The organism is Companilactobacillus bobalius (genome assembly GCF_009764355.1).
On sequence record NZ_LNUA01000032.1, the window covers coordinates 1 to 57,671 of the forward strand.

General features: G+C 35.2%; 57 protein-coding genes and 1 pseudogene (1 of these 58 running past the window's edge). 33 read left to right on the top strand and 25 right to left on the bottom strand.

Translation table 11 applies throughout. From position 1 onward, the window contains the following. Window positions 1-151 precede the first annotated feature (151 nt). Complete coding sequence (locus tag ATN92_RS06970) at window positions 152-1,480, bottom strand: uracil-xanthine permease family protein (RefSeq protein WP_056954770.1); 1,329 nt, start codon at window positions 1,478-1,480, stop codon at window positions 152-154. Between the two features lie 212 nt (window positions 1,481-1,692). On the opposite strand from ATN92_RS06970, the gene ATN92_RS06975 reads away from it, so the two are divergent. From ATN92_RS06975 to ATN92_RS06985, 3 genes are all read left to right on the top strand, one after another. Further along, on the top strand, window positions 1,693-2,301 hold the full coding sequence (locus ATN92_RS06975) for a histidine phosphatase family protein (protein WP_056954768.1): 609 nt from the start codon (window positions 1,693-1,695) through the stop codon (window positions 2,299-2,301). Window positions 2,302-2,311: 10 nt separating this feature from the next. Next, entirely contained in the window at window positions 2,312-3,022 is a 711-nt protein-coding gene (gene ubiE, locus ATN92_RS06980; protein ID WP_056954766.1) for a bifunctional demethylmenaquinone methyltransferase/2-methoxy-6-polyprenyl-1,4-benzoquinol methylase UbiE, read from the top strand. Window positions 3,023-3,252: 230 nt separating this feature from the next. Continuing rightward, window positions 3,253-4,200 (top strand): LacI family DNA-binding transcriptional regulator, encoded by a 948-nt coding sequence (locus tag ATN92_RS06985; RefSeq protein WP_056954764.1) that lies wholly within the window; start codon window positions 3,253-3,255, stop codon window positions 4,198-4,200. Window positions 4,201-4,923: 723 nt separating this feature from the next. Here ATN92_RS06985 and ATN92_RS06990 read toward each other — a convergent pair. Continuing rightward, complete coding sequence (locus tag ATN92_RS06990; RefSeq protein ID WP_056954762.1) at window positions 4,924-5,361, bottom strand: Hsp20/alpha crystallin family protein; 438 nt, start codon at window positions 5,359-5,361, stop codon at window positions 4,924-4,926. Window positions 5,362-5,455: 94 nt separating this feature from the next. Beyond that, window positions 5,456-5,893: an Hsp20/alpha crystallin family protein gene (locus tag ATN92_RS06995; protein ID WP_056954760.1), complete on the bottom strand. Its 438-nt coding sequence runs from the start codon at window positions 5,891-5,893 to the stop codon at window positions 5,456-5,458. A gap of 169 nt (window positions 5,894-6,062) precedes the next feature. On the opposite strand from ATN92_RS06995, the gene ATN92_RS07000 reads away from it, so the two are divergent. The 3 genes from ATN92_RS07000 (at window position 6,063) to ATN92_RS07010 (ending at window position 8,895) form a co-directional block, all read left to right on the top strand. Then, window positions 6,063-6,422: a DUF488 domain-containing protein gene (locus tag ATN92_RS07000; RefSeq protein ID WP_056954758.1), complete on the top strand. Its 360-nt coding sequence runs from the start codon at window positions 6,063-6,065 to the stop codon at window positions 6,420-6,422. A gap of 27 nt (window positions 6,423-6,449) precedes the next feature. Beyond that, complete coding sequence (locus tag ATN92_RS07005; protein WP_056954756.1) at window positions 6,450-7,295, top strand: helix-turn-helix transcriptional regulator; 846 nt, start codon at window positions 6,450-6,452, stop codon at window positions 7,293-7,295. 196 nt (window positions 7,296-7,491) lie between these two features. Next, window positions 7,492-8,895: an APC family permease gene (locus tag ATN92_RS07010; RefSeq protein WP_025085911.1), complete on the top strand. Its 1,404-nt coding sequence runs from the start codon at window positions 7,492-7,494 to the stop codon at window positions 8,893-8,895. Window positions 8,896-8,909: 14 nt separating this feature from the next. On the opposite strand, the gene ATN92_RS07015 is transcribed toward ATN92_RS07010, so the two are convergent. Together ATN92_RS07015 and ATN92_RS07020 are read right to left on the bottom strand one after the other, a co-directional pair. Further along, window positions 8,910-9,680 (bottom strand): TerC family protein, encoded by a 771-nt coding sequence (locus tag ATN92_RS07015; protein WP_056954754.1) that lies wholly within the window; start codon window positions 9,678-9,680, stop codon window positions 8,910-8,912. Between the two features lie 168 nt (window positions 9,681-9,848). Next, window positions 9,849-11,252 (bottom strand): Nramp family divalent metal transporter, encoded by a 1,404-nt coding sequence (locus ATN92_RS07020; protein ID WP_162255723.1) that lies wholly within the window; start codon window positions 11,250-11,252, stop codon window positions 9,849-9,851. Window positions 11,253-11,526: 274 nt separating this feature from the next. On the opposite strand from ATN92_RS07020, the gene ATN92_RS07025 reads away from it, so the two are divergent. Continuing rightward, window positions 11,527-11,994: a hypothetical protein gene (locus ATN92_RS07025; protein WP_056954750.1), complete on the top strand. Its 468-nt coding sequence runs from the start codon at window positions 11,527-11,529 to the stop codon at window positions 11,992-11,994. A 226-nt stretch (window positions 11,995-12,220) separates the two neighbouring features. Here ATN92_RS07025 and ATN92_RS07030 read toward each other — a convergent pair whose 3' ends face one another. From ATN92_RS07030 to ATN92_RS07040, 3 genes are all read right to left on the bottom strand, one after another. Then, a complete protein-coding gene (locus tag ATN92_RS07030) occupies window positions 12,221-12,517 on the bottom strand; it encodes a bacteriocin immunity protein (RefSeq protein ID WP_056954748.1) in 297 nt (98 codons plus the stop codon). A 674-nt stretch (window positions 12,518-13,191) separates the two neighbouring features. Beyond that, complete coding sequence (locus tag ATN92_RS07035) at window positions 13,192-13,947, bottom strand: LytR/AlgR family response regulator transcription factor (protein WP_056954746.1); 756 nt, start codon at window positions 13,945-13,947, stop codon at window positions 13,192-13,194. Next, the gene (locus ATN92_RS07040) at window positions 13,944-14,834 is read right to left on the bottom strand and encodes a sensor histidine kinase (protein WP_158106612.1); all 891 of its coding nucleotides are present in this window, start codon (window positions 14,832-14,834) and stop codon (window positions 13,944-13,946) included. Before ATN92_RS07040 ends, ATN92_RS07035 begins: the two co-directional genes overlap by 4 nt. A 600-nt stretch (window positions 14,835-15,434) precedes the next feature. Here ATN92_RS07040 and ATN92_RS07045 point away from each other — a divergent pair. Genes ATN92_RS07045 through ATN92_RS07055 form a run of 3 tightly spaced genes read left to right on the top strand, consistent with a single transcriptional unit; the run spans window position 15,435 to window position 16,424 of the window. Beyond that, complete coding sequence (locus tag ATN92_RS07045; RefSeq protein WP_054642900.1) at window positions 15,435-15,749, top strand: bacteriocin immunity family protein; 315 nt, start codon at window positions 15,435-15,437, stop codon at window positions 15,747-15,749. A 16-nt stretch (window positions 15,750-15,765) separates the two neighbouring features. Beyond that, entirely contained in the window at window positions 15,766-16,059 is a 294-nt protein-coding gene (locus tag ATN92_RS07050) for a bacteriocin immunity protein (protein WP_056954743.1), read from the top strand. Between the two features lie 23 nt (window positions 16,060-16,082). Then, entirely contained in the window at window positions 16,083-16,424 is a 342-nt protein-coding gene (locus tag ATN92_RS07055) for a bacteriocin immunity protein (protein ID WP_056954741.1), read from the top strand. 64 nt (window positions 16,425-16,488) lie between these two features. Here the strand turns inward: ATN92_RS07055 and ATN92_RS19490 are convergent, their stop codons facing one another. The 3 genes from ATN92_RS19490 to ATN92_RS19495 form a co-directional block, all read right to left on the bottom strand. After that, a complete protein-coding gene (locus tag ATN92_RS19490; protein WP_056954739.1) occupies window positions 16,489-17,259 on the bottom strand; it encodes a CPBP family intramembrane glutamic endopeptidase in 771 nt (256 codons plus the stop codon). A gap of 71 nt (window positions 17,260-17,330) precedes the next feature. Continuing rightward, window positions 17,331-17,669 carry a bacteriocin immunity protein gene (locus tag ATN92_RS07065; protein ID WP_056954738.1) on the bottom strand — a complete coding sequence of 113 codons (339 nt, stop codon included), beginning with the start codon at window positions 17,667-17,669 and terminating at the stop codon, window positions 17,331-17,333. Window positions 17,670-17,692: 23 nt separating this feature from the next. Further along, window positions 17,693-18,367: a CPBP family intramembrane glutamic endopeptidase gene (locus tag ATN92_RS19495; protein ID WP_056954736.1), complete on the bottom strand. Its 675-nt coding sequence runs from the start codon at window positions 18,365-18,367 to the stop codon at window positions 17,693-17,695. A 175-nt stretch (window positions 18,368-18,542) separates the two neighbouring features. Between ATN92_RS19495 and ATN92_RS07075 the strand changes: the two genes are divergently transcribed. Further along, the gene (locus ATN92_RS07075; RefSeq protein ID WP_082604605.1) at window positions 18,543-18,863 is read left to right on the top strand and encodes a bacteriocin immunity family protein; all 321 of its coding nucleotides are present in this window, start codon (window positions 18,543-18,545) and stop codon (window positions 18,861-18,863) included. Between the two features lie 222 nt (window positions 18,864-19,085). Continuing rightward, a complete protein-coding gene (locus tag ATN92_RS07080; RefSeq protein WP_056954733.1) occupies window positions 19,086-20,672 on the top strand; it encodes an ATP-binding cassette domain-containing protein in 1,587 nt (528 codons plus the stop codon). A gap of 443 nt (window positions 20,673-21,115) precedes the next feature. On the opposite strand, the gene ATN92_RS07085 is transcribed toward ATN92_RS07080, so the two are convergent. Further along, on the bottom strand, window positions 21,116-22,111 hold the full coding sequence (locus tag ATN92_RS07085) for an aldo/keto reductase (RefSeq protein WP_056954731.1): 996 nt from the start codon (window positions 22,109-22,111) through the stop codon (window positions 21,116-21,118). Window positions 22,112-22,238: 127 nt separating this feature from the next. Between ATN92_RS07085 and ATN92_RS07090 the strand changes: the two genes are divergently transcribed. Beyond that, a complete protein-coding gene (locus ATN92_RS07090; protein ID WP_056954729.1) occupies window positions 22,239-23,036 on the top strand; it encodes a hypothetical protein in 798 nt (265 codons plus the stop codon). A gap of 30 nt (window positions 23,037-23,066) precedes the next feature. Here the strand turns inward: ATN92_RS07090 and ATN92_RS07095 are convergent, their stop codons facing one another. From ATN92_RS07095 to ATN92_RS07105, 3 genes and pseudogenes are all read right to left on the bottom strand, one after another. Then, the gene (locus ATN92_RS07095) at window positions 23,067-24,683 is read right to left on the bottom strand and encodes an ABC transporter permease (protein WP_056954727.1); all 1,617 of its coding nucleotides are present in this window, start codon (window positions 24,681-24,683) and stop codon (window positions 23,067-23,069) included. Then, window positions 24,673-25,595, bottom strand: a pseudogene (locus ATN92_RS07100) (ABC transporter ATP-binding protein). Before ATN92_RS07100 ends, ATN92_RS07095 begins: the two are co-directional and overlap by 11 nt. Before the next feature lie 223 nt (window positions 25,596-25,818). After that, a complete protein-coding gene (locus ATN92_RS07105; protein WP_056954725.1) occupies window positions 25,819-26,469 on the bottom strand; it encodes an endonuclease III domain-containing protein in 651 nt (216 codons plus the stop codon). A 152-nt stretch (window positions 26,470-26,621) separates the two neighbouring features. Here ATN92_RS07105 and ATN92_RS07110 point away from each other — a divergent pair, with 152 nt between their 5' ends. Further along, window positions 26,622-26,900 carry a hypothetical protein gene (locus ATN92_RS07110; RefSeq protein ID WP_056954723.1) on the top strand — a complete coding sequence of 93 codons (279 nt, stop codon included), beginning with the start codon at window positions 26,622-26,624 and terminating at the stop codon, window positions 26,898-26,900. A 64-nt stretch (window positions 26,901-26,964) separates the two neighbouring features. Here ATN92_RS07110 and pcp read toward each other — a convergent pair whose 3' ends face one another. The 8 genes from pcp to ATN92_RS07150 all read right to left on the bottom strand — a co-directional run bounded on the left by pcp (window position 26,965) and on the right by ATN92_RS07150 (window position 35,986). Further along, window positions 26,965-27,612, bottom strand: a complete 648-nt coding sequence (pcp, locus tag ATN92_RS07115; protein WP_056954721.1) for a pyroglutamyl-peptidase I — start codon at window positions 27,610-27,612, stop codon at window positions 26,965-26,967. Between the two features lie 15 nt (window positions 27,613-27,627). Next, window positions 27,628-28,545 (bottom strand): DUF979 domain-containing protein, encoded by a 918-nt coding sequence (locus tag ATN92_RS07120; protein ID WP_056954719.1) that lies wholly within the window; start codon window positions 28,543-28,545, stop codon window positions 27,628-27,630. A 17-nt stretch (window positions 28,546-28,562) separates the two neighbouring features. Beyond that, window positions 28,563-29,219, bottom strand: coding sequence for a DUF969 domain-containing protein (locus tag ATN92_RS07125; protein WP_056954717.1), 657 nt, complete (start codon window positions 29,217-29,219; stop codon window positions 28,563-28,565). Window positions 29,220-29,356: 137 nt separating this feature from the next. Further along, window positions 29,357-30,823, bottom strand: coding sequence for a cardiolipin synthase (cls, locus tag ATN92_RS07130; protein WP_056954715.1), 1,467 nt, complete (start codon window positions 30,821-30,823; stop codon window positions 29,357-29,359). Between the two features lie 112 nt (window positions 30,824-30,935). Beyond that, window positions 30,936-31,631, bottom strand: a complete 696-nt coding sequence (locus tag ATN92_RS07135) for a zinc metallopeptidase (protein WP_025085738.1) — start codon at window positions 31,629-31,631, stop codon at window positions 30,936-30,938. A 6-nt stretch (window positions 31,632-31,637) separates the two neighbouring features. After that, a complete protein-coding gene (locus ATN92_RS07140; protein WP_056954713.1) occupies window positions 31,638-32,087 on the bottom strand; it encodes a hypothetical protein in 450 nt (149 codons plus the stop codon). Between the two features lie 343 nt (window positions 32,088-32,430). Continuing rightward, window positions 32,431-35,190 (bottom strand): YhgE/Pip domain-containing protein, encoded by a 2,760-nt coding sequence (locus tag ATN92_RS07145; RefSeq protein ID WP_179207688.1) that lies wholly within the window; start codon window positions 35,188-35,190, stop codon window positions 32,431-32,433. 40 nt (window positions 35,191-35,230) lie between these two features. After that, a complete protein-coding gene (locus tag ATN92_RS07150; RefSeq protein WP_056954711.1) occupies window positions 35,231-35,986 on the bottom strand; it encodes an alpha/beta hydrolase in 756 nt (251 codons plus the stop codon). Between the two features lie 62 nt (window positions 35,987-36,048). On the opposite strand from ATN92_RS07150, the gene ATN92_RS07155 reads away from it, so the two are divergent. Continuing rightward, window positions 36,049-36,747: a ribonuclease H family protein gene (locus tag ATN92_RS07155; protein WP_056954709.1), complete on the top strand. Its 699-nt coding sequence runs from the start codon at window positions 36,049-36,051 to the stop codon at window positions 36,745-36,747. 136 nt (window positions 36,748-36,883) lie between these two features. On the opposite strand, the gene ATN92_RS07160 is transcribed toward ATN92_RS07155, so the two are convergent. Further along, window positions 36,884-37,342: an ASCH domain-containing protein gene (locus tag ATN92_RS07160; protein ID WP_056954707.1), complete on the bottom strand. Its 459-nt coding sequence runs from the start codon at window positions 37,340-37,342 to the stop codon at window positions 36,884-36,886. Window positions 37,343-37,522: 180 nt separating this feature from the next. Here ATN92_RS07160 and ATN92_RS07165 point away from each other — a divergent pair, with 180 nt between their 5' ends. The 6 genes from ATN92_RS07165 to ATN92_RS07190 all read left to right on the top strand — a co-directional run bounded on the left by ATN92_RS07165 (window position 37,523) and on the right by ATN92_RS07190 (window position 44,502). Further along, a complete protein-coding gene (locus ATN92_RS07165) occupies window positions 37,523-40,087 on the top strand; it encodes a sigma 54-interacting transcriptional regulator (protein ID WP_056954705.1) in 2,565 nt (854 codons plus the stop codon). Window positions 40,088-40,209: 122 nt separating this feature from the next. Continuing rightward, window positions 40,210-40,635, top strand: coding sequence for a PTS sugar transporter subunit IIA (locus tag ATN92_RS07170; RefSeq protein ID WP_056954703.1), 426 nt, complete (start codon window positions 40,210-40,212; stop codon window positions 40,633-40,635). A 12-nt stretch (window positions 40,636-40,647) separates the two neighbouring features. After that, the gene (locus ATN92_RS07175; RefSeq protein ID WP_056954701.1) at window positions 40,648-41,139 is read left to right on the top strand and encodes a PTS sugar transporter subunit IIB; all 492 of its coding nucleotides are present in this window, start codon (window positions 40,648-40,650) and stop codon (window positions 41,137-41,139) included. A 27-nt stretch (window positions 41,140-41,166) separates the two neighbouring features. Next, window positions 41,167-41,991 (top strand): PTS mannose/fructose/sorbose/N-acetylgalactosamine transporter subunit IIC, encoded by an 825-nt coding sequence (locus tag ATN92_RS07180; protein ID WP_056954700.1) that lies wholly within the window; start codon window positions 41,167-41,169, stop codon window positions 41,989-41,991. 19 nt (window positions 41,992-42,010) lie between these two features. Next, window positions 42,011-42,838 (top strand): PTS system mannose/fructose/sorbose family transporter subunit IID, encoded by an 828-nt coding sequence (locus ATN92_RS07185; protein ID WP_056954699.1) that lies wholly within the window; start codon window positions 42,011-42,013, stop codon window positions 42,836-42,838. After that, window positions 42,838-44,502: a glycoside hydrolase family 13 protein gene (locus ATN92_RS07190; protein WP_056954697.1), complete on the top strand. Its 1,665-nt coding sequence runs from the start codon at window positions 42,838-42,840 to the stop codon at window positions 44,500-44,502. The genes ATN92_RS07185 and ATN92_RS07190 overlap by 1 nt, the downstream gene beginning before the upstream one ends. Before the next feature lie 51 nt (window positions 44,503-44,553). Here the strand turns inward: ATN92_RS07190 and ATN92_RS07195 are convergent, their stop codons facing one another. After that, the gene (locus ATN92_RS07195) at window positions 44,554-45,495 is read right to left on the bottom strand and encodes a DUF1002 domain-containing protein (RefSeq protein ID WP_056954695.1); all 942 of its coding nucleotides are present in this window, start codon (window positions 45,493-45,495) and stop codon (window positions 44,554-44,556) included. A gap of 248 nt (window positions 45,496-45,743) precedes the next feature. Here ATN92_RS07195 and ATN92_RS07200 point away from each other — a divergent pair, with 248 nt between their 5' ends. From ATN92_RS07200 to purH, 12 genes are all read left to right on the top strand, one after another. Beyond that, complete coding sequence (locus tag ATN92_RS07200; protein ID WP_087721275.1) at window positions 45,744-46,904, top strand: PTS sugar transporter subunit IIC; 1,161 nt, start codon at window positions 45,744-45,746, stop codon at window positions 46,902-46,904. 130 nt (window positions 46,905-47,034) lie between these two features. Continuing rightward, window positions 47,035-48,285, top strand: coding sequence for an ISL3 family transposase (locus ATN92_RS07205; RefSeq protein ID WP_056950777.1), 1,251 nt, complete (start codon window positions 47,035-47,037; stop codon window positions 48,283-48,285). A gap of 281 nt (window positions 48,286-48,566) precedes the next feature. Further along, window positions 48,567-49,052 (top strand): 5-(carboxyamino)imidazole ribonucleotide mutase, encoded by a 486-nt coding sequence (purE, locus tag ATN92_RS07210; RefSeq protein WP_056950523.1) that lies wholly within the window; start codon window positions 48,567-48,569, stop codon window positions 49,050-49,052. Beyond that, a complete protein-coding gene (gene purK, locus ATN92_RS07215; RefSeq protein WP_056950519.1) occupies window positions 49,045-50,175 on the top strand; it encodes a 5-(carboxyamino)imidazole ribonucleotide synthase in 1,131 nt (376 codons plus the stop codon). The genes purE and purK overlap by 8 nt, the downstream gene beginning before the upstream one ends. Before the next feature lie 3 nt (window positions 50,176-50,178). After that, window positions 50,179-50,886: a phosphoribosylaminoimidazolesuccinocarboxamide synthase gene (gene purC, locus ATN92_RS07220; protein ID WP_056950516.1), complete on the top strand. Its 708-nt coding sequence runs from the start codon at window positions 50,179-50,181 to the stop codon at window positions 50,884-50,886. A gap of 6 nt (window positions 50,887-50,892) precedes the next feature. Next, window positions 50,893-51,141 carry a phosphoribosylformylglycinamidine synthase subunit PurS gene (gene purS / locus ATN92_RS07225; RefSeq protein ID WP_056950513.1) on the top strand — a complete coding sequence of 83 codons (249 nt, stop codon included), beginning with the start codon at window positions 50,893-50,895 and terminating at the stop codon, window positions 51,139-51,141. Beyond that, a complete protein-coding gene (purQ, locus tag ATN92_RS07230; RefSeq protein ID WP_056950510.1) occupies window positions 51,141-51,812 on the top strand; it encodes a phosphoribosylformylglycinamidine synthase subunit PurQ in 672 nt (223 codons plus the stop codon). Before purS ends, purQ begins: the two co-directional genes overlap by 1 nt. After that, window positions 51,812-54,022, top strand: coding sequence for a phosphoribosylformylglycinamidine synthase subunit PurL (gene purL / locus ATN92_RS07235; protein ID WP_056950507.1), 2,211 nt, complete (start codon window positions 51,812-51,814; stop codon window positions 54,020-54,022). The genes purQ and purL overlap by 1 nt, the downstream gene beginning before the upstream one ends. After that, the gene (purF, locus tag ATN92_RS07240) at window positions 54,007-55,413 is read left to right on the top strand and encodes an amidophosphoribosyltransferase (protein WP_056950504.1); all 1,407 of its coding nucleotides are present in this window, start codon (window positions 54,007-54,009) and stop codon (window positions 55,411-55,413) included. Before purL ends, purF begins: the two co-directional genes overlap by 16 nt. A gap of 10 nt (window positions 55,414-55,423) precedes the next feature. Then, a complete protein-coding gene (gene purM, locus ATN92_RS07245) occupies window positions 55,424-56,443 on the top strand; it encodes a phosphoribosylformylglycinamidine cyclo-ligase (RefSeq protein ID WP_056950502.1) in 1,020 nt (339 codons plus the stop codon). Then, window positions 56,440-57,021, top strand: a complete 582-nt coding sequence (purN, locus tag ATN92_RS07250; protein ID WP_056950499.1) for a phosphoribosylglycinamide formyltransferase — start codon at window positions 56,440-56,442, stop codon at window positions 57,019-57,021. The genes purM and purN overlap by 4 nt, the downstream gene beginning before the upstream one ends. Continuing rightward, window positions 57,021-57,671, top strand: partial view of a bifunctional phosphoribosylaminoimidazolecarboxamide formyltransferase/IMP cyclohydrolase gene (gene purH, locus ATN92_RS07255; RefSeq protein ID WP_056950496.1) — the start only. 891 nt of this gene lie beyond the right edge of the window; 651 of the gene's 1,542 nt are visible here — the first part of the coding sequence; it begins with the start codon at window positions 57,021-57,023; its stop codon lies beyond the right edge, outside the window. Before purN ends, purH begins: the two co-directional genes overlap by 1 nt.

Sequence of the window (57,671 nt, forward strand, 5' to 3'; positions counted from 1 at the left end):
TTTCTTTAAACAAAAATGGATTGTCCCCTGTAGAATACAGGGAGCAATCCATGATTTTTTAAAACTTATAAAAATGTCTAACTTTTTTATTGCACTTCATATTGCCATCAAAGTGATAGCATTATCTTGGACCTTTTAAAATCAAAGAGATTTAAGCATCTTCTTTATTTTTCCAATCATCTTTCTTTTCATCCCAATTTTCTGAGAGGGCATGTTTAGGAAGAATCAAGTTAAGCACGATACCGACAACTGTGGCAACACCAACTCCAGTGAATTGGAAGGAACCCATTTGTAAGTATGCATTACCAATACCGATAACGAGGATAACAGAAGCAATCATTAGATTACGTTTTTCATTGAAGTCGACTTTGTTGTCAACCAGAATTCTTAGACCACTTGAGGAGATAACACCGAATAGCATAAAACTAATACCACCGATTACGGGTCCAGGAATAGTTTGAATCAAAGCACTTAATTTACCAACAAATCCGAACAAGACAGCGAAAACAGCAGCACCGATAACAACGTAGACACTGAAAATCTTGTTAACAGCCATAACACCAATATTTTCACCATATGATGTAACAGGAGGACCACCAAGGAAGGCGGCAACGATTGAAGCTGTACCATCACCAGCTAGTGTCTTGTGTAAACCGGGATCTTTGAAGAAATCACGATTAGTTAATTCATCAAGTACCATGATATGTCCCAAGTGCTCAGCCATAGTAACGAAGGCAATTGGCGCAAAACTCAGGATTGCACCCCAGTAGATTTGATGAGGCATGTAGTTAGCAAACATAATATCAAAAGCGGGTAGTTTGAACCAAGGTGTTGAAGCAACCTTAGAGAAATCAACGATACCGCAGAAGACAGAGAGAACGTATCCTCCGACAATACCTAGAAGAATAGCAATATTACTCCAAAAACCACGAAGGTACATGTTCAAAAGAACAGTTAGGAAAAGTGTAAACATAGCGATTCCGAAATACTTCAAGTCATAATGTGAACCGTTCATCATAGCATTATCAGCGGCACTTCCGGCAACTGACATACCGATAACTACGATGATAGGACCAACGACGATTGGTGGTAAAGCTTTATCGATCCAAGCAGAACCGGCAAAACCAACAATGATAGAAACAATCAAGTATACACAACCAACAGCGATAGTACCTTGAGCGACTCCTTGATAACCAACCGTCTTCATTAACGAGACCATCGGAACAATGAAGGAAAAACTAGAACTCATGTAAGCTGGAATTTTTCTGTGTGTAATCAAAATGTGAAGCAAAGTTCCGACACCGGAACTGAATAAGGCAATACTTGGATCCAATCCAACTAGTAGAGGTACAAGGACTGTGGCCCCAAACATTGAGAATAAGTGCTGTAATGATAGGAAAGCCCAACTGCTTAACGGTGGCTTTTCATAGACATCCAAAACTGCGTCTGGATTACGATATTGTTCTTCGTTTTTACTCAAAAAAACATCCCCTTAGTATTTTTTTGTAAAAAAATAGTCCCCTATCCCGTGTATGCGAAATAAAAGACTGAACGTGTTTCCTTATTAGCCTCACGGGACCAAAATTTAAAGGATCATTTATTTAATTACACTTAATATAATTGAGTTGCATTGTAAAGTCAATAATGAAATACTAAAAGGAGAATTTAAGCGTTAACAAAGAGGAGATTTTTATGGTTGAATTATATATTGTAAGACATGGTGAAACGGACACTAACTCTGAGGCTCGAATCAACGGAATGTCTACTGACAAACCCCTAAACGCCAAAGGTATCAAGCAAATTGAGGAATTAGAAAAGCATATTGATATCACTGATTTTGATGAAGTTTATGCAAGTCCAATGAAGCGTGCAATGCAAACAGCTGAAATTTTGAATCAAGGAGCACACGAAATTCAACAAGATAAACGTCTAGTTGAAGCCGACTATGGTTCATGGGATGGTTTGAGAGAAGAAGAATTGATCGTAAAACACCCAGATGCCTTTGATGAAAACAAATATTTGTTACCAAATTATACTAAGTACGCCGTTAATGGTGAAGAATACGCTGATGTTTACAAACGTGTTGAAGATTTCATGAATGATATGGCTAAAAAAGGTGACGAGAAGATTTTGGTAGTTTGTCACGGTTTCGTTAGTCGTTCATTTGTTAAAGTCACAACTGGTGCTAAAGATATTTCAAACATCATTCAACCTGATAACGGTGGTGTATCGAAGTATAAAGTTTCCGCTAGTGGCAAGAAGTATCTAATGTATTATGGACGTTTAAATAATATCGATTAGAGGGTAGACAATGAGTCTGACTAATAAAGTTCCCGAAAAGGATGTTCAAACGACTTTCAATAACATCGCGGGCAACTATGATAAATTAAATTCCATTATGAGTTTGGGAACACATCAAAAGTGGCGTAAGAAAGCTACTGAAAAAATCGTCAATCATCCTCAAAAAGTGTTGGATCTTTGTTGTGGTACAGCTGATTGGACGATTATGTTAGGGCAAAGATTTTATCATGCTCAAATTATTGGTGTGGATTTCAGTCAAGAAATGCTTAAATTGGCTCAACAAAAAGTTGCTCAATCCAAGTTAACTAATATTATTTTGGAAACTGGTGACGCCATGCAATTAAATTTTGCAGACAATAGTTTCGATGTAGTCACAATCGGTTTTGGATTAAGAAATGTGCCTGATGCCGATAAAGTACTGCGTGAAATCTATCGCATTTTGAAACCATGTGGGCAGTTGATCTGTCTGGAAGCATTCAAAGTCGAGACGCCAGTAGTTAAAATTGGTTGGAAATTGTATTTTAATAAGTTAATGCCCTTAATGGGAAAAGTTTTTGCGAAGAATAAATCTGATTATCAGTACCTAGATGATTCAGTTAATCGTTTTGTCAGTATCAAAAAACTATGTCAGATGATGCAAGATGCCGGATTCAAAGATATCGAAGTTACTGATTTAATGATGAAAGCAGCGGCTATTCATTCGGCAATTAAAAGTATTTAGACAAAACAAAAAGAACACCCGGGGAAGGTGTTCTTTTATTTTTTTAGGGGATTAAATATATATGTTATAGGGGGGATGAGATGAGATATCTCTCATCTACAAGTAATACTATAACCAATAAGTGTGAACCAATTATATTGAAAATGTGAAGATTTTGTGAAGTTCTATTTATTTAGAAATATTATTTTATAACTGTTGTAGCAAGCTAACAATTAAAAGGGGTGCTCAAAATGTCAAATATCAGAGATGTCGCCAAGCTTTCAGGTCATTCAGTTTCAACTGTTTCAAGAGTCATCAATAATCAAAGTTATGTTGCTACCGAAACTAAAGAAGAGATTCTCAAGGCAATGAAGGAATTGAATTATCATCCTAATGATATTGCTAGAGCCTTAAGTACCGGCAAAACTTACCGTGTTGGTGTCGTTATGCCTTATAGTAATCATCCTTATTTTCAAAAGTTAGTTTCCGCTATCACTCAGGCCGCCTTCAAAGAAAACTATCAAGTTACTTTATTGCCTTCTCATTATAATGTTAAAAGTGAGATTAAATATTTAGAAATGTTGAAGCATCAAGCATTCGATGGACTGATTTTTACTTCCAGAGCCATTCCATTTGAAACAATTGTCGAATATCAGAAATACGGTTCGATTACTTGTTGTGAAGATACCTTGGATTACCCCATTTCTTGCGCATACACTGATCGGGAAAAGTCTTATATAGATGCTTTTGGATTATTAAAGAAATTAAAATTTCAAAATATAGGCGTTACGGTAAGTCGTAACGAACAAACGAGTCGAAGTGCTAAATCAACGGTCGATTCTTATTGCAAAGTATTTGGAAAAGAGTGTCCGGAAAAATTATTAGTTCGAAATATGCAGTTTTTTAAAGACGGAATTGAGGCTGCTAAGGAGTTGACTGCTAAAAATCTAAATCTGGATGCAGTTTTTGCCAATGGCGATCAAGTTGCGGCTGGAATTATTTATCAATTAAAGAAAATGCAAATTGATGTTCCAGTTATCGGCCAAGAAAATTTGGATTATAGTTACTTAATGAATTTTTCAACGATTGATCATAAGTTGAATGAAATTGGTGAATATGCTTTTTGGTCTCTGTTTGAAAAAGAAGTCGTTAAGAAGTTGATTCCTGCCGAATTTATTTTACGAGGAGCATTAATTTAATATAAAATATCAAATAAAAAACACCCTTTTTTCGGAAAGGGTGTTTTTCTAGGGGATTAAATATTGTTTATAGGGGGGATGAGAGAAGAGTATTGGCTCTTATCTACAGTTTAATATTACTGGCTTATCAGAAGTTCATAGTTGTTTGAAAATTGTAAAGCATTTTTGGATAGCCCATAGTTGATAAGTCTTTTATATTTTTATAAATTCTTTGTCCTTTTGTAACTTTTAAAGTTACATCCCATGAGAGCAGAAAAAACTACTCTGCAAGGAATAGTATATCGTATTTTACGACTAACTACTACCAACTGGCACGTAAAAGACAATAAAAAAAGTACCTCGGGGAAAGGTACTTTTTATTTAGGGGATTAAATATATATATGTTATAGGGGGGTGAGAAAAGGGATTATCTATATCTCTCATCTACAATTTATATAATACTCAACCTTTATGAATTAAATATTTATAAAATGTGAAGATTTTGTGAATTCATATAAAATGCCGTCCTCCACAACAAGAAAATTTGGCTGGAACGCCATGGGCCGACTTGGAGCTAATTATTTCACACTTCGTGCAAAATAATGGATCTCTAAGTTCGGCCTTTATCTAAGCAATAAATTGCTAAGATAAATCTCATGGCTGAGCCAATTTTCTTGTTGTTCCGGACTAAATCCGGCTTTGTTTCTTAGATGTTTTAAAACCTAAATAGGAACTGCATCTATATTAGTCAATATCGATATGGTGTTCTGAGCTAGTTTTCTTTTCTAACTTAGGGAGGATAACCTTCAAGACACCATTGTCATAGTTAGCTTTGATGTTCTCAACGTCGGCTGCTGGTAAGTGATATTGTCTCATGAAGCGGCCACTTGTGCGTTCGGACATAATCATGTCGCCGTTCTTATCGTTATGATCATTAAAGCTGTCGCGACGGCCACTAACGGTCAAAACATCATCTTGATAATTGATGTCGATATTCTTCTTATCAAAAGCTGGCATATCAATATGTACTTCATAATCTTTATCTGTTTCTTTAATGTCAGTCTTCAAATTAGAACCTTCTAAAGCACTATCTTCGAATAATGATGGAAAACTAGTCATCCATTTGTCTCCATTGAAAAAGTCTCTCATTAAATTGTTACGATTCATAATTTCATTTACCATAAATAATTAACTCCTTTTTAAAAGAATAAATTTGTTTTTTAGCACTCATCGAGTACGAGTGCTAATGGAACTCCAAAAAAATAAGCTTAAAGCGTTAGTCAATATCGATGTGATGTCCAGAATCTACTTCCTTATTTATCTTTGGAAGAGTGATTTCCAAAACACCTTTGTTATATGTAGCTTTGATATTATCTTGATCAACTTGTGGCAATCTGTATTGTCTCATGAAATGACCACTTGAACGTTCAGACATAATTACATCACCATTTTTATCATTATGATCAGTGAAACTGTCACGGTGACCACTAATAGTTAAAACATTATTATCATACGTAATATCAATGTTCTTCTTATCAACTGCGGGAAGATCAACGTGTACTTCATAATTTTGATTATTTTCTTTAATATCAGTCTTTAATGTTGAATCTTCGGGAAAATTATTGTCAAATATAGATGGAAAACTATTCATCCAAGAGTCACTATTAAACCAGTTTCTCATTAAATCGTTACGGTCCATAATTTCATTTGCCATATTTTATTACTTCCTTTCCCTTAATTACAAATACAGTATAAAACCTGAATTATGGAAGTTCAAGAATTTAGCACTCTTAATTAACGAGTGCTAATTTTAGCAAAAAGTAAGTAAAAAATAACCGTATATTATGTGATACAATTAACTTAGTAAAGAAGAGGATGTTAAGATGACTAAATTAGTTATGAAACGTATTTACGACAAAGATTTACCAGCAGGGTATCGTGTGCTGGTAGATCGGCTTTGGCCACGTGGTATGTCTAAAGTACGTGCAGACCTTGACTTATGGGCAAAAGAGATAGCCCCATCAGCAGAATTGCGTAAGTGGTTTGGACATGATCCTGAAAAATATTTAGAATTTAAGAACAAATATTTAGATGAGATTAACAATAATCCATATACCAAAGAATTTCTAAAGTCCTTAAAAGAGGCTCTTCAAACACAAGACGTACTGATACTATATAGTGCAAAAGATGAAGAACATAATGACGCTGTAGTGCTAATGGAATATCTAAATTCGAATATTTAAGTATTGTAGATTGGTTGGCTAACAATTATGGAAGAATTTGATTTGCAATCTTTATTATCTAGTAGTGATAAGTTATTGATTCATCTGTTGCAATCATATGCACAGACCAATGATATAGCTATTTTTGTGTTAAACAATGAGGATCATTTACAGGCTGGAATTTTTGGTAAACTAACGAGGAAAACTGAATTAACACGGGTAAATAAAACTAGAGACTTATCTAAGTTGAGTATTAACAAATGTAAGTATGATATGGAATATGCTGATGCACCGTTGCGTATTTCTATAATCAATCAACGAATAGGAAAAATTTGTGTTGCTCAGGATATTTTGAAAAATACTGATCCGAGTAATATTGTAGTAATTCAAAAATTACAGCAACAAGTTGAATATTTAAGATATTTATTTGAGAGTGTATCAAAGCTGATCATCAAGGAGAGAGGAATTGATGATTTCATAATTAAATATTCACTAGATGTCGACGAAGCTATCGATGATCTCGAAAATGATGAGAGTGGTGCATTGAAGAGAATCAGACATCTGTCGACTTCAAATGAATCGATTATTTCTGCAATTGAGTTTATTGATAATAATTTAGATAAGCGTTTAACACTTGATCAAGTATCGGGCAAAGTTTATTTGTCGGATTATTATTTCAGTAAACTGTTTAAGAGGGAAACAGGTTTGAGTTTTTCGGTGTATTTGAATGCCCGAAAAATTCAAAAAGCCATGATTCTCTTAAAGGAATCAGATAACAGTATTAATGAAATTTCGGATGCATTAGGTTTTACTAGATTGAGCTACTTTAGTCAGACGTTCAAAAAGTACACTGGCTATGCACCGACGAAATATCGTATTGATGGAAAAGAGTAATAAAAATGTAGGGGGCATTCTTACTAATGCTTCCTGCATTTTTTGTTTACCCTGATAATTATTTCAATGTGTAAGCGATAACTAGACGTGTGTACAGGATTTATGCACAAATTATCTTTTTTTATGAAAAAAATTGTAGTAAAATTTAGGCTTAATGTAAATTACTTGTTTTTGTGTAATTTAAGGAGAGATATTTATGAAAAATGTCTTTAAGAAGGAATCCGTCGACACTTATATCAAGGCGGATTCGAGATTAACAAAGAGTTTAGGGGCAAGGGATCTCTTGTCACTTGGGATTGGAGCCGTAATCGGAACTGGTATTTTTATCTTACCAGGACATGAAGCGGCGTTACATGCCGGTCCAGCGGTGGCAATAGCATTCTTGATTGCTGCACTGGTCTCTGGCTTAGTCGGCATGGCTTATGCTGAATTTTCTTCGGCAATGCCTGTCGCAGGTTCGGCTTATTCATTTGGTTCCATTATTTACGGTGAAATAGTCGGCTGGATTCTAGGTTGGGCTTTGATTTTGGAATACTTCTTAACCGTTTCAGCGGAAGCAGTTGGTTTTGCTTCATATTTTAACAACAATATTTTGGGAGCTTTTGGAGTACATCTACCTAAGTTCTTATCGGCAGGTCCTCTGGAAGGTGGTGGAATCAATATTTCAGCCACATTGATCGTCTTATTGATTGCTATCATCATTTCCCACGGTGCCAGTCTTTCTAAGAAAGTTGAAAACGTTGCGGTTGTTATCAAAGTAGCGATTATCGTCCTCTTCGTTGTGGTCGGTTTCTTCTATATTAAGACTAGCAATTATGTGCCATTCTATCCTAAACAGTTCCATACTGAACCCTTTGGTTTAGGTGGAATCTCGACAGCTTGTGCTACAGTCTTCTTTGCTTTCGTTGGATTCGATGCTTTGGCAGCCAATTCAGCGGAGACCATTAATCCGAAAAAGGATATGGTTAAAGGAATTCTAGGAACAGTTATTGTCGCAGTAATCTTGTACGTTTCCTTCTCACTTGTTTTAACCGGAATCGTCAATTATAAGGACTTAAACGTTGATGATCCAGCCGCTTATGCGTTGAAAGTCGTACATCTCGATACTTGGAATAAACTGATCACCATTGGCGCCTTAGTTGGTATCTTCACATCATTGTTGACGATGTTCTTTGGTGGATCTCGTCTAGTTTACGCTTTGGGCCGCGATGGATTGTTGCCTAAGAAAATGGGACAAGTCGACTTCAAATATTCAGTTCCAAAGAATGCCATTTTAGTAGCGACAGTAGTTCAAGCTTTCTTTGCCGGCTTGGTACCATTGACTGAATTAACATCATTGATCAATGCCGGAACCTTGTTGGCCTTCGTCTTTATTTCTTTCGGTATTATTCCGTTACGTCATCGTAAAGACATTCCTAATACAGGTTTCAAGATGCCTTGGTATCCATTCCTACCAATTTTTGCTGGAGTAGCTAGTTTATACTTCTTATTGATGTTGCCAGCTATTTCTAAAATCAGTGTTGGAATTTGGATCTTGATTGGAATCGTCGTTTACTTCACTTACAGTTTGAAACATTCAAAATTGCAAAATAAAAAATAGCTTCCTGACGGAGGCTATTTTTTCTTGCTCTTGGGAGCTTTATTGTTGTTGATTATATGAATAATTAGGGTAACGATGATGGCACCAACTAAAACACCTACGAAGACAAGATTAGGTATTTCGATGTCAATTGCTGGAATCGACAAGAATAATTTTACCGAAATGAACATGATCAAGAAGTAAGCCATACCGTTTAGTTCAGGAATCTTACTCATCAAGCCCATGATTAGTTCAGCGATACCTCTCATAGCTAAGATACCGATCATACCACCAATTAAGACGATAACCGGATTACTAGAAATAGCCAATGAGGCCAAAACAGAATCAATTGAGAAGACGATATCCATTAATTCAATTGAGATAACGACTTGCCAGAATCTGGAAATGTGAAGATGCTTTTCTAGAGCATTCTCTTTTTTAGGTTCAGTTGGAACCTCAACTTTTTTATTCTTACTGAAGAAAAAGTGATTTAAGAAGAGATAGAACAAGTAGGCGGCACCAAAGACTTTGATCCACCAGAAATTAATCAAGTAGACCCCGACACCGATAACTAAGAATCTAAAGATGTAAGCACCGAATAGTCCGTAAAATAGTGACTTTTCCTGTTCAACTTTGTTAGGTAGTGATTGTGTTTGAGCGGCCAAAACTACCGCGTTGTCGACTGACAACATACACTCCATGACTACCAATGATAAGATAACTAACCAATCTTCCCCCGATTCAATAACAGTTGCCCAGTTATGAAGATCAAAGAATGGACCGTACATATTTATTAATGCATTCAATCAGTATTCCTTGCTTTCTATTTGTATTGTTGGGTAAATGATACCAGATTAGAGGATCGATTTACAATTAAGGTTTGAAAAAGAAAATGGAAGTATACTTCCATTTTGATATAAGGAGTAAATAAAAAAAGCAGTTCCCTCATTTTCGAAGAAACTGCTCTTTAACTTTTAAGCGGTTGGTACAAATGTTGTATAGATTAACCAAATATTCAAAATAGTTAGCACCACTGCAACAAAGTAACCTAGATATTCAATAAATTTATTATTGGCAAATTCACCCATAAGTTTCTTGTTACTGGAGAATCTGATCAATGGAAAAATTGAAAATGGTAAAGCGACACTCAAGAATACTTGTGACAATGTCAAAAGTGATTCGATCTTAGCTTCGTTACCATGGAAAATAATGGCAAACGAGATAACTGGAATAATGGATAGAAGACGAGTAATAACACGTCTTGCCCATAGTTTCATCTTCATGTGGATGAAACCTTCCATAACAATTTGTCCGGAAAGTGTACCAGTGATAGTTGAGTTTTGACCAGATGCCAATAGGGCAACGGCAAACAAAATACTTAGTACGGGACTAGCAACTGCACCAGCAACCTTTGGATTTTGAAGGGCGTTAAATAGATCAACGAAACGTCCCAAATCACTATTTGTACCATAGAACAATGCGGCACCAAGTAGTAATAGTAAAGTATTAACGACAAAGGCTAATGTTAATTGGATATTTGAATCCCAAGTTGAAAATCTAACGGCTTGATGAACACTCTTTGGATCATCACGGTCATATTTTCTAGCTTGTGAAATAGATGAGTGCAAGTACAAATTATGAGGCATAACTGTTGCACCAACAATACCTAATGATAGATAAAGCATACTCTGATTTTGTAAAATTTTAGGTTCGGGGATGAATCCAACCATCATTTGACCAACATCTGGTTTAGCCAAAATAACTTCGTACAAGAAGACTAATAGAATAACCATAATAAGTGTGGCTACGATAGCTTCAATTTTTCTGAATCCTAGTTTCATCAAGACCAATAGTAATAGAACATCAAAAGCCGTGATGATAACACCCCATAATACCGGTATATTAAATAGCAATTTCAAGGCAATCGCTGAACCGATAATTTCGGCGATATCGGTTGCCATGATAGCCAATTCGGTGATGATCCATAAACAGAATCCTCCGACTCGACTAGTTCGATCTCTCGTTAGTTGTGCCAAATCTCTTCCGGTCACGATACCTAGTTTAGCTGACATGTATTGTAGTAGCATCGCAATTAAACTAGAAATCAAGATAACGGATAGTAATTTGTACTTAAATTGGGCACCACCGGCGATAGATGTTACCCAGTTACCGGGATCCATGTAACCCACGGCGACCAAAGCACCTGGTCCACTATATGCTAACAAGGTTTTAAAGAAACCTGCGTCTGTCGGAACATCAACGGTATCATTAATTTCTTCCAAGGAAGGACCGTTAGCGTAATGAATTAGGCTTTCGTGTTTTTTATTTTTTTCACTCAAGCTGTTCTCCCCCTTTTTATTCTCAACATATAATATCATGTTAGAGGTGTCTTTTAAACCCAGTAAACTTAATAATTAGGACAACTTAACAAAATAATACTAAAAGCCGTGTTTTCTAGGGATAGATGGTGACATGGGATAATAATTTTGTGCCAATTATATTAATAATAAACAAATATTTATGTGTAAATGCATAATTTTACGTTTCTAATACGCAACTTCATGTATTTATCACATTGTTACGATACAATATAAGTGTAATGGAAATGGTAGGGAACAATATTTTAAATTTTTAGAAAAGGGATAAAGTCAAATGAATGTAATTTTAATAATAGTTGATATCATCTTTTTCCTTGGTGCAGCCTTCAATGTGTATTGGCAGTCCCAAATTGAAATCAAGTCAATTTATAAGGTTTCATCGCTGATTTTTGCGGCTTTCATTGGGGCATGGCTACTTTTCTCACCAACAAATCAATTATCTTACATCATCATGGTTGCTTTATTCATGTTACTTAACATTATGAATGGTGTTGGAGGAATTGGTTCGAAGAAAATCGTCATCAATGGATTCTATTCGGGCGTTTTGGATTACTCGCAGATCATTCACGTAACTTTGATACCAATCGAGTTGCAAGGTAGTAAACCAAAAGTAGCAGTTATTTTTAACACGAAGAGACCACAACAAGTGGAAATGAATTTTAATACGTCATATAAAGAGATTCAAAAATTCTTAGATAAAAAGTTATCCAATGAAGTTTCAGTTGAAGTTGGACAAATATAGAAATGGAAGAGACCTCGTTTGAGGTCTTTTTTAGTTGGTAAATATGTCGTCTTCCACAAAAAATCTGTGGGCCGCTGGAACGTAGCGGACGCGACTTGAAGCTAATGATTTTTTGTTCCAGACTGGATTCTGCTTCTAAATTTAGAATTAAAAAACGACGTCTATTCAGGAATCTCAATTCACTTTAATTTTGTGGATTGATTAATCTGAATGGACGTCGTTTATTTTAATAGCCGTATCTTATATTTGATAATTGAGTTAATTTTTGTAATTTAGATTGTTGTTCTTCTGTTAATGAGATTTTGTTCTTATGAAGTGCGTTAGAAATTGATATGTTCATCCTACTTAAGATGTAGGGAACGGCTGATTCTCTTTTTTCTAGTTCATCTTTGAATTCGATTAGTACCTCTTGTAAAGGTTGTCTGTTGGCATCGGTATTTAAATTATTAAGTAAGTCATCGATGATAGCAATTGCTTCATCACCACGATCTTTGCCACCAGCAAACCAAGTTAGTTTAGCCATTTGTTTTGTCACCTCCTTTATAAGAAAAATAGGGTTGTCGATATTATATTCAATAATTGATGTGAAAGGATATTACTGTAAATATTCTTAGTTTTTTCGAAGATAGTTGTGAGGAAGGTGCTGGTATGGTAAATCGTATTTTCTGGCAATGCGGATTAACACGTATAAGATAGCTCCAAACATAATTAGTGTAAAGACGATATTGCCTGATTTTGAGACCATGGTTAAGGCATTTAGCTGTATAAATATCGGTAATAGTAAAAGGAGTATTAGTTGGATTATTTTTTGCGGCATGATATCTCCCTGTGTTGTTAAGAAATTTTAGAGCCAATTAAAGAGTGAACCAAGTCCCAAGATGATAAAAATGATTGCGAGTATAAATGAGAACCAAATTGCCATCGGTGAAAATGCTGATGTGGATTTGCCACCTGATGTTTTGAGAGTTTTGAAATAATTTATCGTTGCGAAAAACTGCCAGATACCAATAATAATGAATAGTGTGCTAAATATGTTTTTCATAATATTCACCCCGTATCATAATTGATTCTTTATACTGATAATCTTAACAACTGTGTGATTATTTAGAATTAAAATGTCTTGGATGGGGGGATTATATGTCTTGAAAGTGGTAAAAATAAAAGGGCTCAAGCGTGATTGCCCGAATCCTTTTTTCTTTAAATATTAGTGATGGATTGCAGTTTCTTTTTTAATTTAGTAGCTTTCCCCATAGAAAATTTTTTAGTGGTGCCATTCTTTAATAGAATTTGACGGGATGGAAAATCAATCTGTCTGATGTTGATTGGATTGATAAGACAGGAACGACTAATTCTAAATAAGAAAGTGTATTTCTTTTCTAAATCATTGAGTTTGCCATAGAATTCGTATTGACCATTATCGGATATAAAAATTAATTGGTGAGGAATTTTGGACGATTCGATTGAATAAACTTCATTTTGATTAAAATTAAATATTTGTGTTCCAATTTCAAAGACAAAGTTTTGCTGATGATATTCTAATGATTTTTTTATTAATTTTTCCACATAAGCAAGTGCGTCATAAATTTCGTCACGATAGGCTTCAAGGTCTTGTTGTTTCTCGATAAAACCAATGGCACCAACCTTTCGCTTGAGAGTTTCTGGTGCTAACTCCTCATGCGTAGTAGTAAAAATAATATTGGCTTCTACATCAAATTCTCGAATTCTTTTTGCCAAATCGATACCGTCAATTTTTGCTTGTAAGTCGATATCCAAAAAGTAAATTCCACGGTTAGGTTGGGATGTTCGTAAGTACTGAAGAATATCTCGAGGGCTTTGAGCGGTACGTTCAATTTCGAAGAAATTATTATGAAAGAGGAGATAGTTTTCAATCAGAGTATTGAGTTGTTTCAGCTCGATTGGATTATCTTCACAAATAATAATAGGATAACTCATTTTTTCCCTCCTGATTTTGTAATGGTAAATTGCATGCTGAACCAATTATTGCGGGTATTGTAGGAAACCAAAAGGTTTTTATACTTCTTTTTAATATCTTGGATGTTAATCATACCAAGCCCGTCATGATTCTTCTTGGAAGAAAAGCCATATTGTTCAATTTTAGAAACGGAAATGTGTTTGACAATAGTGTTCTTAATCGAGATTTCTAATTGTCCATCAGTGTTAATCAGGATAATTTGGATCTTGCCACTTGGTTGTTCTTTAACAGCTTCAATGGCATTATCAATACTAGCTCCCATTAGTCTTATGAGATCAAAAATATTAAGACGCACATTGTCGATATCACTTTTGCATTCAAAATAGCAGTCGATATTGTTAGATTTGATGGTTTTCAATTTACTGATCATAAGTGACTTAATATAGGGATTGGAGATGTATTCCAAATCTTTGAAGTCATCCATAGAAATGTTACTGAAGTATGTAGTCGAGTAACCCTCCAATTCTTTTAGTGAGCTTTTCAAGTCGTTGTTGTCATTGACGGTAGCAATTTCGTTTAAACTATTAAGAATGTTTTTGTAATCATGCCGAAATTTATGCATTTCTTTTTGGTCACTATCGAGTTGTTTAGTATAATCGCTTAAATTATCTAATTGTTCAGACATCAATTTCTTTTCGTAAATCTCTTTTTGACGGACATTCTCATGAATGAAAATGAAGGCAATGGCGATTCCTTGGACAATCAGAAAAATTAGAATACCTGTTGTTAAGTCTAAATAAGCTTTGAATTTTTGGATGAAATACATAAAGGCAAGTATGACCATAGAAGAATAGGTTAGAACTATGCTTAGGGATGGTGAACTGAAATTTTGAATGATACTATTCAACTTAAGCTTTTTAAAGATAAAAATGATTATTAGCAAAATAATAAGCTGAATCAAGAGCGTACCAGTTATTAATAATAAATCGTTTATTTTATAAACAAGATAGATTTTTGTAATAATAACGGAAGCAATTATTGAAGAAGTGAATTCGAATAGAAGTGCCAGCAATATGGAATTTACCAGGTAATATTTGTTAGAATTTTTGTTTCTTAAAGAGAAGTAAATGACTACTAGAAGCACTAAATAGACGGTGTCGTTGACAAATACGGCAATAAAAATGGCGGCAAAATAAAAGGCGGGAAGAAAGAGTATCTTTTTGTAAAGTGGAATTAATTTCATGTCATAAACAGAATTAAATGCTAAAAAATAAAAGAGATATGATATAAACATATTTAAAATAAACAATCGAGTATCCACAGTAATCAATGCTCATCACTCCCCCCCAGTGAAAAAAAGTATATTTATATCGTAACAATGAAAAGAGAAGTTGACCAATAACAAATTTTTCATTGAGGATGTTGATAACGGTATTTGAGGATGTTTTTCACAAAAAATCTGAAAACTGAATTAAAATTATTGTAAGAAGTGACCAAGAAAGGATTAATTATGCCTGATAAAAATGAAAAAGAAGAAGAGATTTTATTGAGTGAGCTTTATGATTTTGTTTTGAATCCTAATATTTCTGACGACGAACGTAAGATTGGACTCATGGCTAAAGCTGATTTGGAAAAGGGAAGATATACTGTAGCTGTCCTCAACCAAATAATTGTAAGTTTTCAACAGTTAGACTTAAAGAATAAAGGATTAACACCTGATGCTTCTCACTTTTATGATGTAGTAAATCCAATTTTGATCAAGATGAAACCTATTGGAACTAACTTGGGATATATAGGTTTTAACAGTAGTTATTTAAGTTAAGAATTGGGGGATATAAATGTTAAAAAGTCGGGAATCGCAACTAAACTATTTAATAACTTCATCATTGAACGATGAAGCTGTACAAAATAATGAAGAATTAACTGAAATTTTACGTAACGCACAATTCAAGTTAGGTAAAGGCGATGCTGAAAATATAGTGGCAACTAAATTGGAACATGCAATTAGTACTTATACATTTACGCATGGTTTAAAAGCGCCTAAATCAATTGTTGAACTATCAAAATTTTTGCAAAATGATGCTAACAAATATAAAGGATTTATGTCGATACTGACTTGGTTCGCTAACTAAATTACACACGGGGAGAGATGTCTATGCTAGATATAAAAACAACGAAGAAAGTTATTCACGAGTTATATGACGCTTTACATGAGCATCCAGATCAATCACCATATTTATTGAATATCACGGATGTATTAAGTCAGGTTTATATGAAATTGGATACAGTTGATAATCCTGAAGCTTGGTTAAGCAGACTGGTAAATTACATATATATGGAAGCTTTCGGTCGAGTTCATTTTTCTAGGGAAGAAGATAATCTTTTGATTGAGTTGGGCGACCTCTCAAAGAGATCGGGACTCAATGGTAGAAATCGAGCAAACTTTAATGATAAATCTCAATTTTACGGTTTGTTTGAAAAAATGCCTCGTCGTTAATGGATAGTAAAAATACTCTTAAAGTTAATAGACCTGTGTCTGATGACTTTAAGAGTATTTTTTGTTATTGGTTTGAAAGTCTGATTCTAATAGGCAGTTCCCACTTTGATTTGTTATCAATGCTTAAGATATTGAAGGCAATGATGGAAAAGATAAGCATATATATAAGGGAGATAACGATAGAATATTTATATTGGGACGGAGAATTATTGACTATCTGTCCGTTTCCAATAGTTCCAGTGAAATCTATGAAGAAATGTAGTAAGAAAGATAGCAAAATACTTCCCTTACGTATATATACGGCGCCAAATAGACAACCCATTCCAAATGTTTCAAATACTTGCATTATAGTCATGGTCAAATTCTGTGAATGAATATTTCCGATATGATAAAGGGCAAAAAAGATACTAGATATAATTAAACAGAATAGTAACTTTCTTTTGTCCATATTTTTATTGTTATCATTTAAGAGACTACCTAGGACTATGCCTCTGAATAAGCATTCTTCGGGGATTGCTGCACATAATCCAATAAGTAACGAAATAAAAAGGTGATTGGTATTAGATATTGATGACAATATTGAAATCAATATGAGCGTTATTGAAAATATTTTAGTATTCTTACCAACTGATAATTTAAAGTAGATTTTCTGACGAAATATCAAATTATTTAGAATTAGTCCAAATATAAGTTCAACCAGTTTAAATGCAATTATATGTTGCCAATTATCTATTTTGAAATAATCAAAAATTGGTCTGGATATAAAATTGTCGAATATTACTAATAGTACAAAAAAGATTATTTGTTTTTTAGGGAACCTTATTGTGTTTGTCATAATTCACTACCAATCTAATTAAGTTGTTTAATAATTGTGTGATAACTCTAGCTACTGGGTTGCTAAATAGTTTAGGAGTGGAAGAATGCTGGACCATTTATTACAGTAGAAATTTGTTGCCAAAATGACTTGTGTTCTACAGAGTTAATCTCATGTATAATCTTATTTTGCTCAGGACTGAAGTGGTATGTCTTCTTTAGAGCAGCCTGCTGTAATGCGTTATTTAAAGTAATAAGGGCATCGTGAATTTCGTTATAATTTTTACTGACGTTATCGGACTTATTTATTTGAAGGTATACTTTTTGAATTGTGGACTTGAGATTGTCCGCATTGGGAGGTAGAGATGAATTTAGTTCTTTGAGTAATTTGTTTAATGATTTTATTTCGTTGATCTTTTGAGATTTACGCATGGAATCCTTTCTATAGTAATTATTTATAATATCGAAATGAATCCAATTATATTTAAAATAATATGCATGAGTATTGGATACATTAAATTATCATCTGAGTATTCGTATATGATAGCGAAGAAAATCAAATCAGAATATTGTAGGAAAGAAATATTTTGTATGTCTCTCAATTTGTTAATATGAAATATCATAAATAGAATTGTTGTGATTACGATGCTAATAATGGCGATTGCTTTTCTATTTAAATTGAATCGTGAGAGGAATCCTTTGAGTAGTGTATGTTGAATAAAATATTGAAAAATTACCTCTTCTACTATTGGGCCGGTAATAGCGATAAGAATGAATAGTATTAAGACGCCAATAGAACCACTGGAATGTACGCCTTTCTCTAATCCGCTTTGATTACTTGGATTTGCTGGAATGATATTTTGAATTATGATTTGATAGGCCAAATCTAGAACCACAAATATTGGAATAATGTATATGGCTTTAAAACTTCTAAATAGATGATTCAAATCATCTTTGAAATTACTTCTTAATAGATAGATCAAAGATATGCATATAAGAATATGAAGTGCTGTGAATATCAAACTTGAAGTAGTTTGACTTAAAAATTGCTCTAATATCTTCAGAAGAAATTCTGTGACAAACATATATATAAGTATTATCGGAAAAACTCTGTAATTTACTTTATTCATATTAATTGCTAACCCCGTGTTCTTTTTTGATAAAAAGGAAGATAGGTTTAATTATAGTAGAAATAATAATCCTTTGATTTAAAAGGATATTAACGTTGGGAAAAGCCGTATAAACGTGAGAAATATTTGGCATGATTTATAATATAGTTAGAAGTTAAAGATTGGGGATGTGAGTATGGAGAATCAAGAATTGTTCGATCTAATCGATACGGCATATAATGAGGATCTTTCTGAGCAACCTAAAGAGTACAAGGATTCACTTTTGAAAGCTGCTCAAAAGTTGTTAGCTGGTGGAAAAGAAGTTGAGGTATGTGCCGATATTTACCAAAGTTGCCACGACAATTACATTGTTCCTATGGGATTGCCTAGGAATAATCGAGCACTGTATCAATATATAAAGGATAAGTTACATAACCCTAGTGAAAAAGAAATGCGTGATTTGAATCTGGGTTATGGATTGATTTCAACCAATATTACTTTCGGTTCAATAAATTAAAAAGCAAACCTGTTGAGGCTTGCTTTTTTTGTACAATTCGTAATTAGAAATAATTTAATATGGTTGCTTGAATTCTAATTATCCAGTAGTAGAATATATAATTAAATCAAGATGATGTTTATATATTGGTATTTGTGGGGTATTGATTATTAAATGTTTTTAATACTTGATTGCTAAGTGAAGCAAAATATCTCTCGTTATGATATTTGGAAAAGGGGAACTATGGCAAATTTATCGTTACGTTTCACTTCTAAAGGGAAGATGATTTTGTACTTTCTACTATCGATTGTGTATGCTTTTGGAAATGTGGTCATCGCTTATATTACTAAGATCATGTTGAACATGGCACAATATCGGCAAGGAAGTGTCAAACAATTAATAACAGTCGCAGCAAGTGGTGCTTTAGCAATTATTCTAATTATGTTTTTCAATTTTGCCTATCGTTACCTCAAATTTGATATTGTCAAAGACATCAATGTACATTTGAAAGCAAAGACAATGGCCTACCTGATTGAACAACAGGATGATTCGCAAAAAGATGGTCTGAGTCTGATGACGAATGACGTTAAACAAATTGAAACTTTAAAAATATTGAACGAATTAACCATAATTACTGAATTCATGTCTTTTGTAGTCTCAGTCACAGTTGGTTTACTTAATTCTTGGATTTTAACATTACTATTCATCGTTACAACGGTAATTCCAGGCTTTGTTCAGAAATTCTTTACCAAAAAGATTCAATCCAAATCAGAAGCTTGGGAAAAGGCTAATGCTAGTTATACCCAGAATGTCAGCGATGGTTTAAATGGTGCCGCAACTGCTGATCTGTATGATGTTCAAATCCCAATCGTCGGTAGAGTCGTTGATGGTGCTAAGAGAATGGAAAATGCGCTTAAGAGTTTGAATTATACTCAAGCCGTAGCGGGTGAAATTATTATGGCCGTAGCGGAGATTTTTAGTTTTATTATTCCTTTCTTAGTCGGTGCCATTTTGATGTTCCAAGGTCATATCGGTGCTGGTACTTTGGTCATGATTGTTCAGCTTTCCAATGATTTTGTTAATCCAGTTATCAATATTTTTCAACAGATTAATTCAATTCAATCAACTAAACCCATGTGGGATAAAGTTGAGAAAGCTTTGAAATTTGATGAAGCAAAACCTGTATCAGTTAATAATACGAAGTTTACAGGATTGGATGTTGATAATCTAACTTATAAACTTAAAGATAAGACTTTATTCTCGGATTTGGGACTTTCAGTACATCCGAATGAAAAAGTTTTATTGATGGCACCTAGTGGTTGGGGGAAAACGACTCTTTTGAGATTAATACTGGGTAAACTCAAACCTAACGATGGAAAAATTTATATTGATAAAATGGACGTAACAGGTGATTGGCAAAAGGCTCATGACAGTTTCAGCTATGTAAATCAGAAACCATTCATTTTTGATGATACGTTGAAATTCAATATTTCTTTGGGGAGAAAAGTAACTGATTCTGAAATGGAAGAAGTGGTTGAAAAATCAGGATTATTTAGTTTAGTTGGGGAAAAAGGATGGGATTATCAAGTTGGTGAAAATGGAGCCAATCTTTCTGGTGGTCAGATTCAAAGAATTGAGATTGCACGAGCATTACTTTCTAAACGACCAATTCTGTTGGCAGATGAAGCAACTAGTGCTTTGGATCCAGAATTATCATTGGCAATCCACAATACAATATTGAAAAATCCTCAAATTGCGGTTATTGAAGTTGCACATAAAATTTCTGAACAAGAGAAGTCTATGTTTGATCGTATAATTCAATTTGAGTGATAAAAATCTTTTGTGTTTAAAACAAATAATAGCAGGTAATCAAATTACGGTTCTTTCTTAAATTTGGTTGTAGCTAAATACCAACTAATATGGTTGAAATATGCCGTCGTCCGCAAAAAATCTGTGGGCCACTGGAACGTGGTGGACACGACTTCAAGCTAATAATTCCGCACTTTGTGCGAAATCATGGATCTTGAAGCTCGGTCTTTTACTAACCTTGCTACGCAAGCTAAGTAAAATTGCACCACTGAGGGCCCACAAATTTTTTACTACCGACTGGTTCCTTAGTTCTAGTATTATGGATATTTTAGTATTTTTAATCTACGAATATAGAAATTAAATCAAAAGAACGGCCTCAATTAAGTATTCAAGATATATCTTCTACTTGAATTTCTTAATTGAGGCCGTTTCGTCTTATTAGACTAAATTATTTTTCTTTTTTATTAAAGAATGTTTGTGATAGCTGATACTTCATCACTACTGAAATCAAGATTATCTAGTGCTTTGAGGTTGTCATCTAAATGATCAACGTTGGTTATTCCAATGATGACACTGGCAACAACAGGATCTCTTAATAACCATGCTAGTGCTAATTGACTAAGCGTTTGGTTACGACTTTGAGCGATGTCGTTAAGCTTATTTAGTTTTTTAACTAGAGCATCTTTACCATCTGCGAAGAGTTCTTCGTTAGTAGGATGAATCTTGAAGCTTTCGGGAATACCGTTAAGATATCTATCTGACAATAATCCTTCGGATAGAGGTCCATAAGCGATAGCACCGGCACCAGCATCTTTAAGGACATCGATTAGACCACTATCTTCAACATGATGATTCAAGATATTCATACTCATTTGATCCAAAACAAATGGTGTGCCTAATTCTTTAAACATCTTAATAGCTTGTTTCATTTCAGGAACTTCGAAATTGGAAACTCCAACATATAGAGCTTTACCAGATTTGACAATATCATCTAAGGCTCTGACGGTTTCTTCGACTGGAGTTGTATCGTCATAACGGTGAGCGTAGAAAATATCAACATAGTCTAATTGAAGTCTTTCTAGGGAACCATCAATGTCTTGTAACAATGATTTTCTTGAAGTCCCAACACCATAAGGGCCATCGTGTATTTCATAACCGGCCTTAGTTGAGATAACTAATTCGTCACGGTATGGTTTCAAGTCACTGTTTAAGATTTGTCCCAACAATGTCTCGGAACTGCCTAAACCATCTTTAGTGCCGTCGCCATAATGGTTAGCAACATCGAAATGGAAAACACCTTTGTCAAAGGCATGCAAAATAACTTGTTTACGTTCGCTCAATGGATCAGCACTACTGAAGTGATGCCAGAGTCCAAGTGAGATTGGTGGCAACATCAAACCAGTTTTACCAGCATGACGAATATGTTTTCCTTGATAACGACTATCTGAAGCTTTAAACATAGAATCATCCTTTCGTAAAAAAACTCATTAGCTCAATAATATGTCACTGGAAACGTTTACGCAAATTTCGATTATACAATCTTTAAACATCTTTTTGATAACTTGATTGAGGAGGTGGTGGAGAAGGTTGAAAAAAATTAGTATTTCTTTGATATTTTTATTGATAATTATTTTAGCTATAAATATTACAAAGTTTAATGGAACCAAAGAAGCAAATAAAAGTGAGAATTCTGAAGAGTTGGTTAAGAACGAAGTCCAATGGAAGAGGTTAACTAAAGATATTCCTCAGATTGCTTATCATGATAATTTGTCCTTGTTAGAAAAGATACAGATGAATTATGAGAATCCTAAAGATGGTCATAGTTCAAAGTATGAGGATAAGTTTTCGTTGAAAGATCATTTTTACACTGGTAATCCAACTATTTTTGAAGGAGTGATATTAAATTTAGAGCCTATGTCAGAAATGGTTGAGACGAAAGCAACTATATTGGTTAAAAAAGTGTGGCATGGCGACCAGTCAGTCAAAAATAAGCGTATTTACACTGTCTTTAGAAGCGGTATAACAAAGGCCAAATATGCTTTTAGCAGTATTGAAGGTGAATACTTGAATAAAAAATTCGATCCGGACCAAAAAGTATTAATGGTTCGAAAAGATATTCCTGTTCCTAAGATAGGAAGTGTGATAATTGGTTCTTTTAAATCCTTCAAGATGACTAGTGAGGCTTATGATTCAACTCGTCAAAGTATTTATGGTAATAAGTATGGAATCAAATTTGATCAATTCTATCTATTGAAGAATCCAAGAACTAATTTGTGGGTTAAAGATAAGAAACGATTTGTTTTGAATAATCCTGAATTTAAAAAGCTAAAGGATAATATTGAATTTAAGAATCTTTATGCGTTGACCGATTACTGGAATGAGTAAAAAACTCTCAGCCGAAAAGTTGAGAGTTTTTTAATTAATAATCAAATCACGACGTCGATAACCTAAGTAACCAATAATGATTAAAATAACTGCTATTGATAACTGCCACCAAAAGGTAGTGGGATCAAAGTTCTTAACGGGAACTTTAGTGATATATCCAAAAGGTGTTAATTTATTTAACCAGTCGGGCAATTTGAGCAGTTTTCCAAAGTATTGAACGAAGAAAGCCGCAATCAAATATCCGTAATTTAAAGTGATGAGTTTTGGCAGCCAACCGACTAAGCAGGTTGATATTCCGAGAAAAATCATAATTGGAGGAGTGTAACCCCAGAATCCACGCATGAAAATATACCAGACTAAGTGTTGCTTCATAACGGCGTTACCACTGGCATAGAGACCGTAGTTTCCAGCTAGAAAGATCAGCAAACTAGTAATTGTAGCAAGCAAGATGGTTGAAGCATAGAGTTTGAGACGACTGGTTGATGTTGAATGGATAATTTCTAAGTATCCTTTGTTCTCTCCAGTCTTGAGATAGTTGATCAAAGATATTCCCGGAATTAAAGCAAGAACAGCGAAGACAATCATTAGAATCGATAGGAACTGCTTAATGATTAAGATATTGGCCGCATTGATAGCCTTAGTATCAAGTAATTGTTTGAACATGGGATTGGTTTTGACAATATCCCCGATAGTGTTGAAAACTGAACCATAGCTAGCACCCAAGATCATCACACCAAAGAACCAAACTAAGATGTTCAGTCGATTTAAACGCCAAAGTAGGGAAAACGGTCCGCGCAATAAGACACTGGCTTCCTTTCTTTCAGGTTTAGTGGCAATTAATCCTGAACCAATATCACGATGCCCATTAAGTGTGAAGGCAATCAATATTAGAAAAATCGATAGTAGTAACATTAAGAAAACTGGGAGCCAATTATTATCTTTGTAAGTTGAGAATTTTTCTACCCAACCCATAGGAACGTACCAAGTGTAACTAGGCTTAGTCACATCCGTGATCATTCGTAGAAGGTACATGAGACCAAAAACTATATAGGAGAGGATGGTTGCCGTTCGTGCATTATCCGTCAATTGGGATATTACAGCAGCAATACTGGTAAACATAAAACCACAAGCACCCAATCCTAGTCCTAAAAGAAAATTACCGTTAGTATCGGTTCCATTCAGATTGGCAAACTCCAGCCCCAAGGCATAAACCAAACCAATTCCAAAATTCAAAATAAAGCTTTCTAGTAAAGTTGCTGAAAGATTAGACAAGCGACCAACGGAATGGGCCTGAATCATTTCTAGAATGCCGTTTTCCTCTTCACCACGAGTATTACGAATAACGAAGTAGTAGTTCATGATGGCAGTAACGATAGCCATAAAGACAGTCATTTCTGAAGCAAAGACATCGGCAGTCGTATAAGGACCAGCTGGCATTTTACCAAAGAGTGAGATCATAGCGGGTGATTTCAGAGTCTTGATTATTTGATCAATTGAGGACTTATTACCATAGAGGTTAGTGAATTTACTAGCTACGCCAACGAACAATCCAATAAGGATGATGGCCCAAAGTATAAGTTTCACCCAATCACGTTTTAAGTTGAATCGAGTAAGAAAAAGCGTTTTTTGAAATTTATCATTTGGCATTATCTGACACCTCATTCGAGTCATAATAACGGAGGAATAAGTCTTCAAGAGTAGGTGGAGTTGCTTGTAATGAAAGAATCTGTTTTTGAGCTAAGTAGTTCATGATGTTATCAAGTTCTTCTGAATCAACCGCCAAAGTTGTAACGCCGTTATTATCAAAATTCACATTGTGAACTCCCGTTAGGTTTTGAATATCGGGTATAGCTGCTTTGGTTTGAACTTTAATAATGGTTCTAGTTAGATGTCTCATTTGTTCCAAAGTACCGGTCTCAACAATTTTGCCTTCTCGGATGATACCGATACGATCACACATTTTCTCCACTTCAGAGAGAATGTGGCTGGATAAAAGAACTGCTTTGCCCTTAGTTTTTAACTGGAGAACCTCTTTTTGAAAGATTTCTTCGTTTAAAGGATCAAGACCACTCGTCGGTTCATCGAAGATATAGAAATCAGCATCAGTTGAGAATGCAGCAATTAACGCTACTTTTTGACGATTCCCTTTAGAATAAGTACGTGCTTTCTTAGTTGGATCTAATTGGAAGGATTTAATCAATTGGTCAGTTTTTGCCGAATGTTTAGTGTGGCTTAATTTTAAAAAAAGATCGATAATTTCACCACCACTGAGATTAGGCCAAAGATAAACATCGCCAGGAACATAGGCAAGTCGACGGTGAATGGCAACGGCATCTTTGAATACATATCCTGTTCAAAAATAGTAGCCTTGCCACCACTAGCGCGTAGAATACCTAATAAAGTACGAATGGTAGTCGACTTGCCAGCTCCATTTGGACCAATGAAGCCAAATACTTCTCCCGGATAGATGTCGAAAGTAATATCTTTTAAGGCCTCAAATTTACCAAATTTCTTTTGAAGATGTTCAATATGTAAAGTAGGAATTTTTGCATTATCCATAATAATTACCCCTAAAAATGAAATATATATTCCTGAATAGTTCATTATTTATCGAGTATATTAGAGCCAGAAAATAAGCATGTCAATAAGAAGGAAAGTTGGAAATAAATCATTTTGACGATCTTTTTGGAGGATATCAGAAACAAAAAGGCTTCTATAGCAGAAATTGCTAAAGAGGCCCGAGTATCACAAGTTAAGTACTCATGAAAATGGCGTTATTCATCTATTCTTTTACAGTATTATTGGGCGTTAAATATGGTAAACGTAATTGATAATCGTCGAAGAAGTCACTTTTGAGCTTACCGAATTCATCAATCAAGGCGTGAAGTTCTTCAGCTTGCTTGGATGTTAATTTGAAATCTCGTTCAACGGCATTTTTCAATTGCATGTAAGTTGGTTTTTCAATGAAAGTATGCAAATGACGGAATAACTTCATGGAATAATTGTCAGCGACAAAGGTAGGACGATGAAAGTAGTAGAGTAATAGGACATCAGCTGTTTCGTTGCCAACGCCTTTGAGAGCAACTAATCGTTTACGCAACAAGTTGGTAGGGAGTTTCTCCCAATCAGCAAAATTATTTCGATAGGCCGTCAGTAGAGAACGTAAGTAGATGGCTTTATTATGAAAGAAGCCACTAGGTTGAATCAATTCTTGCAATTGATCTTGTGGTACAGCTAGCATTTTATCGACTTCAAAGTTGGTTACTTGCTTGAGATTAGCTAACGAACGATCGGCGTTTTTCCAGTTAGTATTTTGAATCAAAATCATACCAGTTAACATTTCTTCAGTATTTTCAGCGGGCCACCAGTTTTGCTCGCCCAATTTTTGGTGCAGTATATCTAATAAGTCATAAATCGTAATTTGTTTGTACAAAGTGAATATCCCCCTAAACGTTATTATCCACTTGCCGGCTAAATTTGTCCGGAATTACTTCTTGGAGACGTTTTCATAGACATATGGTTTTATTTCAGAAAATAAATAGTGTTATCATATTTATCGCTGAGTTAATTACAGGGGGTGTAATTATGTTAGGGACAATTTTTGTGATTGGTTCAATAGCCTCCTTGATTCTTGAGAAATATGTTTTAGCAAATAATTCACATGTATGGTTAGGAGCTATTGTGCCGGTACTATCAATTGGATTTATCGTCTGGTTGATGTTATCTAGCCTAATGCAATTCAACGCTACAAATATTCTACTTGCGATCATCTACGTATCGCTAAGTTTTATTTTCTGGGGACAAGGAAACGACTTGTATCACCAAAGAGTCGTTCACAAGGTTTATGAATCAAGTAATCTATAGTAAAAAAGTTCTAAGCAAAGAGTAAATTCTTTGTTTAGAACTTTTTTTGTTTTTTTGATAGCGTTTAATTCAAACTACCACCGATAACTTCAATATCACCTTTACCATCGCGCTCAACAATGGCTGTAATGGCGGCAGTAATTCCCTTAACATCGTCAGCTAGTGAAAGAGAAGGTGTTTCAGGACGATTCAAAACTTGATTAGGCAAGAAGGGAATGTGCATGAAACCAGCCTTTAAGTCAGGGAATTCTTTATCAATCATGTATTGAACTTGATACATGATGTGGTTGCAGACGTAAGTTCCGGCGGTTGTGGAAACTTGACTAGGAATTCCAGCTTCGATAATCGCCTGTGCCATAGCTTTAACGGGCAATTGTGTGAAATAAGCAGTCTGTCCATCTTCATGGATTGGTTGATTACGAGGTTGGTAACCAGCATTATCTTTAATTCGACCATCGTCAAAATTGATGGCAACTCTTTCAGGTGTTAAAGCGTAACGACCACCAGCTTGGCCAATGTCCAAAACGTAATCGGGTTTATTATCAAGAATAGCTTGATGAACGACTTCAGCACATTTATTGAAGATAGTTGGAATCTCTACTTTAATAATTTCAGCTCCAGCAATTGTATCGGGTAATTTCTTTACAGCTTCAATAGCCGGATTAATTTTGTCAGAACCAAAGGGATCAAAACCAGTTACAAGAATTTTCATAATAAAACTTCCTCCTTAAAATGCTAAAAAGTACATTAATATAATTTGAACGACTAATAGAGTTAGTGCAATTGGATATTGTTGTTTTATGACGCCTAGATTATCTTTCATTTCTAGCAATGCTACAGGTAAAGAATTGAAATTAGCAGCCATTGGTGTCATTAAAGTACCACAATAACCAGATGTCATACCTAATGCAGCAACTACAGCAGGGTTACCGCCCTGAGCTACAACAAAGGGAATACCGATCCCAGCTGTAATAACGGCAAAGGCAGCAAAAGCATTTCCCATTACCATGGTAAAAATTACCATAGCGACACAATATAGGACTACTCCTAAGAGGTGATTACCTGCTGGGAAGACACCTGAAATGGCTTTGGAAGTAACATCGCCAACACCAGAAGCAGTAAAAATAACACCTAGTGTAGCCAACAACTGTGGCAATACACCGGCAGTTCCGACGGAACGAACCATTCTTTCACTATCATGATAAGTAGTTTTAGCATCAGTTTTAGATATGATCATAGCAATAATCAAGGCAATTACTGAAGCAATACCGATTCCGACTTGACCGCCTAATTTAGTGAACTGACTGATTAGAATAGAGAAGATAGCAAGAACAACACTAGGGAAGAATAACCAAGCCCCTAAACGCTTAGCTGATTTTTCAGCAATTTCTTTATTAACTTCCTTTAGCTTACCGACTTTGATTTGCTTGAGTAAGGAAAGTACACCCACAAAAACAATCAAGAGACCGATGACAAGATTAGGTAAGTATTTTCCAACAGCAAAGATAATGCCCATGATTAACCAGAATAATCCGGTACCAATGCGAGCTGAATTATCTTTGTCACGGAATGATTCGATACTGGCGAAGACCATAATCAAACCAATTAGAACGTAGAAGATTTCTAGAATATTATTAACATTCATATATTTAACCTCGCTTATTAGACTTCAAATTGTTTATCAAAACGTCTGTTGTAATAAGCGGTAATTAAGAACGTGATGACAGCCATTGGAATTGAGTAAAGTACGATGTTAGCTGGTGTGGCAGTATAGCCGAGTGATTTCATGGTACTAGACATTAAGAGGACACCACTTGAAGCGATGAATAGATTTTGTGAGAAAAAGTTACCAAAGTTGTCAGTTGCGGCGGCACGAGCTTTGATCAAATCAACTTGTTTATCGGTTAAAGGCTTTTTGACACTAGCAGCGGCTTGAGCCATTGGATTGATTAAAGGACGGATGAATTGAACTTGACCAGAAAGTGCGATACCCATAGCATCGGTAATTTCACGAATTGCTAAATAAAGATTGAATATTTTTCCAGCAGAAAGATTTTTAATTTTGCTAATACCGTTGACGGCAGCTTGCTTCAAACCATGACTTTCAACGACACCAATCATTGGTAGAGTGAGGAAAAATAGTGAAACCATACGATTATCCATAAACCCTTTTCCAAGGATTGTCAGTACGTGAGTTATGGACATACCAGAAACTAAACCAGTTGCCAGAGCGGCAGCGACAACAACAGCTATAGTATCTAATTTGAAAGCAAAGCCAAGAATAATAATAACGATTCCAATTAATTTTAAATATTCCATTCTGTTTCCTCCTAATTATTAAATTTATTCCCTATTTTAGCACGCATTATTTAATAAAAGTTAGAATGATTAAAAAAAGTCTAATAAAAAAAGACGCAACCAAGATATTATCGGTTGTGTCTTTACGTAAGTTGAATTTAAAGGATAGGTGATAACAAACGAGAGAAGCGTTGTTTGAAATGAAGCCACATTCCTTGTTCTTTAATAATTTCTGGAGTTAATAATAGTGAATCTTTCATATCATTCTCAAATGAACGAGCAATTTGATGAGCCACTTTAGCATCGTAGATAAAGGCATTAGCTTCAAAATTTAGCGAGTAACTTCTAAAATCGTGGTTCATTGAACCAACGGAACAAATCTTGCCATCAAAGACAGAAGTCTTAGCGTGCAAGAATCCCTTTTGGTAGCTGTAAATCTTGATACCATAAGTAGTCAATAAATTGGCATAGTATTGCGTTGCACGATAAATGAAGGGATGATCAGGCATACATGGAATCATGATTCTGACATCAACTCCGGAACGGGCAGCAATTGTTAGAGCGGTAAACATAGCATCATCTGGTACCAAGTAAGGCGATTGAATCCAAACGCTCTTCTTAGCACTGACAATCATATCAATGAATCCGTCTTTTAAAATTTCTTCACGACTATCGGGTCCATCAGAAATAATCTGAATTGGCAGATTAGCATCAGAATTAAATTTATCGGATGGAAAGTATTTTTCCAAGAAAGCTAAAGGTTCAGCGTTACGGTCTAGGGAAGCATTCCAATCACGGAAAAATCTCTCCTGTAACAAGAGGGTAGCGGCACCAAAAATTCTGGAGTGGGTGTCACGCCAATAACCAAACTTTTCAGTCGTATTGACATATTGGTCACCGACGTTAAACCCACCGATCCAACCAGTTGTACCATCAATAACAACGATCTTTCGGTGCAAGTGATAGTTCAAACGAGTTTTAGCAATGACATTTTTAGAAGTGATAAAAGGTAAGACTTCACCACCAGCAGCTTGAAATTCCTTGAAATATCTTGGCTTAGTTCCACCAGAACCCCATGGGTCATATAGGATACGGACTTCTAATCCTTCTTTAGCTTTTTGTGTTAAGAGATCAAGAAATTTGTCTCCAATGTCACTCTTAATAAAAGCATAGTATTCGACATGAACGGTTTCTTTAGCTTGACGGATGTCCTCAAACATACCCTTGAACTTTTCTTGTCCATCAAAATAAAGTTTGATCTCGTTATGACGAGTTAACGGTGCTTCTTCAGTCTCATTGAAGAATCTTATTATGTGGTCCGCATAATGTGTCTCATCGTAACGTGAGGCGTTTTGCGGACGTTTTTGAGCGGCAATAGCCATTCTTTTCAGCTGGCTTAAACTATAGTGCTCTTGTTTACTGATATTAAATATCTTTTCTTGAGCAATCCCACGTCCCAGAAATGCATAGATAAGGAACCCCAAAATTGGTAGTAGAACAAGAACTAAAATCCAAGCCCAAGTAGTAACGATATTACGAGGTCTATGGAAAACAGTAATAAGTGCGGATATAGTATTGACTGTTAGAATTATGAGAATTAGCCAGATGATCCAAGTATCAATCATAAAATAAATTCCCCTCTATTTATTTATAAAGAAAGTTTACTTCAAAATACTAATAAAATCTAATTATTGAATATAATTTGGTAATAAAAAAAGCCGCTTTCGCGACTTTTACTTAATTTCTGTTATCACCGAAAATTAGTATCAAACGTAATAGTTGTAAGGCAGTTGAGATAACAGCGGCCACATAAGTTAAAGCAGCGGCGAAAAGAACTTGTTTAACCATTGGCACTTCGTCACTATCGACAAGTGTACTGGAACTTAAGATCTTTACGGCACGACCAGAAGCATTGAACTCAACTGGTAGAGTGACAACTTGAAACAAAACAACTAAAGCGAATAACCAAATTCCGATTTGAATCAGAGTTTGATTTGCACCCAAGATAACACCTAATAAGATGATTGGAATTGAGAAGTTAGATCCAAGATTTACAGCAGGGACCAAAGCTGATCTCAATCTCATAGGGGCGTAACTTGTTTGGTCTTGAATGGCATGTCCACACTCATGGGCTGCCACACCGATAGCCGCAACAGAAGTTGAATCGTAGGTAGATTCAGAAAGATTCAACGTTTTATTAGTAGGGTTGTAGTTATCAGTTAACTTACCACTAACTCTTTGAATTTGAACGTTTTGAAGCCCAGCATTATCAAGAATAAATCTAGCAGCATCAGCACCACTAGTTCCGTGGTGACTAGGAACTTCATCATACTTTTTGAAATTATGATTTACATACCATGATGCCCATAAACTGATAACAAGACCAATAATTATCAGGAGATAGCTGGGACCAAAGAAACCATATGTATACATATATTGTTAACTCCTCTTTAATAACTTTTTGTTAAAGATAGTATAACCATTATTTGTGAAGTTTTCTTGAACTAGGTGGTCCAAGTCGTTAATTTCAATATCTGTCAATAAGATTTGATCACGCAAGAAGATGAGTAGTCGATCGGAGATTTCTTTCTTTTCATCATCAGTTAGACCTTTGAAAGTTATCATCAATGCTGCTGAATGTTTTTCCAAATCAAGGTCACTGAGACTGATCAATGCTGAGATCTGCTTGGCATCCTTCTTTTGAATAAACCAGTAAATACCATCGTTCTTCATGATAACTTTAGCGGTATTAGAGATATATTCGGTTGTGGGGTCGATATCCTCATCTAGAAACTCACTAACTTCTTTTAGATTAAAGCGACTGGGAAAGTCCCAGCAGAAGTTATTTGTGATAAAAGGTCGATAATCGCGCATTTTTTGGTTTGTCATTAAAAAATTTCATACGGTGGTTGGTCGTATTACTTATCCCTCCCTTTTTCTTATTGTGGTTTGTGGTTCTTTTTTGGAATAACCATTGTTCTATGTTTAATAGTGGAAACGAGCTCCACAGGCCAGATTCTTGTGCTTTGTCTGACTTCACGAACTACCTGCTTCGCGGCTAATTCGCAAAGTCCTGCAAATGCTCGGAACTGTTCCGCTCTCTATTTGAAACGAGCTCCACAAGGGCAACCTCTTCCGGTTTGCTACAGTATTGAAATTGCCCACATGGTGCCGCGTGCGATTCCAATACTTAGGCAAATCCTCGGAGGCTAACCGCCCTTGCTCCGCCCTCTTATTCGATGATCATGCTCTTCTTAGCACTCTTATGTAGTTTATGCATAAATGGCTTCAATGGTTCTGTACATAGTAATCCTAATAGATAGAACCCAATTCCAAATGCTAACAATATAATAATATCTTTGGTTGCATTAGGCCAATATATTCCACCGACTGATTCTCTTATTAGATTTACCGCATATGTAAATGGTAGATATGGGTTGATTACTCTAAAGAATCCATCTGATAGTACTACTGGGAAGTTTCCTCCGGCTCCGGAAATTGATAGCACTAGGATAATAATTCCGAGTCCTTTTCCGACGGTTCCAAACATTTGGACTAACGAATATAGTATCGAGATGAAGACGAAACTTACAAACATACAGAAGACAACTAACCATATCTTCTCTTTGGTATAAGCATGCAAGATGAATAGGTTACCTAAGGCTGCGGAGATTGCTTGTAATTGGTTTAAGAAACCAAATGTTAAGTAACGGCCATTGAATCTTTGCTTGAATGTGTAGAGATATTGTTGTTTCTCGTCTAACTTGAAGTGAACGGTGAAGACACTGGATAGTAACAATGCTCCAACCCAAATACAGAGAGCTAAGTAGAATGGTGCACTGGCTGATCCGTAGTTTGGTACGTCATAGAGATTGTCTTGCTTCAATTTGACTGGGTTAGAGAAGAAGTCAGATTCTTTGTTGGCGTCGGACTTCATTAATCTAATAATGGCTCCGAGGTCAACGTCTTTCTTGCCCTTCTTCAATAGGGTAGCGGAATGATGAATGTCTTTCTTCAATTGTGGCCAATCATTTTCGGCAAAGTCGTTAGCGGTTGATAGTGCTTGTTCTAATTCTGGTGTCTTGGAGTTAACCAAATTCAAAGTTGTAGTTAACTCATTTTCAATTGATGGCAATTCATATTGAACAAAGAAGGTAGCCTTAGCTAGTTTGTTCTTCAAAGTTGGATAATCGTTGTCATAGAAATCATTTAGCATACCAATTCCGGTAACGATGTTGTTCATATTACCATTCAATAATTGGTTAGCGTCATGAATTTCGTTACCAACAGCAGGCAATTGTTTTTGATACTTTTGAAGGTAACTTAAAGCAGTGTTCAAAATACCTTCAGTATTGTTCAAGAGTCCTGGTATTGATGGGATGATATCGGTGTTGAAAGATCCTAGTGTGGAACTAAGTTCCTTCAAGAAGCTATTGATATCAGTAACGATTGTTGAAACTGAATCCATAATGTTGATGTTCTTAATTGTATTAACGCCGTCAGCTACTTGGTTTGCATGTGTTTGTAAATTAGTTAGCTTACTTTGCAATTCAGAAGTATCTAAGCTGTCATAGTTGTTCAAAATATCATTAGCTTTTGTAGCTAATGTATCGTTCAACGTAGCTAAATCGTTTAGATGTTGAATAGGTCTGTCGAGTAGAGTTAACTTATCCTTACCTAATTGTTCAGCTAGGCGGTTGAAGAAGTTTTGGAGATCAGTTAAAGCTGAAGCAACTTGACGACTGACTTTTGCCAAATGGGTTGAGTCGGTAGCGATGTTTTGAATAACGGTCTTCAATTGTTCTTTCAACTGCTGGTTAGTTGGATCTTCTTTGATCTTGTCGATTAAAGTATTGATCATCTCGGCAGAAGTACTGATTTGCTTACCAAGGTTGTAAACCATTGATAAACCAGTATCGATGGTTGTCTTGATAACAGGTAAGGCTTGTTGAATCTTAGGAATCAATTCAGAAGTTGTCTTATCAGTAGCGTTCTTAGCATCTTCGCCTAATTTTTGAACTTCAGGCATGACGTTTTGAACTTTCTGGATAACTTCTAGTCCGTTTTGGACTTGAGTGATACTGGAGCTCATTAAGCTAGAAATTTTACCAAAGTCCGTATCCACTTCGTTGATTTGAGTACCAGCGTTTTGGATTTCAGGAATCTTATTATTTAGTTGCTTAGCGGCAGTTCCACCAACATCGGCTAATGGCAAAATATTATTAACATTAACTAATTTATTAGCATCCTCATTTAATAATGGCAAATATCCATACATGTCATTAACTTGATTCAATTTTTGATTCAAGTTAGGTACTAGGGTATTAGCTTTTTGAACTTTATCCATAATGTCCTGTAATTCAGGGATGTTGTCATCAGTTGTGACTAGCAAGGATTCGAATCGTCTTAACATTGGAAGGTTATCTTTGATATCCATTCCCGACTTGTTCAATGCTTGTGTAATAGTTTTACTGATGGTTCCCACGAATTCAGAAGAAATTGTGTTTTGTAAGGTTGTTGCCCCGGTTTGAGTCAATTTCGGGGCTATCGCATTGATTTTCTGATTTACCTTAAAGACCAGCTTCGGTTTCTTAATAGTTCCAGATAAGAAGCTGATAATGTCCTTAGAAAAAGTTTTTGGAATATAAATTCCAGCGTAGTAAGAACCATCTTTGACACCTTGGTCTAATTCCTTTTTGGAGTTGACAAAAGTCCAACCTAGTTTATGATTCTTTTTAAGGTTGTCGATTAATTGATCACCAATTTCAATTTTTTGACCCTGTACTTCAACTGGCGTATCGGCTGAATAAACGGCAACTTTTAGACCACTAGTGTTAGAATAAGGGTCCCATAGGGCCCAAACGTTAAACCAGCAGTATAGACACGGTAAAATAACCAGTGCCAGCATCAATAAAGTTGCGGGCTTGGATTTTAATGTCCTCTTTAAATCTAATTTAAATAATTCCCAAGCTTTGATAGAAATCCCCTCCAAATCTCTGTTAAAACTGTAGTAGTAATATAATTATATAACGTTATGACAGCGGATTATAATAAATAAACCCGTTGACCATTTTTAGAATCTCTGAATCATCGTGAAGCATTGAGTGTTCTGCATTAGAGCCCTTAATAAGATATTCGGTGTATTCTTTTACTCGCGGTTTGAGAATGTAAGAAATAGACTTGGCAGATGTAACGGAAATGTATTTGTCACTATTAGAGTGATCGCCGACATTTCCAAAAATGTTCAAAACGCGTAAATCGTCTGAGATACTTTTTTCATTCATAAAAATTCTAAAGTAGGTTGGACTCATAAAAGCTGGACGTCCGTTTGGCTTGATTCGGTTGATGTTGGGAAGATCTCCCAAACCAATAATTCCGTTGAACGGTGCAGCGATGAGTACTAATTTTTTCAACCTAGGCATGTAGGGACGCATTTTTTCCTTCAAATTGACCAGTACCAATGAAACGGCACCTAGTGAATGACCAATTGCATCATAAGTTGTGAATTCATGTTCTAAGCGTAAGTTAAATAATAGCTTGGTTAACCAATATGCCATCTGGTTACTGCCAACCCATTTATTTTGAAAAACAACTTGGACAATGGGATGTTCATCCTCAGTCCAAACTCCCTCATATGTGACTTTTCCCTTCCAATCAATGATTGCTTTGAGAAATTGGTCTTTTTGTTTACCGTTACACTTTAAAGCGGATTCGATCATTTTCTTGGTCGTATAGTCTCCACCACGAAAACCGTGGATATAGAGAATCGGCCATTGCCCTTTTTTCATAAATTCACCCCAACAAGATATTATTATATAATTATTATTGAGAAAAATTAACCAAATGAGGTATGACATTGCAAAAATATTATGCAGTACGACGCGGTAAGAAACCTGGAATCTATTCAACCTGGGCTGACTGTAAGGCTCAAGTCGATGGTTTTGCCGGAGCTAGATATAAAAGTTTTCCTGATAAAGCGCAAGCACAAGCTTTTATTGATGGAAAAGATTCATATAATAGTAGAAAAACGACAACTAAAAAATCTGCCAACAAAGTTTCTAATATTGAAGATTTTGACATCGTTATTTATACCGACGGTGGTTCCAGAAATCATGGTAACTTTAAAGGTGGTCATGTTAAGGATTCTGATAAAGCCGCTTGGGCCTATCATATCAATAACAAAGGCCAGATATATGAAGGAACTGGTGGAGAATTTGGAGCGACAAATAATCGCATGGAGATAATGGCCCTAATTCAGAGTATTAAACGATTAAATGAGCTTAAAATCAACCAACAAAATGCGATATTTGTCTTAGATTCTCAGTACGTCCTCAACGCTATTACTCAAAATTGGCTCAATGGCTGGAAGAGAAGAGGCTTCAAAAAAGCCGATGGTAGTACACCGGTGAACGTTGAGTTGTGGCACGAGTTGGATCAACTTTTGCCAACCATTCCTAAGAAGACTTTTGAATGGACTAAAGGACACGCAACCAATGTGGGGAACAACCGTGTTGATGCTTTGTTAAATGAAACAATGGATAAAATGTAAAAATTGTTGTTCCGAACTAAATCCTGCTTTGCCTATTAGCTATTGTAAAATCTAAATAATAAATAAGAACAGCGTCTATTAAGAGATATTCAAATACATAACATATGTTTTGAATACTTAATGGAAGCTGTTCTTTTCATTTATAAACTACTTTGTAAACTTCACAGACACAGGGAAGTTCTTCATTGAAAGGATGGTGTTCGTCGGCATATTCTTGTTTGAAGAATTTCCAATGATCTTTACGCCATTCATCTAAACCACGAGTACCTTCGCCTTCGTGATAGGCATGTTCGGCTGAGACTTGATTAAAAGGGACAGTTTCTACAACGACTGTTTTGGTGATACAAGTTGGTTGATTGTGTCCATCTAAAATAATTCCGTATTCACCTACTTGCGGTAAAGGGTCAGTTTCATCTTGTTTGTAGAGATCATAAGCTGAAGTTGTAGCGGTTTTAATACCGTTTTTGATGAGATTAGCTAATGAGTCTTGTTCCTCAATGTCATCTTCGCCACCTAGTGAGAAGGCCTCGTAATCGTTAGTTGTGACTTCGGGATGTTCTGTTTTGAAGTTGTTCCAATATGTTTTTATGTCCATACGTATTTACCTCTACCAAATTATAATTAGTTTAATTGTAAATATAGTGGCAATTAAATCAAAGATTATTCGGAGATAAATATAAGTGCTTAATTAAAGATAAAAGATTAAACTAAAAGTAAGCACTTGCATGATTGAAAACAGTGCTTAATTATTTTTATAGTGCTTAAAAGGTGAACAATGACAAAATCAGTAGATAAAGTATATAAGGTGATTCAAGAGGAATATGGAGATGAATGGACTGATACTAAGACCATTGCCGATGCGGCAGGACTAAGTAGAAATGTCATTAGTATCTATTTGTCTCAACTTTATAAGGAAGGAAAATTAACTAAGAAGAGTGGTAGACCAGTATTATGGAAGATTGCTAAAGATGATGCTCCTTTTCAAAATTTGATTGGTCATTCTGGAAGTTTAAAGGACATTGTCAAAAAGTGTCAGGAATCAATAGTTTATCCTCCCAATGGTTTTCCTTTAATTATTACTGGACCTAGTGGTGTCGGTAAAAGCTTTTTAGCCAAAGATATTTATAATGAAGCTAAAAAAATGAAGGTTATTTCCGACGATGCTAAATTTGTGACATTAAATGCTGCAGATTATGCTAACAATCCGGAATTACTTTCCTCAGTTCTATTTGGATATAAAAAGGGAGCTTTTACTGGGGCAAATGAAGATACGCTTGGATTAATTGATCAGGCTGATAATGGTTATTTCTTCTTAGATGAGGTACATAGGCTACCTAAGGAAAGCCAAGAGAAGTTGTTTTCCCTATTAGATTTAGGCAAGTTTTATCCTTTAGGTGAGAATGAGAACGCTCATAAGGTAAATGTTCGTTTTATATTTGCTACAACAGAGGATTTGGATAATTTTCTTTTGAAGACCTTTGTTCGAAGAGTTCCATTGCATGTTTCTTTACCAGCATTTAAAGATCGTCCACTGACTGAAAGATTAGCGTTGATTACGAATGCTTTCAAGGAAGAAGCCGTGAGGATTGATCGTCGTTTTTATATAACTAATAAGGTAATTGAAGAGTTAACGAAAAACGATGCTTCGGGTAATGTTGGAGCTATGCAAAATGAGGTTAAATTGTTGTGTGCTTCAGCATATACAGAAAATTATCAGGGTAAAGATATTCATATAGGTTCTTCTTCGGAAAAGGACAATTACATAGTTATTGATAAAGACACTGACATTAATGATCGTACTGAATCAATTGATAATGAAATAGATTTGATTAATCAATTGCACTTGGCCTTGAAGAAATCAACGTCTAAAAAGGATACAATTTCTAATCAAATTTTATTGTTGATGAAATTCTTAAAGAAGCTTGATTATTTAATGGATACAAACTTGATTCAGTCCATTAGTTATAAGTTAAAGATAGGAATTGAATCGATATTAAATAAACGATATGGACTTAAACTGCAGTTATCAGATGCAGATATTAAGCAGATTAGTTTTGGCTTGTCATTGTATTACTTTACAGATTACGAAAAGGTTAATATGACCGAACTTAATAGTGATTTTGAAGAACTCTATCCACGGACTATGTATGTTTATAAACAATTGTTAAAAGGAATTAGTGAAGATAAGGATTTTGAAGAGTTCAATATACCTTGGTTAGTTTTATTATTTAAAGATAAAATTAATCAAATTGAGAGTATCCAATATACAGGAATTATTTTGGCACATGGAGATAGCACTGCTACAAGTATTCAAAGCGTGGTTAATAACTTGTGTGGTAATTATATTTTTGAGGCATTTGATATGCCAATCGATATTTCCATTCATGAGATTAATAACTACGTGCAAAAGTATATTAGACAACAAAAGGATCGAGATCATAAAGGGATTTTTGTGCTGTTTGATATGGGTTCTTTGACGCAGATGTTCTCGGAAATTAAAAAGTACTCTAATTGCGAATTGCTGGTTATTAATAATGTTACAACGGCAACAGCTCTTGATGTTGGAATAAGAATTCAACGTAATGACGGATTTAAAGAAATTACTCGAGCAGCTAATAAATTTGGTGAGGCTTGTGGTACTCAATATTATGAAGGGCTTTCCGATAATTCTAATATTGTAGTTTCCTGTATGTCAGGTGTGGGTCTGTCAGAAGAAATCAAGCGGATGATGCTAGAAAGCTTGTCCAATAAGTTCGAAATTATAACGATGGACTATAAGGATTTGAAACAGACTTTAGAGAATCATGAACAAAAATTCTTTGATAAAACTAAATTTGTTGTGACGACAACTGATATTGATACGAATCTAGACATTGATATCATTAATATTTACGACATTATGGAGAAAGATGGCTATGCTAGATTTGAAAAGTTGTTGATTAATTCGGGAGAACAAAAGCCTAATATTGAAGCATTGATGAATAAGATGCTAAAATTCTTTACAATTGAAGGCATAAAAGATCGATTACAATTCCTTAATCCAGATGTTGTTATTGATGAGGTTCAACTTATTACCCAGAGATACCAAGAATATTATGATATTTCTTTGGATGGTAAAACCAAATTGAATCTGTATATGCATTTGTCATTGATGATTGAGCGAATGCTAGTAAATTCTCGTAAACAGGAGAATCCAAGCGTTTCATTTGAAGGAGATAAGGAAAAAGAATTTTATTCTGTTTCTAAAACGATATTTAAGGGTATCGAATTAAAGTACAATTTTCAGGTTAACGATTATGAGATATCGTTGATGTATCAGCTATTACATTTTTATATTTAAACAGGGTAAGTGCTTAATCAAAATTAAGCACTTATTTTTTTTACAATTAAAAAGCTTTATTTAACGGCTTTTATAAAAGTTGGCACGTAACTTGCTTATATAAAAGTGAGGAGGGTAATGAGATGAAAAAAATAGTCGTTGCCTCACATGGCAGCATGGCCGAAGGCATGAAGAACACAATTGAACTTTTCGCCGGACATAATGACAATGTCAGTTACATTTCGGCATATACAAAAAAGAATGATGATTTGAATGAAACTATTGATAAATTATTCGATACATTCGCAGATGATGATAAAGTAATTATTTTTACAGATTTAATGGGTGGCAGTGTTAATCAAAGATTGACTGTCAAAGCACAAAATAATAAGAACGTCTTTATTATTTATGGATTTAATTTACCAGTTGTAATTGAAGCAATTTTATCCAAAGAGGACGTAAACGCAACATATATTAAGAAACTTGTAGAAGTTGGCAGAAATAGCTTAGGAACTGTCGAATTAAATAATAATGATTCAAAAAATGATGATGAGGATTTTTTCAATTAGGAGGAAATAATAATGATTAAAATTATGAGAGTTGATGAAAGATTAATTCACGGACAAATCGCAATGGTTTGGTCAAAGGAAATGAGTATTGATGGGATTGTTGTTGCCAACGATGCCACAGCTGGTGATGAGACACAACAAATGGCTTTGAAGATGGCTGTTCCATCAGGTATTAAAGTGATTATTAAAACAGTTGATAGTGCTATTGAATTATTGAATGATCCACGTGCACAAAATATGAAATTATTTGTTTTAGTTAGAACTGTCGGAGATGCTGAAAAATTGGCCGAAAAGGTTTCCGATATTCAATATGTCAATTTAGGTAACGTTGGTAAGGCATCAACCGATCCTAAGACAACTTTGACACAATTTGTAATGTTAACTAAACCAGAAATCGAATCTTTGAAGAAGTTAGTTGAAATCTATCCTGAAACAGCATTACAGAATCTACCAACAGATAAAAAAGAAAAAGCTACTGATTTTATCAAGAAAATGAATCTATAAAATTATCACAGATGAGGAGAAATAGACATGTATGAAGCATTTGCAGTTGCCATAGTTGTTTTTCTAACCGTAGGTGGTCAGGAATTATTAGGTTTTTCAATGCTAGGAAGACCAATCGTTATTGGACCATTGGTCGGTTTATTATTGGGAGATGTAAAAACTGGTTTGATGATCGGTGCATCTCTTGAAACTATTTTTATGGGTATCGTTAATATTGGTGGTGCTAGTGCCGCTGAACCAGGACTTGCTAGTGCCTTAGCCGTGGCTTTCGCCATTATGATGCATGGTGGTTTGGGAGTTGCACTACCACTTGCAATTCCTTTAGGTATTATTGGATTACAAATTAAAACTTTGATTTATGTTGCTGTTGTCGGTCCATTTGCAAGTAAGTTCGATAGTATGGCCGAAAAAGGAAATCAAAAAGGAATAGTCAGGTTGCACTTTGGATTGTGGGCTTTGCAATGGTTCCTCTATTCATTGATTCCATTCTTTGCAATGTTATTTGGTTCAGAAGCTACACAAAGAGTTTTAAAGATGATTCCTACTATTATTGTTCATGGATTGACGGTTGCCGGTAATGTATTACCAGCCGTTGGTATGGCAATGTTAATGAAGATTCTTTGGGATAAGAATATTTCAGCCTTTTATTTCTTAGGATTCTTAATCGTTGCATATTTGAAGATGCCACTTATTGCTGTAGCTGTTATGGGAGCTATTATTGCCATCTTAGTTGCACAAAGAGACTATCAATTGCATGGACTTGTAGAAAAGGTTGCAGCAAGACCTGCTACCACAAATACAACTACTACTGAAACAAAAGATGAACAGGAAAATGATGATTTCTTTAGTTAATGATTAGGAGAAGGATATTATGAGTAAATTATCGAAAGATATGTCAAAAGATGAAAAGAAACTAATGAGACAAATGTATTGGCGCTCATTTACCTTATATTCAGCCGTTACTCCTGCTAAGCAAGGAGCTTCAGGTTTCGAATATTCAATGCTGCCATTCATTAATAAGTTCTACAAGAAAGAACAAGATAAAAAAGAAGCTATGGTTCGTCAGATGTCATACTTCAATACTAATCTAGCTATGGCTCCCTTCGTCATGGGAGTTACAGCTTCCATGGAAAAGCAAAATAGTGAAAGTGATGATTTCAATGCTGAATCTATTAATGCCATTAAAACCAGTTTGATGGGACCTTTGGCAGGAATTGGGGATTCTATTTTCTGGGGTGTTTTGAGAGTAATTGCCGCAGGTATTGCAATTAGTTTGGCTAAGAATGGTAATATTGCTGCGCCAATTATTTTCTTGCTATTATTCAACATTCCTGTACAACTAGTTCGTTGGTATGGTGGTCAACTTGGATATACATTGGGATCAAATTATATCGGTGAATTGTATGAAAAGGGCCTAATCAATATTTTGACAAAAGCCGCAAGTATTGTTGGTTTGATGATGGTTGGTGCTATGACTAGCAACATGGTTAAATTCGATTTGAAATGGAATATGGTTGTTGGTGGCAAAACTATTCTTAAGTCACAACAAATGTTGAATCAAATTTTCATAGGTATTTTACCTTTAGCAATTACACTATTATGTTTCTGGTTATTAAAGAAAAAGAACGTTTCAATTAATTGGTTAATTCTTGGCACAATTGTTATTTCAATCTTATTAGCATTAGTAGGTGTTGTTTAATGAATAAAGAATGGTGGAAGAACGCGGTAATTTATCAAGTATATCCTAAGAGTTTTTTTGACACTAATGATGATGGCATTGGTGATTTGAAAGGAATTGACAGTAAACTAGATTATCTAAAAGAATTAGGCGTTGATGCTTTGTGGATAAGTCCATGCTATTTATCACCACAAATTGATAATGGTTATGACATAGCCGATTACCGAAAGATTGATCCAATGTTTGGAGATAACTCTGACTTGGAAAAACTAATGCAGGATGCGCACTCTAAGAATATTAAAATTATTATGGATATGGTGGCCAACCATACTTCTGATAAATCAGTTTGGTTTGAAGAAAGTCGTAAATCAAAAGATAATTACTTTAGTGATTTTTATATTTGGAGAGATCCTAAAGAAGATGGTAGTGAACCTAACAATTGGGGATCTAACTTTGGTGGTTCAGCTTGGACTTATGATAGTAATCGTAAGCAATATTATCTTCATTACTATGGTAAGCAGCAACCGGATCTTAATTGGGAAAATCCCAAAGTTAGACAAGCTATTTATGACGTTATGAGATACTGGAAAGCTCATGGAGTTGATGGATGGAGAATGGATGTTATTACTTCTATTTCTAAAAATCAGGATTTTCCCAATAATCCTAATCCACATAATTTACAATATGTTGTTGGCAATCAAAATAACGGACCAAGAATGCATGAATTCATTCATGAAATGAATCAAGAAGTGTTTAAACCATTTTCCATGATGAGTGTTGGTGAAGCCCCGGATAGTAAGAGTAAAGATGCTAGATTATTAGTTGAACCTGATCGTGAAGAATTAAATATGGTATTTACCTTTGAACATATGCATGTGGATCGTAAACCGGGGGATGTAAATGGTAGATGGGCAATTCAACCTGTTGATATTGTTCAACTTAAAAAGACTCTATCCAACTGGCAGAACACGCTAGACGGCCATGGTTGGAATGCACTTTACTTTGAGAATCATGACCGTGCTAGGACGCCTTCTAGATGGGGAAATGATACTAAGTATCGTTATGAATCAGCGACTGCTTTTGCAACGGTATTGCATGGATTGAAAGGTACACCCTTTGTTTATCAAGGTGAAGAAATAGGGATGACTAATCCTCATTTTGAACTAGAAGATTATGAGGATATAGAGTTAAAAACTAACTACGACAAACTGGTAAAACAAGAAAAAACTATTAACGATGTCGATTTTTTGAAAGCTGCTAGAAAGATTAGTCGTGATAATGCCCGTACTCCTATGCAATGGGATGACAGTAAGAATGCTGGGTTTACTAAAGGAAAACCATGGTTTAAGTTAAATCCTAACTACAAGGAACTGAATGTTTCTAATGATTTAAGATCTGATAAATCGGTATTCAAATATTATCAGGAACTAATTAAATTACGGCATGAAGAACCAATTTTAAAAGATGGTACTTTTGAATTGCTATTGCCAGATGATAAAAATATTTTTATGTACACTAGAACACTGGACGATAAGCAATGGCTTGTGATTGCTAATCTATCTAGTGAGACGCAAAAAGTAGAGACATTGAATAAATATGTTGATTTTAAAACAGTTATAACTAATTATGATGGTAAAAATGGAGAAATCCTCGGACCATATGAAGCTAGAATTTTGAAGAAATAAAAAGAACTCGTACGTTATCAAATTACGTACGAGTTCTTTGCGTATTACAGATTATTTAAACAAACCACTGAAAAATGAAACGATACTGTCCCAAATTCTTTGTAAGAAGTTACGATTCTCTTGAGTATTTAAGTTATTGAAAATATTTTTAGCTTTACTCATGATATCGCTACTTAATTTTTGAGCTTGTTGTTTAAAGTTTGAATTCTTCAAAGCACCAGAATCTCTGATTTGTACCATCAAGTTGATGATTTGTTGTTTTTGAGTATCGTTGATGATGTTTTGAAGATTATTCTTTTGTAAGTTGTTATTAACGATTGTTGTGATTTGGTTAACAGTAATATTGTCACCTTTGTTTGCCAAATCAGATTTCATACCGGCAACGGCATTGTTCAATTGTTTATCAGAATATCCATCAGTACCTTTATTCGCATCGGTAATATTACTTAAGACATTCATTTCCTTTTGCGCAGCGTTAACTTGGCTTTGATTCAAGGTATCACCACTATTTGCATAAGCGGCGTAGATTCCGGCTAAAGCACCAGAACCATCAATTGGTGTAGCTGATGTTACATAGATGTTGGCATCGCTGATACCGGCAGTTACGGCAGCATTACGATATTGGTCGGCTGTAATGGTAGTAATATTGTTCTTTCCATTATAATCAACGATTTTGACATTAATACCAGAACCGGATGAAGTCTTTTGAATCAAGGCTGATGACCAAACACCACTGTTACTTGTGAAATTACTACCACTAGGGTTGAGATATTTCACTAAAGTATCGCCAGTAACGGTGATAGTTTTGTAATCTCCACTAACTTGTGAAGAAAGGGCATCGATTGTTCCTTGACGCTGACTTGATGTTAACGAAGTTCCCAAAGTCATTACGGGTTGATCACTTAGATCGTCCGCTTTGACAGTCTGAGTTGAGAAAATCCCAACTGTGATTAGAGAAACTAGTCCTAATAAAATGATATTTAACTTTTTCAAGGTTTTATCCTCCTTAAACTCTATTAAACCAAATATGTATGAAGAATTCGAGAAGATGAGAAAAATTCTTGAATGTCTGTATGAATATATTAATATATTGGCGAATAAATTAATAAAAATGAATAGTTTTTTGACAATATGTCAATGATTTAGTAAAAATGGTATATACCTATTGAATAATAGCGCTTACAAGAATATACTTTTCTTGTTGTAAAACTATTTTACGGCAGAAAGAGGGGTACAGGCTTTTGAAAAACTTTATGGATTGGCTTCAAAATAAAATCATGCCACCGATGTCAAAAGTCGGAAACAATAAATATCTAGTTTCCATACGTAATGGGTTAGTCTTGACATTACCAGCTATTATCAGTGGTAGTGTATTCCTAATTGTTGGGAATATACCAATTACTGCATGGGCTAATTTCATCAAACCATATATGAATATGATTGGTGTAGCCGTTAATGGATCATTTGGAATTATTTCATTATTAGCTGCAATTGGGATTGGATATGAGTTATCTAAGGAATTGGGAGTTGATCCTATTTCCGGTGCTGGACTTTCAACTATGGCTTTTGTCATCGTTTCGTTTAATGATAAGTTCAAATTAGATACTAATAATTTTTCATCATCTGGATTATTTACCGCAATTATTACTGCTATGATATCAGTTACAATTTTTAACTTCTTTATTAAGAAAAATATTATTATCAAATTACCTGATGGTGTACCAACAGCTGTCTCGAATTCATTTGTTTCATTATTACCAGGTTTCGTTATCTTAGTTCTATTCTGGTTTATCCGTATGCCACTACATATTGATATTAATTTGGTTATTCAATCAATTTTCCATCCATTACTATTCGCAATGAATACTTTGCCAGGTATTTTGGTTTACACATTCTTGGTAAGTTTGCTTTGGGTTTGTGGTATTCATGGTGATATGACTTTAGAGGGAATTGCTGATCCAATTTTCTTACAATTCTTAGCTGCTAACGGAACTGCCTTTGCACATCATCAACCACTTCCTTATGCCACAGCCGCTGGATTTTCTAGTTTAATGGTTAACGTTGGTGGTACTGGTGCCACAATTACTTTGGTTGTTTTGATGTTATTCTCAAAGAGTAAAACTTATCGTGATCTTGGACGAGTAGCATTCCCAGGTGCTTTGTTTGAAATCAATGAACCAGTTATTTTCGGATTTCCTATTGTTATGAATCCTTTGACGATGATTCCATTTATCGTAATTCCATTGATCTTAGCTACAGGTAGTTATCTTTTGATTCATTTAGGATTAATGAATGCGCCAGTAGCAATGGTACCTTGGACAATGCCTCCAATTATCGGACCACTAATGGCAACTGGTTGGGATTGGCGTGCTGCTGTTTGGTCAGCCGTCGAGTTAGTTTAGTTCTATACTTTCTGGTATTGATGAATAATCAATACCAGTTTTTTAATCTCTAGAAAATAAAAAAAGAACATCACTGTTCTCATGTTAAGATTTAAGCGACCAAACCCAATCAAACATGGAGAAAACAATAATGTCCCAAGACAATTCTATACTATGTGCACTCGATATAAAAGACAATAATATAAGTAATGTTTCAGTCAAGGACGCTACGATTAAAAATCGTGGCGTTATAAAGCATATAAAGATCGTAAACGCTGATTTAACTTATAAACTGTATCGATGTCCACAATGTGGTTTAAATTCATTAGTCAAAAATGGAAAAAGAAAAACTAATGCTAGATTAGCCAGTTTTAACGGTATTGAGTATCATTTGATGCTCAATAAACAACGTTATATTTGTAAGAACTGTGGTGGCACCTGCGGTGCCCACAGTGATTTATTAATCAAAAATCATACTATGACTAAACAAGTTCAAAACAGAATATTCGTTATGGCAAAGGAATCCTTTACTTTAACATCAATAGCTAAGATCATCGGAGTATCAGTAAATACAGTAAGCAGAGTCTTATATGACAATACCAAATTACCAAATAGATGTGATTGTCTTCCAAAAAACCTGTGTTTTGATGAATTTCGTTCAGTTAACGGTATATTTACTTTTATAGCTATTGATGCACAAACACATCATCTAATTGAGCTGATTCATGATCGACTCTCTAAAACAGTTATTGAACACTTTATAAATAACTATAGCTTGTCAGAACGGCAAGCCGTTAAGACTGTCTCTATTGATTTGAATGCTAATTATCAGTCGGTCATTCATAGAATTTTTCCCAATGCTCAAATAATAGTTGATAGATTTCATATAGTTCAGCTATGTAGCCGGGCATTGGATCAAGTTAGAATCAGTTGTCTTAAAAAAATAAATGATAAACATTCCCGTTTGTATAAAGCACTTAAGTCTAATTGGCGTCTCTATCATCTGCCTGAGGCAGATGTAGACGACAAGAAAGTAAAATATATTTTTGGAATCAACGAATATACTACAACGCGAAACGTTATTGATATAGCCACTGACAATCTACCAGTTTTTAAAAATACTTATGATATTTATCAAGGTATTCAGAAAGCGATACATGAACACGATATATCATTACTCAAAGAAACCATCTATGGATATAAAAAGAATAATACCGCTATGGATACATCTATTTCAACGTTACGTAAGAATTTAAATTATGTAAAGAATAGTTGCACAATGCCGTACTCCAATGGTCCTCTTGAAGGGACCATTGGAAAGATAAAAAAACTCAAACATATCAGTTATGGCTTCAGAAATCTTGACCATTTTCTTAAGAGAATAAGACTCATTTGCGCATAAAAAAAGACAACCTACATGAGGTTGCCTTCTATACAAAAACTATTCATCAATACGATTTGACAAAGAGCCATTTTAATATGTGTATCGCCTATTTTTTATCTAAAAAATCAAATGTTCATTATTTACGAACTATGATATTAATAATATCTAAAATAATCTAAATGAAAACGGTAAATACGAATAATAAACAAAAATAAATGAATTAAATACGTGTTTTGTATTGAAAGAATTTTCATAACTTGATAGAATTTGGTTACCAAAGACAGAAAGGTGGAAAACCAATGAGTGATGTAGCAGTAGTTATGGGATCAGTTTCGGATTTGCAAGTTATGCAAAACACAATCGATGCTTTGAAAGAGTTGCAGGTCAGTTATGAAGTCAAAGTGATCTCAGCACATAGAACTCCTCAAGAGATGCTGGATTTTGCAAAATCGGCACGTTCCAATGATTTTAAAGTGATAGTAGCAGGTGCGGGGGGCGCTGCTCACTTGCCAGGAATGATTGCTTCATCAACTAGCTTGCCAGTTATCGGTGTTCCAGTACCATCCAGATACTTAAAAGGGATGGATTCTTTATTGTCAATTGTCCAAATGCCAGCAGGTGTTCCGGTAGCAACAGTTTCTATTGGCGAAGCTGGGGCTAAGAACGCAGCTATCATGGCAACAAAGATTTGCGCCTTAGAAAATCATGATTATGAACTTTCTTTGGATGGCTACACTAAAGCCATGCATGACAAATCATTAGAAAGTGGGAAAGATCTTGACTAAAACAATTTTACCAGGTGCAACTATCGGTATTATCGGTGGTGGTCAACTTGGACAGATGATGTCTTTTTCAGCAAAAGAAATGGGTTATAAAGTTATTATTCTTGATCCCACACCCAATTGCCCGGCGGCACAGGTTTCTGATGATCAGATTGTTGCTGAGTATGACGACTTAGCTCAATTGATTGAATTGGCCAAACGTTGTGATGTTTTGACTTATGAGTTTGAGAATGTTGACGCTGAAACGATCAATGAAGTGAAGAAATATACAGAAGTGCCTCAAGGCACTAAGGCATTGACGATTACTCAAGATCGCGTTTCTGAAAAGAATTTTATCGAAGAAAATGGGTTTTCAGCAGTTCCACATGTTGTTATCAATAACATTTTTGAATATCATCGTGCCGTTGAAAAATTAGGGGCTCCAGTAATTGTAAAGACGACTCGTGGTGGCTATGACGGTAAAGGGCAAATTCTGGTCGAAGATCCTGAAAATGTTTGTTACGCCGATATTGAAGAATTATTGATGCATGGGACTTGTATCGTTGAAAAGAAAATAGCTTTGAAAAAGGAAGTTTCAATTATTGTTTCAGGTAATAGTTCTCAACAAACTTCTATTTTCCCAGTTATTGAAAATATTCATCGTCATAATATTTTGCACTTAAGTAGTTGTCCAGCATTGATTAGTACAGAGACTGAAAATGAAATTTATCAAATTGGTGAAAAATTAGCTCAAAATTTAGAGTTAGTCGGTACTATGTGCATTGAATTCTTTATTTCTACCACTGATGAAGTCTTTGTTAATGAAATTGCTCCACGTCCACATAATTCAGGACATCTGACAATTGAGTCGTGTAATATTTCTCAATTCGATGCTCATATCCGCGGAGTTTGCAATTTGGCCATGCCCAAAGTTCGACTTTTACAACCGGCGGTCATGGTTAACCTGTTAGGACAGCATTTACAACCAGCTAAGGAAGCTTTATCAAAACATGTTGAATGGTATTTCCATGATTATGGTAAAGCCGAGAGTAAGAACAATCGCAAAATGGGTCACATTACGATTTTGAGTGATGATTTGCGAGAAACAAAGAATTCAATTGAAAAAAATTCGATTTGGGATGTGTAAATCATGACTGAAGATAATTTACTTTATGAAGGTAAAGCTAAGAACGTTTATAAAACAAATAAAGAGAATGAACTCTTGATGGTCTATAAGGATCAAGCCACAGCCTTTAACGGTAAAAAGAAAGAAGTATTACCTGGTAAAGGTGTACTAAATTGCCGCATCTCTACTTTGATATTTGATTATTTGATCAAAAATGGTGTTAAAACTCATTTAATTGAAAACTTATCAGATCATGAACAATTAGTTCAAAAGAGTGAAGTATTTCCGTTAGAGGTAGTTTTAAGAAATATCGGTTCAGGTAGTTTTGTACGTAAGTTCCATCTTGAAGATGGTTTGGAATTGAGAGAACCAATCATCGAATTCTATTACAAGAGTGATGCCTTAGATGATCCTTTTATCAATGAATCACAGATTCATGCATTGCATATTGCGGACAAAGAAGAAATAGCCACGATTAAACAAATGACACTAGAAATCAATCAATTGTTGATTCCGTTTTTTGCCCAAAGTGATTTTGATTTAGTTGATTTCAAATTGGAATTTGGAAAAGTTAATAACGAAATTATTTTAGTAGATGAATTTTCACCAGATAACTGTCGTCTCTGGGATAAAACAAGTCATCATTCAATGGATAAAGATGTTTTCCGTAAGCATGAAGGTGATTTGGTTAAGACGTACCACTCAGTTTTAGAAAGATTGACAACACGATAGGAGCAAATGATGAAATTAGTTAAAGTTTACGTAACACTCAAACCCTCTGTTCTAGATGCCCAAGGTGAGGCGATTAAATCTGCTATTCAAACTATGGATTATGACAAGGTATCCGCTGTCCATATGGGAAAGTATTTCGAATTGAATTTTGAGGATTATCCTGAATTAGAAAAGGATATTGATGCGATTTGTGACAATTTATTAACTAACCCTAATATCGAAACATATCGCTATGAGATCTTGGAGGCTGAATAATGAAGTTTGCCGTTGTTAATTTTCCGGGTTCCAATTGTGATATGGATCTGTACTATGCCATTAAAGAAGGTATTAAAGAAGACGTAGAACTAGTTGATTATCGCAAAACTAGTTTAGAAGGATTTGATGGTGTTTTAATTCCAGGCGGTTTTTCTTATGGCGATTACTTGAGAAGTGGCGCAATTGCTGTCCACGCTCCAATAATTAGTGAAATTGTTCGTTTTGCCAATGAAGGAAAATTCGTTTTAGGTATCTGCAATGGATTCCAAATTTTAACTGAATTACATTTGTTGCCTGGTGCTCTAATTCAGAATGAAAAGAGTCGTTTTATCTGCGAGACGGTTACGTTGCAAGTGATGAATGACCAAACAATGTTTACCAATCAGTATGCTAAAAACGAAAAGATTCGTATACCAGTTGCACACGGCGAAGGTAGATATTACTGTGATGATCAAACTTTAATGGAATTAAAGGCTAATAATCAAATTGTTTTCCGCTATGACGAAAATATTAATGGAAGTGTTGATCAAATTGCCGGTGTGATGAATCGACAAGGAAATGTTTTAGGGATGATGCCTCATCCGGAACGTGCTTTGGAAGATATCGTAGGTTCTTCTGATGGGCTTAAGCTATTCCAATCAATAATCAATCAAGTAAGGGTGAATAATTAATGACTGAACCTACTGCTAAGCAAATTCAGGATTCAAAGTTATATCGACAATGGGGATTGAGTGATTCAGAATACGAATTGATCTGTGAAAAGATTTTGAATCGACTTCCTAATTACACAGAAACTGGATTGTATTCAGTTATGTGGAGTGAACACTGTTCTTATAAGAATTCCAAAAAAGTTTTACGAAAGATGCCTAACAAGAGTGACCGCGTGTTGGCTGGTCCAGGTGAGGATGCTGGTATTTTGGATATCGGCGATGGTCAGGCGGTTGTTTTCAAGGCCGAAAGTCACAATCATCCGTCAGCGGTTGAACCTTATCAGGGGGCGGCTACTGGTGTTGGAGGTATCATCAGAGATATTTTTTCAATGGGAGCTCAGCCTTTTGCGTTGTTGAACAGTTTGAAATTTGGTCCATTAAAGAATGGTCAAACTAAACATTTAGTCAATGAAGTAGTGGCCGGTATTGGTGGTTACGGAAACTGCATTGGGTTACCAACTGTTGGTGGCGAAATATCTTTTGAAGATTGTTACGAAAATAATCCTTTAGTTAACGCTATGTGTGTTGGTCTATTGAATAAGACTGATTTTAAACATGGTACAGCTAGTGGTAAGGGTAATTTGATTGTTTATGTTGGTGCTAAAACCGGTCGTGATGGGATTCATGGTGCAACATTTGCTTCAGATGAATTCACGGATACTAAAAATAAACAGCGTTCAGCGGTTCAAGTGGGAAATCCTTTTATTGAAAAGTTATTGATGGATGCTTGTGTTGAAATTATTGAAAAACATCCTAATTGGATTCTGGGAATTCAAGATATGGGTGCTGCTGGATTAGTATCATCTACCGCAGAGATGGCTTCTAAAGCCGATAGTGGTTTGATTTTGAATTTAGACAATGTTCCACAACGTGAAACAGAAATGTCAGCTTATGAAATGATGTTGTCTGAATCACAAGAACGAATGGTTCTCTGTGTGAAACCACAATTTAAGGATAACGTTCTAGCCTTCTTTAAGAACTTTGAATTAGATGCTGTCGTGATTGGTGAAGTAACTGAGGACAAACAATATAAAATTTATCATCATGATGAGCTAGTAACTGATATTCCTGTTCGTAGTTTGACTGAGGATGTACCTGAGTATGATCGTCCAGAAGTTGAACCGGCACGTATTGCAGAGTATCGTGATTATCACTTTGTGCCAGAAATTGATTCGCTAACAGATACATGGCAAAGGCTTTTGAAGCAACCTAATATTGCTAGTAAAAAACATTTCTATCAAACTTATGATTCACAAGTTAAAGCAGATACATTGGTTCAACCCGGTAGTGATGCAGGGGTAACTCGTATCAGAGGTACAAAAAAGGCTATCGCGATGACCAACGATAGTAATTCTAAATATGTTTATTTAGATCCATATGTTGGTGGACAAATCACAGTTATGGAAGCTGCACGTAATATTGTTGCAAGTGGTGGAGAACCTATTGGTGTGACTGACTGCTTGAATTATGGTAATCCTGAGAATCCTGAAGTTTTCTGGGAATTAGATAAGAGTGTAGAAGGAATTGCCAGTGCCTGTGAAAAAATCAATACGCCAGTAATTTCTGGTAATGTGTCACTCTATAACGAATACAACGATGAAGCAATTTATCCTAGTCCTATGATCGGGATGGTTGGTTTGATTGATGATATGAAAAAAGTTACTACAGCTTCCTTTAAAAAAGCTGGAGACCTGATTTATTTACTTGGTAATACATTTGATGATTTCAATGGTTCAGAGATCCAATTGCAACAAACTGGAATTATAAAAGGTGGCTTACGACCATTGGATCTGAATGAAGAAAAACTTCATCAAGATTTAGTACGTCAAGCTATTAATCAAGGGCTAGTTGCCAGTTGTCATGATTTGAGTGAAGGTGGTTTAGCAGTAGCCTTGTCAGAAGCAGCTTTTGACAGACAATTAGGTTTTGAAATTGAAACTAATTTAACTTCTGCTCAAATGTTCTCAGAAACACAATCACGTTTCTTAGTAACTGTTAAACCAGAAGATAAAACTAATTTTGAAAATCTAGTTTTACGAGATTTCCATTGTTTAGGTCAAGTTACAGCAGATTCTATTTTCAAAGTCACAACTAAAGATGAAACAGTTTCAATCGATGGAAAGAAAGCATTGAATAACTGGAAAGAGGCGATTGCGTGCTTGATGAAGTAAAAAGTTTAAACGAAGAATGTGGTGTTTTTGGTGTTTGGGGAGCTAAGAATGCTAATTACCTAACTTATTTAGGACTCCACAGTTTGCAACACCGTGGTCAAGAAGGTGCAGGAATTGTCGCCAATGATGGTAAAAAATTGCGTACTTATCGTAATTTAGGATTGTTGACACAAGTTTTTTCCAAACCAGAATATTTAAACAACTTAGTCGGCGAGTCGGCTATCGGACATGTGCGTTACTCTACTGCTGGTGAAAATAAGATTGAGAATGTTCAACCACTACTTTTTGATTTCACTGATAGTCAATTAGCGTTAGCTCACAACGGTAACTTAACTAATGCGATTACTTTGAAAAAAGAATTAGAACGCCAAGGTCACATTTTTAAATCAAGTTCTGATTCAGAAGTGTTGGTACATTTGATCAAGCAATCAACACAAGAAACCTTCCGTGATCGTATGGTTGAAGCATTGAACAAAATTCAAGGTGGCTTTGCTTATCTACTTTTAACTAAGGATGCCTTGATATTGGCCCTAGATTCTCATGGCTTCCGTCCGCTATCAATTGGAAAGTTGGAAGATGGTGGATACGTAGTTGCCAGTGAAACCTGTGCTCTAGATGCAGTTGGAGCAACTTTTGTTCGTGACGTGCAACCAGGTGAACTGATTACAATTTCTGACGAAGGAATGAAAATCGATCATTGGACAACTAAAACACAATTAGCCATCTGTTCAATGGAATTTGTCTACTTTGCTCGTCCTGATTCCGATATTCTTGGAATTAATGTTCATTCGGCTAGAAAACGTATGGGGGCCAATTTAGCTCAAGAGTATCCTGCACCAGGCGATATCGTAGTTGGTGTTCCTAATTCATCTTTATCAGCCGCTAGTGGTTACGCCGAGGCCAGTGGTTTACCTTATGAAATGGGCTTGATCAAGAATCAATATATGGGTCGAGAATTCATTCAACCTACACAAGAATTGCGTGAGAAAAGTGTTCGTCAAAAATTGGCTGCTGTTAAAGGTGTTGTTAAAGGTCGCCGCGTCATTTTAGTAGATGATTCAATTGTTCGTGGAACAACCTGTGCTTATATTGTGCAGTTGTTAAGGGATGCGGGTGCAACGGAAGTTCATTTACGAATTGCTTCACCAAGATTCATGCATCCATGTTTCTATGGAATTGATATTCAAGAAAAAAGTGAATTAATTGCAGCTCATAAGAGCATTGAAGAAATGAACCAAATTTTCGGTTCTGATTCATTGCGTTTCTTGAGTGAAGATGGATTGATTGATGCCATTGGATTAAACGCTGATGCACCATATTCAGGTTTAGATATGTCGTATTTCAATGGTGATTATCCAACCTACTTATACGATTACGAATCTAAAAAATAAGGAGAATTTTATGTCAAATCCCTATCAAGATGCTGGTGTGAACGTGGAATCTGGTTATAAGATTTCTCAATTTGTAAAACAGAAGACTAAAAGCAAAAGTATAGGCAATTTCGGTGGCATCTACGAAATTCCAGCTGGGTTTAAACAACCAGTATTGGTCTCAAGTGATGATGGTGTCGGGACCAAACTTTTACTGACTAATGAGTTTAAAAAGTGGGATACGATTGGAATCGATTGTGTTGCCATGTGTGTCAACGATATTTTGGCTCAAGGTGCTATTCCGCAATATTTCTTAGATTACATTTCAACAGGCAAAGTTGATCAAAAAGTTGAAGAGATTTTAAAAGGTGTTATTAATGGATGCCAAATAGCTGACGCAGCTCTAATTGGTGGCGAGACGGCTGAAATGCCTGGAGTATATGACGCGAGTGATTATGACATTGCTGGGTTTGCAGTGGGTATCTGTGAAAAAGATGAACTTTTACGTAAAGAGAATGTCAAAGAAGGCGATGTTCTAATTGGAATCACTTCAAGTGGGATACACTCCAATGGTTATTCTTTAGTTAGAAAAATTTTCTTCCGAGAAAATGATTTTGACTTGAATACAAATTTACCTGAACTTGCAGGACAGTCTTTAGGTGAAGTTTTACTAATGCCAACTAAGATTTATTCTCATGAATTAGTACCATTGTTAGCTCAAAAATTTATCAATGGTGCCGCTCATATTACAGGTGGAGGATTCTTTGAAAATGTTCCTCGGATGTTACCTGAAGATTTGGCTGCCGAAATCAATGTCGATATTTGGCCAGAATTACCAATTTTTCAAGCTTTACAGAAATATGGCAAATTAAAAACTATCGATATGTATCATATTTTCAATATGGGTCTAGGGATGGTTTTAGCAGTTGATTCCGAGAATGAAATGGAAGTTCTAGAACAATTGAATCGACACGAAACATTAGCCTATACAATTGGTGAAGTTATTAAAAAGGATTCAGCTAATCTGATTTTGAAAGGAGATAAGCTATGAAAGTAGCCATCTTTGCCTCAGGCAATGGGAGTAATTTTGAAGCCATTGCTGGATCAGATGAATTAAGAAATCTAGGCTTAGAAATTGAATTATTGGTTTGTGATCAACCAAATGCTCATGTAATCAAACGAGCTGAAAAATATCATATTCCTGTGTTTGTAAATCAATTATCTGATTATGCTAATCGCGGTGAATATGAGCAAACGATTATTGATAAGTTAGCGCCACTAAAGATTGAATACATTCTTTTAGCAGGATACATGCGTGTGGTCACACCAGTCTTATTGGGTGCGTATCCTAATCGTATTATTAATATTCATCCATCATTATTACCAAAATATTCTGGATTAGAAGCAATTGAACGAGCCTATGCGGCTAATGAACCTGTAACAGGTGTAACAATTCATTATATTGATGAAGGGGTCGACACCGGTCCTATCATTAAGCAAATGAAAGTTGTGCGATTAAAGAATGATACTGAAGCTAGTTTAGAAAGTCGAATTCATCAGACTGAACATCAAATGTACCGTACAGTAGTACGAGATTTATTAATAAAAAATAATGGGGTAAGTAAATAATGAAAAGAGCTTTGATTAGTGTTTCTGACAAAACCGGAGTTGTTGAGTTTGCTAAAGGATTAATTGAAAATGATTTTGAAATTATTTCTACTGGTGGTACATACAAGAAGTTACAAGAAAATGGCGTAAAAGTTACTGAAATTGACGAGGTAACTAAATTTCCCGAAATTCTTGATGGACGTGTAAAAACACTTCATCCAATGGTTCATGCAGGTCTTTTGGCTAAACGTGATAACCCTGAACACATGAAGACTTTAGAAAAATTGAATATTCAAATGATTGATCTAGTTTGTGTAAATCTTTATCCATTTAAGGAAACAATTTCTAAAGATGGTGTTACACCGGCCCAGGCTATTGAACAAATCGATATCGGGGGTCCATCAATGATTCGTTCAGCTTCGAAGAATTTCAAGAGTGTTTACGTTGTTATTGATGCTAACGACTATGAAAAGGTTCTAGCAAGTATTAAAAATGATGAAGACAATCTAGCTCTAAGACAAAGCTTAGCCGCCAAAGCATTTAGGCATACTGCTGAATACGACAGTATTATTGCTCATTACTTATCAGATCTTAATGGTGAAGAATTCCCTGATGTAGAAGTATTAGGTTATGATTTCCACCAAGAATTAAGATATGGTGAAAATTCACAT

What these genes read in the sequence shown, in the direction of transcription:
- ATN92_RS06975 (WP_056954768.1), top strand. Translation starts at nt 1,693, where the DNA reads ATGGTTGAATTATATATTGTAAGACATGGTGAAACGGACACTAACTCT.
- ubiE (WP_056954766.1), top strand. Translation starts at nt 2,312, where the DNA reads ATGAGTCTGACTAATAAAGTTCCCGAAAAGGATGTTCAAACGACTTTC.
- ATN92_RS06985 (WP_056954764.1), top strand. Translation starts at nt 3,253, where the DNA reads ATGTCAAATATCAGAGATGTCGCCAAGCTTTCAGGTCATTCAGTTTCA.
- ATN92_RS06990 (WP_056954762.1), bottom strand. Translation starts at nt 5,361, where the DNA reads ATGGTAAATGAAATTATGAATCGTAACAATTTAATGAGAGACTTTTTC.
- ATN92_RS06995 (WP_056954760.1), bottom strand. Translation starts at nt 5,893, where the DNA reads ATGGCAAATGAAATTATGGACCGTAACGATTTAATGAGAAACTGGTTT.
- ATN92_RS07000 (WP_056954758.1), top strand. Translation starts at nt 6,063, where the DNA reads ATGACTAAATTAGTTATGAAACGTATTTACGACAAAGATTTACCAGCA.
- ATN92_RS07005 (WP_056954756.1), top strand. Translation starts at nt 6,450, where the DNA reads ATGGAAGAATTTGATTTGCAATCTTTATTATCTAGTAGTGATAAGTTA.
- ATN92_RS07010 (WP_025085911.1), top strand. Translation starts at nt 7,492, where the DNA reads ATGAAAAATGTCTTTAAGAAGGAATCCGTCGACACTTATATCAAGGCG.
- ATN92_RS07020 (WP_162255723.1), bottom strand. Translation starts at nt 11,252, where the DNA reads ATGATATTATATGTTGAGAATAAAAAGGGGGAGAACAGCTTGAGTGAA.
- ATN92_RS07025 (WP_056954750.1), top strand. Translation starts at nt 11,527, where the DNA reads ATGAATGTAATTTTAATAATAGTTGATATCATCTTTTTCCTTGGTGCA.
- ATN92_RS07030 (WP_056954748.1), bottom strand. Translation starts at nt 12,517, where the DNA reads ATGGCTAAACTAACTTGGTTTGCTGGTGGCAAAGATCGTGGTGATGAA.
- ATN92_RS07035 (WP_056954746.1), bottom strand. Translation starts at nt 13,947, where the DNA reads ATGAGTTATCCTATTATTATTTGTGAAGATAATCCAATCGAGCTGAAA.
- ATN92_RS07050 (WP_056954743.1), top strand. Translation starts at nt 15,766, where the DNA reads ATGTTAAAAAGTCGGGAATCGCAACTAAACTATTTAATAACTTCATCA.
- ATN92_RS07055 (WP_056954741.1), top strand. Translation starts at nt 16,083, where the DNA reads ATGCTAGATATAAAAACAACGAAGAAAGTTATTCACGAGTTATATGAC.
- ATN92_RS19490 (WP_056954739.1), bottom strand. Translation starts at nt 17,259, where the DNA reads ATGACAAACACAATAAGGTTCCCTAAAAAACAAATAATCTTTTTTGTA.
- ATN92_RS07065 (WP_056954738.1), bottom strand. Translation starts at nt 17,669, where the DNA reads ATGCGTAAATCTCAAAAGATCAACGAAATAAAATCATTAAACAAATTA.
- ATN92_RS19495 (WP_056954736.1), bottom strand. Translation starts at nt 18,367, where the DNA reads ATGAATAAAGTAAATTACAGAGTTTTTCCGATAATACTTATATATATG.
- ATN92_RS07075 (WP_082604605.1), top strand. Translation starts at nt 18,543, where the DNA reads ATGGAGAATCAAGAATTGTTCGATCTAATCGATACGGCATATAATGAG.
- ATN92_RS07080 (WP_056954733.1), top strand. Translation starts at nt 19,086, where the DNA reads ATGGCAAATTTATCGTTACGTTTCACTTCTAAAGGGAAGATGATTTTG.
- ATN92_RS07085 (WP_056954731.1), bottom strand. Translation starts at nt 22,111, where the DNA reads ATGTTTAAAGCTTCAGATAGTCGTTATCAAGGAAAACATATTCGTCAT.
- ATN92_RS07095 (WP_056954727.1), bottom strand. Translation starts at nt 24,683, where the DNA reads ATGCCAAATGATAAATTTCAAAAAACGCTTTTTCTTACTCGATTCAAC.
- ATN92_RS07110 (WP_056954723.1), top strand. Translation starts at nt 26,622, where the DNA reads ATGTTAGGGACAATTTTTGTGATTGGTTCAATAGCCTCCTTGATTCTT.
- pcp (WP_056954721.1), bottom strand. Translation starts at nt 27,612, where the DNA reads ATGAAAATTCTTGTAACTGGTTTTGATCCCTTTGGTTCTGACAAAATT.
- ATN92_RS07120 (WP_056954719.1), bottom strand. Translation starts at nt 28,545, where the DNA reads ATGAATGTTAATAATATTCTAGAAATCTTCTACGTTCTAATTGGTTTG.
- ATN92_RS07125 (WP_056954717.1), bottom strand. Translation starts at nt 29,219, where the DNA reads ATGGAATATTTAAAATTAATTGGAATCGTTATTATTATTCTTGGCTTT.
- cls (WP_056954715.1), bottom strand. Translation starts at nt 30,823, where the DNA reads ATGATTGATACTTGGATCATCTGGCTAATTCTCATAATTCTAACAGTC.
- ATN92_RS07135 (WP_025085738.1), bottom strand. Translation starts at nt 31,631, where the DNA reads ATGTATACATATGGTTTCTTTGGTCCCAGCTATCTCCTGATAATTATT.
- ATN92_RS07140 (WP_056954713.1), bottom strand. Translation starts at nt 32,087, where the DNA reads ATGACAAACCAAAAAATGCGCGATTATCGACCTTTTATCACAAATAAC.
- ATN92_RS07150 (WP_056954711.1), bottom strand. Translation starts at nt 35,986, where the DNA reads ATGAAAAAAGGGCAATGGCCGATTCTCTATATCCACGGTTTTCGTGGT.
- ATN92_RS07155 (WP_056954709.1), top strand. Translation starts at nt 36,049, where the DNA reads ATGACATTGCAAAAATATTATGCAGTACGACGCGGTAAGAAACCTGGA.
- ATN92_RS07160 (WP_056954707.1), bottom strand. Translation starts at nt 37,342, where the DNA reads ATGGACATAAAAACATATTGGAACAACTTCAAAACAGAACATCCCGAA.
- ATN92_RS07165 (WP_056954705.1), top strand. Translation starts at nt 37,523, where the DNA reads ATGACAAAATCAGTAGATAAAGTATATAAGGTGATTCAAGAGGAATAT.
- ATN92_RS07170 (WP_056954703.1), top strand. Translation starts at nt 40,210, where the DNA reads ATGAAAAAAATAGTCGTTGCCTCACATGGCAGCATGGCCGAAGGCATG.
- ATN92_RS07175 (WP_056954701.1), top strand. Translation starts at nt 40,648, where the DNA reads ATGATTAAAATTATGAGAGTTGATGAAAGATTAATTCACGGACAAATC.
- ATN92_RS07180 (WP_056954700.1), top strand. Translation starts at nt 41,167, where the DNA reads ATGTATGAAGCATTTGCAGTTGCCATAGTTGTTTTTCTAACCGTAGGT.
- ATN92_RS07185 (WP_056954699.1), top strand. Translation starts at nt 42,011, where the DNA reads ATGAGTAAATTATCGAAAGATATGTCAAAAGATGAAAAGAAACTAATG.
- ATN92_RS07190 (WP_056954697.1), top strand. Translation starts at nt 42,838, where the DNA reads ATGAATAAAGAATGGTGGAAGAACGCGGTAATTTATCAAGTATATCCT.
- ATN92_RS07205 (WP_056950777.1), top strand. Translation starts at nt 47,035, where the DNA reads ATGTCCCAAGACAATTCTATACTATGTGCACTCGATATAAAAGACAAT.
- purE (WP_056950523.1), top strand. Translation starts at nt 48,567, where the DNA reads ATGAGTGATGTAGCAGTAGTTATGGGATCAGTTTCGGATTTGCAAGTT.
- purC (WP_056950516.1), top strand. Translation starts at nt 50,179, where the DNA reads ATGACTGAAGATAATTTACTTTATGAAGGTAAAGCTAAGAACGTTTAT.
- purS (WP_056950513.1), top strand. Translation starts at nt 50,893, where the DNA reads ATGATGAAATTAGTTAAAGTTTACGTAACACTCAAACCCTCTGTTCTA.
- purQ (WP_056950510.1), top strand. Translation starts at nt 51,141, where the DNA reads ATGAAGTTTGCCGTTGTTAATTTTCCGGGTTCCAATTGTGATATGGAT.
- purL (WP_056950507.1), top strand. Translation starts at nt 51,812, where the DNA reads ATGACTGAACCTACTGCTAAGCAAATTCAGGATTCAAAGTTATATCGA.
- purM (WP_056950502.1), top strand. Translation starts at nt 55,424, where the DNA reads ATGTCAAATCCCTATCAAGATGCTGGTGTGAACGTGGAATCTGGTTAT.
- purN (WP_056950499.1), top strand. Translation starts at nt 56,440, where the DNA reads ATGAAAGTAGCCATCTTTGCCTCAGGCAATGGGAGTAATTTTGAAGCC.